We start from the raw sequence: 57671 nt of genomic DNA, 5'->3' as shown, positions 1-57671 counted from the left end.
CCATATTCATCGAAAAGGCAAGGTTGGTAATTTTGTGGAATTGAAACAGACGGAAGTGGGAGAAGGGTCTAAGGTCAATCATTTGAGTTATCTCGGAGATACCGTGATTGGGCGGAATGTGAATATCGGCGCCGGGACCATTACCTGCAACTATGATGGATTTCGAAAGGCACGGACACAGATCGAGGACAATGTCTTTATTGGGAGCGATGTGCAATTAATTGCACCGGTGACGATAGGGGAAGGGGCGTTGATTGCGGCAGGGACCACCGTCACAAAAAATGTTCCGCCCAATGCATTGGGCATTTCTCGAGTCGCGCAAGTCAATAAAGAAGGTACGGCGGCGAAACGGCGAGAAATTCTGGCTTCTTCCTCAGCCGCCCATGTTCAGGCTAAAGAGCATGGGGATCAGGCAGACTCGTCACTCCGACCGAATCCTCAGCAACAAAAAGACCCTGTCTAGTGGCCAAATTTGATGAACGAAGTCGAGCGATATCTGGCCGGGCTCATGTGTTTACATCTAGGCTGATCGATACCATCCCGAACTTTCCAATACTATTTGGAAAAAATGATGCGATGTAAGGAGCGTTAGAGTATGTGTGGAATCATCGGATATGTAGGAGGTGAATCAGCGTCCCCTATTTTAGTGGCCGGGTTACAACGGTTGGAATATCGAGGGTACGACTCCGCCGGGATTGCGATTCAACATAATGGAGAGTTGAAAATTCGAAGGACGGTTGGCAAGCTCACCAATCTTCAGGCCGTTTTGCAAAACGGGGCCGTTGCCGGAACAATAGGAATCGGTCATACGCGTTGGGCCACGCATGGTCGGCCATCTGAACAAAATGCCCATCCTCACCGTTCGGGAGAGATTGTTCTTGTCCATAACGGAATCATTGAAAATTTTCTCGATCTCCGCCATCGATTGGAATTAGAAGGCTATCGATTTGAGTCTGAAACCGACACCGAGGTCATTGCGCACCTCTTATCCTCGCTCACGATAAAAGGGCATGGGCTTCAAGAGGCCGTCAGATTAATTGCCAATGAGCTCCATGGGAGTTATGCCATTGCCGTGATGTCGCTGGCTGAGCCGGGACGCATCGTCGTCAGTCGTTCAGGATGTCCCCTGGTGATTGGTCAGAATGGAAAAGGAGCCTTTTTGGCCTCTGATGTCACGCCTCTCCTAGCTCATATACGGGAGGTGGTGTTTCTCGAAGACGGAGATGTGGGCATTTTAGAAGATTCTGGTATAACCATTTTTGATTCGGAAGGCCAACCGAAAAGCTTCAACCCCGTTATCATTGATTGGGATGCTGAGGCGGCCGAAAAGGGCGGCTATCCGGATTTCATGATGAAGGAAATTCACGAACAGCCACAAGTGATCATGGATACGCTTCGGGGCCGGTTTCAATATGAAACGGGCGAAGCGGATCTTCCGGATTTGGCCATGACCGACGAGGAGTTGCTCAACGCCAGGCGAATCTGGATCGTGGCGTGTGGGACCTCCTGGCACTCAGGGCTCATCGGGAAATATTTATTCGAAGAAATGATTCGACGACCCGTTCAGGTGGATATCGGTTCAGAGTTCCGGTACCGGGAGCCGATGATTCAAAAAGACGATTTGTTTATTGCCATTTCACAATCAGGCGAGACGGCGGACACATTGGCGGCAGCCCGGGAAGCCAAGCACCGGGGGGCTCGTGTCCTGGCGATTGTGAATGTGGTGGGAAGTACCCTGGCTCGCGAAGCCGATGGGGTGATTTACACGAGATGTGGGCCTGAGATTAGTGTGGCTTCCACGAAAGCCTTTACCGGTCAGGTGATTGCCTTATATCTCTTGGCCTTGCATGTGGGACGAGTGCGTCGTACGTTAAGTCCGGAGGAAGGGCGATGGTGGTTGGATCATTTTCTCAAGCTTCCCGGCCAAGTCGAGTATATTCTCAAGCAGGAAGCGTCGATCCAAGCGATTGCCCAGCAGTATTATCAAAAACGAAATTTTTTGTATTTGGGTCGGGGGATTAATTATCCCATTGCCCTGGAAGGTGCCTTGAAACTCAAAGAAATCTCCTATATCCATGCCGAGGGATATGCGGCGGGGGAGATGAAGCATGGTCCCATTGCATTGATTGATGAGGATATGCCTGTGGTTGTGCTATCGCCGAAAGATCGGCTCTACGAAAAGTCTGTCAGTAATCTGATGGAAGTGCGCGCCAGGAGTGCCCCCGTGATTGCATTTGTGACCGAAGGGGATCATGCTTTGGATCAGGTTGCCGATCACGTGTTCGCGATTCCTGCTGTCCATGCGCTCTTGACTCCGATTCTGTTTACCGTCGGCCTTCAACTGCTGGCCTATCATATTGCGGTGTTGCGAGGGGTAGACATTGACCGTCCGAGAAATCTTGCCAAGAGTGTGACGGTTGAGTAAGGCGTCCTTCCGATTTCCCGCCAGAGTCTTTCCTGCTTGGTTCTCACGGCTTCTATCAAGTGGAGAGTATTGAATCATGGAGACCATGATTGTGACCGGAGGCGCTGGTTTTATTGGCGCCAATTTTGTCCGGATGGCCCTTCAAAGGACCGAGGCACGAATTGTCGTCGTGGACAAATTGACGTATGCGGGTCATCGAGAAAATCTTGATGGATTGTGGGATCATCCTCGTCTAGTATTTATCCAGGCAGATATTGCCGATGCGGGTGAGATGACCAGGATGATGGATTCATTTTCTCCCAGGTGGTTGCTGAATTTTGCCGCTGAATCGCATGTGGACCGGTCTATCGACGACCCCTATCCCTTTATTCATACGAATGTCACGGGTACCCTGGTCTTATTAGACGTGGTCAGGCGATTTCTGAAGCAAGGACATGCTGATCGTCGCCAACGTTTTCGGTTCCTGCATGTTTCAACTGATGAAGTGTATGGGACGTTGGGGCCGACAGGATTGTTCTCCGAAGAGACCCCTTATGCCCCCAATTCCCCCTATGCGGCGTCGAAAGCCAGCGCTGATCATTTGGTGCGGGCTTTTCATCACACGTACGGTCTTCCAATCCTGATAACCAATTGTTCCAATAACTATGGGCCCTATCAGTTTCCCGAAAAGCTTATTCCTCTCATGGTCTTGAATGCCTTAGAAGGGAAGCCTCTTCCGATTTATGGGAACGGGCAGAATATACGGGACTGGTTGTTTGTGGCAGACCATTGTGAGGGCCTACTCCTGGTCCTTCAGGAAGGAACGCCTGGAGAAAAATATAATCTGGGCGGGCGATCGGAACGATCGAACCTTGATGTCGTGGACGCCCTATGCCGGATTTTGGAAGAGGTCGCCCCGGGTGGATCCAATCCTTTTCTGTCTCAAAGGGGTATCACACGCTATGTAGATCTGAAAGTATTTGTGGCTGACCGTCCCGGGCATGATTTTCGTTATGGCATTGATACCACCAAAGTTCACTCGCAATTGGGGTGGAGCCCACGCCACTCTTTCGAGTCTGGGTTGCAGCAGACGATTGAATGGTACGCTGCCAATCGTCAATGGTGTCAGGCCGTGACCGCGAACTCCTATCAACGGGAACGACTCGGGTTAGCCTCTGTCCCATCAATATAGGGCCGTGAACGTTCTCTACTTTTGGCAGGGTATCATGAGGATGATGAAGACATTGGGATGCAAAAGGATACGATGAAGGGAATTATCCTAGCGGGTGGGTCGGGAACCCGGCTCTATCCCTTAACCCACGCGGTCAGCAAACAACTCATGCCGGTTTTTGATAAACCGATGATCTATTATCCATTGTCGACTCTCATGCTGGCTGGAATCCGGGATATTTTGGTGATCACCACCCCGCATGAGCAGGAAGGGTTTGTCCGGTTGTTAGGTGATGGCAGTCATCTTGGGTTAACGATCGGCTACCAAGTGCAACCCCGGCCCGAAGGAATTGCGCAAGCCTTTGTGATTGGGCGTGAGTTTATTGGAAAGGATCGGGTGGCGCTCATTCTTGGGGATAATATTTTCTATGGGCATGGGCTATCAAGCTATCTTCAAGAAGCGGCCTCTCAGGCCATAGGGGCTCAAGTTTTTGCCTACCAGGTACGGGATCCCGAACGATACGGTGTGGTGACCTTTAATGATCACGGGCAAGCCACCAGCCTGGAGGAAAAGCCCTCCCGTCCCAAGTCGCCCTATGCCGTAACCGGGTTATATTTCTATGACAATCGGGTCGTGGGTATCGCCGATTCTCTCAAGCCTTCGGCGAGAAATGAACTAGAAATCACTGATGTGAATAAAACCTATTTAGAAGCCGGATCGCTACATGTGCGGGTGCTCGGGCGTGGCATTGCCTGGTTGGATACGGGGACTCACGAATCTCTCATGCAGGCCGCCCATTATATTCAAGTCTTACAAGAACGACAGGGCCTGATGGTTTCCTGTCCGGAAGAAATTGCATATAAAATGGGATACATTCAGCCAGGTGACGTGTTGCGCTTAGCCTCGAAAATGAAAGACAACGGGTACGGGCAATACTTGCTGCATTTGGTCAATCAGGGGCAGGAGTAACATATGAAATTTCTCCCAACGCGGCTCCCGGAGGTTCTGATTGTTGAGCCTGATGTGTACCGGGACCAACGTGGATGGTTTTTAGAAACGTATCATGTACAAAAGTATCAGGAGGCAGGGATTCTGCCTCCATTTGTGCAGGATAATTGTTCATCGTCGGTTCTCGGGACCCTTCGTGGGCTTCACTTTCAAATGACTCGCCCACAAGGGAAGCTCATTCGGGTGATTCGTGGGGAAATTTTTGATGTCGCAGTCGACATTCGAAAAGGGTCTCCGACCTTTGCCTCATGGGTGGGGGTGACCTTATCGGCAGAGGATTTCAGACAGATTTACCTTCCTATGGGGTTTGCCCATGGATTTTGTGTCCTCAGCGATGTGGCGGAGGTGGAGTACAAATGTACCGATGTCTATGCACCGGGTGGTGAAGTGACCATTCGATGGAATGATCCCCGTATTGGCATTCAATGGCCGATCGAACAGCCACTTCTCTCCACAAAGGATGCTGCCGGGCTGTTACTTGATGACCTGTGCGATCAGCTTCCGGATTATCAACCATGAGGCAGAGTCGAGTTTTAATCACAGGGGCTCAAGGGCAATTGGGGCAGGCGCTCCAACGGCAATATGCCGACCACGAGGTCACGGCCTGGGACCTCCAGGATTTGGATATCACGCAGTTCGAGGAAGTCAGGAAAGCCCTTGATCAACTACGACCACACATCGTCATCAATGCGGCCGCATTTACGCAGGTGGATGAGGCAGAAGTGAAGCAGGATGCCGCATACCGGGGCAATGCCCTGGGCCCGAGAAATCTTGCCGTGGTGACGAATGACTTGGGGATGACGCTTATCCATTTTTCCACCGATTATGTGTTTGATGGTCAGCAGAATCGGCCCTATCATGAATTTGATTGTACGAATCCGTTAGGCGTCTACGGGCACAGTAAATTAGCCGGCGAAGAGGCGGTGCGAGTCGCAAACCCACGGCATTTTATTGTCCGGACGGCTTGGCTTTACCACACCGTAGGGAGGAATTTCCCCAGTACGATTTGTCGAATGGCGGACCGAGAGGTCGTGAAAGTTGTCAGCGACCAGTATGGGTCGCCGACATTTGCCCCTCATCTTGCCCAGGCGGTATGCCAATTGGGTGAGACCGATGCGTTTGGGACCTATCACATGGCCGGTACAGGCGGAACCAGTTGGTATGAATTGGCTCAAACACTTTATCAGGCGTTGGATATTCAAACTTCGGTTGTGCCGATAGCGACGGCTCAATTTCCTCGCCCGGCCCGGCGGCCCTCCTATGCCGTGCTGACCTCTTTACAGGACCCTTTGATTAAGTTGCCGCCCTGGGAAGAGGGCGTTCGTGATTTTGCCATTCAGTGGAAAGGCTAGGGGTCGTCATCTGTTCTGTGAATCATCTTTTCCCTGATCATCAGCGATAAGAAAGGCAGTCCTAAACGATGGGTTACATCGAAGCGGTGGTGCTTGCGGTCATTCAAGGACTCACGGAATTCCTTCCGGTATCCTCATCCGGACATTTAGTTCTGGCTCAACACTGGTTTGGTCATTTTAGTGAGACCAATTTGTTGTACGACATCATGTTGCATCTCGCGACGGTGACTGCGATCCTGGTGTATTTTCGTCATGATCTCCTCACCTTGGGCTTGGGGTATGTTGGATGGACGACAACACAAGGCAGCCTGTTTCAAGGATTTGAGCGACGCACCATTCATTATGTTCTGATCGCATCCATCCCGACCGCGATCATTGGATTAGGTATTCGATCGATCGGTCTTGAAACGCTGGTTCAGCCCTCCGTCGTGGCCGTTATGTTGTTGGCTACCGGTGTGATTCTCTGGTTGGGGCACGGGAGAAGTCGTGCCCGGGGCATTCAGGACATGAGCATTCGTGATGCCCTGGCGATCGGCATGGTACAAGGTGTGGCGGTCTTTCCGGGGATTTCGCGGTCCGGATCAACCATAGCCAGTGGAGTGTTGTTGGGTTTGGATCGGGAATTATCGGCCCGGTTTTCTCTTCTGATTTCCATGCCTGCTATTGTGGGGGCGACGATCCTAGAAATTGGGAAAGGGATGGATCAGATTCATGACCCGATAGGTGTCTATCTGGTTGGAATGGTCGTCGCGGCTTTGGTGGGGTATGGATCTATTTCGTTGATCATTAAACTCGTCAGACAGGATCACTTCCATTTATTCTCTTATTATTTGTGGCCACTCGGAATAAGCATTCTTCTTTGGGATTCTTTGAGATAGATCCTGCTGTCTCCTTAACCTCTGGCATTCACTGCGCTTACATCTCCTCTTCCATGTCCTTCTTTGTCCGGCGTGCCACGCCGGAATCAATAGCAGCCTGAGAGACGGCCTTGGCGACCTTGGGTACCACCTGTTTGTCGAACACGCTGGGAATAATATATTCCTCACTGAGTGCGGAGTCAGGAATCATCTTGGAGAGGGCATGAGCGGCAGCAATGAGCATCGGTTCATTAATCGTTTTGGATTGCACATCAAGGGCTCCACGAAAGATGCCGGGAAACGACAAGAGATTATTGCATTGATTGGGATAATCCGATCGCCCGCTGGCATAGACGCGACAGTGGGGAATGGCGGCCTCGGGTAGGATTTCAGGGTCAGGATTGGCTAAGGCAAACACAATGGGATCCTTGGCCATGAGGGCTAAGTCTTCGGGCTTTAAAATGTTGGCTGTGGAAAGACCAATCACCACATGGGCGTCTTTCAGGGCGTCCTGAAGAGTTCCGGTTGGCTGATCATACGGAATGATGCTGCGAAGCGTATGGCGATTCGGCAGAAGTTCTTCCACGGGGCGATCCAACACCAGCCCTTGTTTGTCGCATCCCTTGAGCCTGGTGACTCCGGCTCCTAAAAGTAATTCACAACAGGCCGTGCCTGCGGCTCCCAATCCGAGGACCACGACGGTAATTTCATTGATGGTTCGGCGTGTGACTTTTAAGGCATTAAGAAGCGCACCCAAAATGACCACAGCCGTTCCATGCTGGTCATCATGCATGACCGGAATATCCAGTTCGGCTTGCAGTCGTCGCTCAATGTCAAAGCATCGGGGGGCACTGATGTCTTCCAGGTTAATGCCTCCAAATGACGGAGAGATGGCGAGCACCGTCCGGATAATCTCTTCTGGGTCCTGGGTATTGAGACAGAGAGGCCAGGCATCAATACCGGCAAATTGATGGAACAACATGGCTTTGCCTTCCATGACGGGTAAGGCCGCGAGAGGGCCGAGATTTCCTAAGCCCAATATGGCCGATCCGTCTGTCACGACAGCGATGCTGTTATTTTTCGTCGTAAAGGAATAGGCTTTTTTCTCATCCGCGGCAATCGCTTTAACGACGCGCCCGACTCCAGGCGTATAGACCATGGACAGGGTATTTCTGGTTTTCACCGGGAACTTGCTCTCCACCCGGATTTTCCCGCCTAAATGCATGAGGAAAATCCGATCCGATGAGGCGATGACCCGAACATCCGCCAACGAATTCAGGCGTTTCATGACCCGTTCGCCATGTTCTTCACTCTGGACATCCAGAGTAATATCCCGGATCACTTTGGTGCGAGTGGCCGAGACCATATCGTAGGCGCCCAAGCTGGCACCCTCTTCTGCGATGGCGGTGGCTAATTGGGCGAAGACGCCGGTGCGTTGAGTTAATTCTAACCGCACGGCCATCCGGTAATTGGAATAGGGGCCGATATCTTGCGAGGAACTTTGCCCGTTTTGCTGTCGCTTAAAAAAATTCCACACCAAGGAGTCCCTCCTTTTCAGTTGCGCAATGGATCACTTTTGATCGGGTTACCCGTAGGCTACAGACCTTTTTCTTATATTGTATCGGATTATCCAAGTTAGGGGTATGTGCTGGAGACTGAACAAGGCCATTACTATCGGCGGGAAATCGTATAAGGAATGAAAGAAGTAAGGACGGGGTTTCTCCGGGGAGGCGAGCCAAAATTACAGAGTGCGCTCCATAGGGCCCGACCCTACCTTCGGCAACAGGACCCAAAACCCGTGGTCCTTGGCGTGGTTGGCGGAAAACCTTTTGATGCTCGACGAAACCAGCGGCGGCACAACTCAGGTGGCTCAGGCAGTACTCGCCATATCTCTGGATTGAGCTCCGCGTCTCGGCCACGCCGAATTGCCGATATAATGGGTAATTAAAAATAGAGTAAGTCAGTGAGATAACTGGTTGCATTTGTCATCATCCCCGGACATGAGGTGTGGAGGGTATCCGGGGCGGGTGCGTTTGTTTCGGCAGGGCGCCTGCAGATCATGGTATCTTAATCCGGTAGTTAAAATAAGTAACTTTCTTGCATCTGTGAACCCTCGCTTATGGAATCAGATAATACCGTCGATCTCCTCCCGGATACCCGCTCGGACCTTCAAAAAGAAATTCAATTCTCCCGTTGGCTGACCGGCCTCTGTCTGTTGTTCTGTGGAGGTGGGCTGGGATTGCTCATTTGGGCGGTAACGCTGTCCGATGATGTGCGCCTGGCATCACCTGCAAGCCGGGATCTAGAGCGGATCGCCAGTCGGATGTTGGGTTTTGAATCTCGCCTGCCGGAACTCTCCTCGTTTGAACAGGTGATGTACCATTTGGGGGGACAGGACGGGGAAACGCTGGAGCAAATCCGACTTTGGTATGAAGAAAGGGTGGATGATCAATCCTCAGCATTGGATAAATTGTATTTGGGCATGCTCTATGGCGAAGCCGGGTTGACCGACCAATTCAACCAGTTTGTGATGAATTGGGGCATGGAGCACAATTCGCCTGCTCCTTTTCGTCGATGGTTGGAAGTGGGATATGGGCAGAGCGAACCTTCGCCTGCTGAGTATGTCTTCCTGCAGGCGAGGTTGGCCGAAGAGGTCCCTGCAAACTGGTTTTACTTTCATCTTGCGCGACGAATCGCCGTTCAGGCGGGCGATCGGGATTTACAGGAAAATCTTCAATTACAAGAGTATCAGTTGACCGACCCCCCATTATGGAGATGGCGTGTGCTTTTGGTGGGTGAGGTTGTGGTGATTGGGTTTGGGGTGTCCTTTTTTCTTCGTCTGGGATTCGCCCGGTTGAAAGGACGGATTTCACAGTCCCCAATCAACGTGGCTGTCTGGCGCATTCCTTGGACATTCCGGGAGGGTATCGCGGTCTTAGCTCGTGGAGGGGCCCTGACGATTCTGTTGATGGGGCTGGTGGCGGTCCTGCCTGATGGTATAGGCATTATTGAGGATTTCGGGATTGCGTTACTGTATTTTCCTCCCGTCGTCCTGACCGCTATTCTGTTGTGTCGAACCAGGAAACGATCGTTGCTACAGGTGGTGGGCTGTTCGAATGTGTGGCAACGATTGAAATCCGGTCTGCCATTGATCGTGATGTTGGTGACGCTTGGCCTTGTTGGGGACTGGCTGATTGTGCTCGGGGGGGAGGCATTTCAATCTTCGGTGCATTGGACAGAATGGTTTGTCCCCCAGCTGATTTGGGGAACGCGGATGGAACTCATCAAAACCACAATCGACTTCGTTCTTCTGGCGCCCTTTTTCGAAGAACTCATTTTCCGGGGAATTCTCTATACGACACTTCGAACCAAATTCAGTTTTCCCCTCTCCATGGTCGCAAGTGGATTGATTTTCGCCTTGGCCCATGGCTATGGGCTGATCGCGTTTCTGACGGTTTTCTGGAGTGGGTTGTTGTGGGCATGGGCCTACGAACGAACGGGGAGTGTGATTCCCGGCATGGTGGCGCATGCCGTCAATAACGGGGTGGTGGTGTATTCTCTTGTCTCTTTTTTCCGCTAAAATGATCAAGGAGCGGGTTGTTGTGTTGTCTCTTCATGATGATGAATGTCGTTCAATGTCGTCCAAGGCCTGATAGAGATCAGGAAATCGAAGGGTATAGTGAAGGGTGGTCAGGAGTTTGTGAATGGAGACCTGTTTGCCGATTTCCCGAAGAGGCGTGGGTGGGGGAATGGGCATGCTCCATTTTTCTGACGCCATTGAGAAAATCTCAGACCAGGTCCGTGGGGTTCCATCGCTAGCCAAATAGGTGGTACCGTTCTGAGCCCGTTCAAGGGCTCGCAAACAGATGCCTGCCGCATCTTCTACATGGAGGAGATTGACCCATTTTGGAGTATTGCGAATTCTGCCTTTTCTCATCCAATCCAGCACATGACGACCTGGCCCGTATAATCCTGCCAGTCGAATAACCACAGCGCCCAATTGTGTCCGGAGATATTCTTCCCCTTGAACCCGAGGAAGGTCCATGTTGACCGGAGTCTGTTCCGTGACGGCTCCGCAGGTTGCCCCATAGGCGGATGTGCTTCCCATCACCAGAATTCTACCGGACTCCCCGGGACGGCGGGTGAAGAATTTCTGGACCACATTCAATGGCGTCGCAGGAAAACACCAGATGAGATGGGCCGGGGTGGGAATGGATCGCCAGGTTTCAGGCTGGGTCAGGTCAAAAAGAATTCGATGTGCGGGTGCAATATCTGAGAGATGGACATCCGGCATTCGGCTTGTCGCGAACACGTTCCACCCCGCTTCACAAGCCTGGTGATAGACTCGTCGACCGGTATAGCCCGTGCCAAGAATGATAAGTGGATCATGGTAAAGGGAATGCTGGCTCAAGGAAGAGGTCTTATCCGAATGTGTGGTTGGGAAGAGAAACTGTTCAAAAGCCAGGGAATGACCGGATTGGGGCTTTCTGGAATTCCAACATTACTCATTCTCTGAGACATATTGTTGGGCGTATCGGATGTAGTTCGCGGCAGATTCTTTGATCCACTGCACTTCAGCATCCGTCAACAGGCGATTCACTTTAGCCGGAGACCCCATGACCAGGCTCCTCGAGGGGATGTGGATATTCCGGGTAATTAAGGCTCCAGCGCCAATGACACAGTCTTCTTCGATCACGGCTCCATCCATGATGATGGCTCCCATGCCAATCAGCACCCGATCATGAATCGTGCAACCATGGAGGACCACATGATGGCCCACGGTGATGTCATCGCCAAGAGTGAGAGGGTGGGTGTCATGCGTCACGTGCAACAGGCAGAGGTCCTGAATATTGGTCCGATGGCCAATGCGGATACTATGTACGTCTCCGCGTATGACGGCATTGAACCAGACGCTCGATTCCGATCCGATGGCCACATCCCCGATGACGACGGCCGTGTCTTCGATAAACGCGCTGGTCGCGACAGAGGGGGCAATCCCTCGATAGGTTCTTAACATGAGCGCGGTCCTTTCGCCGAATAAAGTGTCTCCATGTGAGAACGTGAGGTGAAGGTTAGAGGCGAATGAGCATGGCGCCGATTGCCAGTCCTGTAAGAACAATGAGAATGGTGAGGTACGTCGCCACGCTTCGGTCTGAGAGCCAATCGGTTTGCCAATGTTTCGGATAGGTGGTTTTTCCCGAAAACATCCAGTCTTCTTGGTACAATCCCATTCCCCTCTCGAGTTCAATTAATTGTTGTTTGGCCATTCGGTGTCGAGTGGCTTGTTGAAGAATCAGATAGACCACAAACCCTGACAAGATGACCACACCGGAAATCGTTAACCATCGCATGGTGGGGTCGGGGTGTCCAGGGGACACCACGGCGATGATCATGATCAAGAATACTAATACTGTATTGTGTATTACCGACAACCGGCTCATGTATTCCCGCCGCCGGAGCACCTCGTTTTTAAATAACGGATAGAGCATACGAATGGTTTCGAGTTGCGCCTGGGATAATTCCGGGTTGGTGTGTGGTGAGTCAGGCATGATTCGGGTCCCGCCACCTCAAGAGAGAGGCAGGTGAGCGATCATCCACTTGGCCAAATGGGTGGTCATGAGACGAAAATCTTCAGGCCGTCCGAATTGATGGTTGGCACCGGGAATGAGACGAAAATCCTTGGGCACGCTCAGAGACGTCAGTAACCGATCAATCTGATGAACGGGAATGATTTCATCTTGAACCCCGTGGACAATCAGTGTGGGGGCTTGAATGCGCGAAGCTGAGTTGTAGCCGTTATAGGTGAGACATTCCTCGAAAAAGGCATACGGCAAGGGTGTCGGAAGTTCGCCACCGAAGACGTCGGGTATGTGGTCGGTGCGTTTCCATCGGTCCATGGCGTCTGCTCCCAATTCCAGGCGAAGCACTTCAGAGAAATCCACCACGGGGCATTTTAGGCCCAGGGCCTGTAGGAGAGGATATCGGGGGGCCGAAAGAATAGCCATGAATCCACCAAAACTGGATCCAATGAGTCCGAGCGCCTTCATGGATCTTTCGGTGAGAAAGCGGACGGCCGAATCCAGTTGTTCCTCACATTTTTGGATGCGGAGGTGGGACAGGGGCTCCGGTGAGTCACCCATGCCATACCAATCGAATCGAAGCGTCGCGATGGATTGAGGAATGAGAAGGTCCGTCAACCGCCGATTGGTTCGACTGTTTTTATCGGAGGGAAATCCATGACAAAGGATCACCGCTCGATGCGTGGAAGCAGCCGGTTGAGCGAAAATCCCTGTCGTCACGATGCCGGATGAACCGGTAAAGCTGACAGAAGCTTCAGTCCTCCCATCCCAGCTTTCTGTGGGCAATGCGGTCTCCACGAGTTGGCTATGCTTGCAGAAAGTAGAAGTGGTCGGTCGGGCCATTTCCCTGGCCAAGAGAAAGGCCGTGACGAATGGCCTCAGTCGTATAGTGTTTCGCGGCTTCAATCGCGTCGGGTATGGGTTTCCCCTTGGCCAGGTTGGCGGCAATGGCAGAGGCCAGGGTACAGCCGGTTCCGTGAGTTGTATTCGTCTGAAAAAATTCCCCCTTAAACATGCGGAAAAATCTGCCGTCGTAAAGTAAGTCGGTTCCCGGCTGTTCCAGCAGATGCCCGCCCTTGATCAGGACATGTTGGCAGCCGAATTGATGAATGACTTTCGCCGCCTCTCTGGCATGGGCCAGAGTCTTAATGGTGAGGCCGGATAACATTTCGGCTTCGGCAATATTTGGGGTCAGAAGGGAAGCCTGAGGAAGCAATTCAGTTTTCAGTGTGGCCATCGCTTCCTGTTCCAGGAGTGGATATCCTCCTTTTGCGACCATAACCGGATCAACAACCAGATGCTCGAGGGGTTGTTTGGCCAGATGCCGACTGACAATTGTGATGATGTCGGAGGTCGCCAGCATCCCGGTTTTAATCACGGTGACAGGAATATCGGAAAAGAGCGCCTCGAGTTGTGCGGTAATGATCGAGATAGGCAAATGAAAAACGGCAGAGACGCCGCGCGTATTTTGTGCGGTAATGGATGTTACCACCGACATCCCGAACACCCCGTTCGCGGACATGGCTTTCAGATCGGCTTGAATGCCGGCCCCTCCACTACAATCAGAGCCAGCGATGGTGCAAACAGCTTTTTTCATGAGTGTCCGCGAGTGAAGAATGTGTGGACGAACGGTGAGTCTAGCATGTCATATTCTGAGGATCCAGGGATGCCGCATTCTAATAATTAGTACGCGTAGAAATCCTGCTGTTCCAGCTTACGTCTGAGGCCAGGTGTTTTTGCGTATTTTTTCTTGACATTAAAGGAAAAATATTTCATGGTGTTTGATTATAGAGTCACTCCTTGACGAGCCGGTCATTCCGGGCTTTTCAAGGATAGATGCTGTATGGAATCTCCCCATTCTTCAAAGTCTTCTCCTCCTTCCGATGAAGAAATTCATCGAAAGCGCCTGGGAGATCTGACGCTTTCCCTTGGGTCTTCCCAAGGGTCACCTGGACAATTATCTTCGAAATCTGAAGCTTCGAGCCATATTCCCCGATTGCCAGAGACTCGCCAATCCAAGATGCCCACAGGTACTCCACAGCCGGATTTGCAGAAGGAGTTGCATGCTCTCCGACAGCAAGTTGAGCGGTTCATTCTGGCCTCTCAGGGGTCTCGTGAGGGGTTGTGGGTGGCTGAAATTCGTCCGGATATTCCCTGGTACTCTCCAGAGTGTCCGGTGTGGTACTCCCCTCAGTTTATCGCGATGTTGGGGTATGAGGAATCTGAGTTCCCGGGAGTCATGGGGAGTTGGGAGCAACGGTTACATCCTGACGATCGGGAGCGTGTGTTTGAGGCCTTAACCAATCATATTGAAAAAAGGATTCCCTATCATGTGGAGTCCCGATTACGCACGAAATCAAAAGGTTATCGTTGGTTTGAGGCCACAGGGGAGGGAACCTTTGATGCCGATGGCCGGTTACTTCGAGGAGGAGGAACGATACGCGATATCACGGAGCGCAAGTTGGCGGATGACATATCAAGGCGGAATCACGCTCTGTTAGATGCTGTCCTCGCAGAAATGAGTGATGTGGTCTATGTTAAGGACCAGGATGGTCGTTACCTCCTGGTGAATCCTTCGGGCGCGGAGATTATGGGAAAGGCCATCCATGAGGTCGTCGGAAAAACCGATGAGGAAATATTCGGCACCCAGCCGCATGCGTTGTTTGTCGAGGGGGATGACCATGTGATGCAATCTGCGGGGACTCAGACCTTTGAGGTCGAGGTTCAGGAGCAGCATCCTGTGTCCCGAACGTTTTTAGTGACCAAAGACTCATTTGGCTCTTTACCGGATGGTCAGAACGGGGTCTTGGGTTTTGCTCGCGATATTACGTTCCGAAAAGCCGCTGAACTCATCATTCAGGAACGAGAAAAACGCTTCCGGGCCATTATGGAAAATGCCTATGATCTGATCACGGAAACCGATGCCGAAGGACGATTCCTCTATGTGAGTCCGAATTTCAAAGAATCTCTTGGGTACAGCTCCCAGGATCTGCTTGGCACGAGTGTCTTTGCCCCGGTGCATCCTGAAGATCGAGACAGAGTGGTGGAGGAGTTTTGTCAAGGCATGAAGACCAACGGTTCCGGCCGTTCGGTCTACCGCTATCGGCATCAGAATGGGGAGTACCACTGGTTTGAAAGCACCGGACGAGCCTTTCAAACGGCGCTTGGAGAACTGCGAGCTGTCGTGATCTCGCGAGATATCACACAGAGAAAACAATGGGAAGATGCGCTGGAGGCGATTGTTAAAGGCAATGTGATCCCCGGCTCTCCAAATTTCTTCGAAGTCCTTGTCGGTGAATTGGCGAAAGCGCTTCAGGTGCCCATGGTGTTTTTGTCGGAGCGGATTGAGCCAAATGCCAGCAAAGCCCGGACATTGGCTTTTTGGAACCACGACCAATTTGAACCTTCAACGGTGTATGAATGTCTGGGGGGACCTTGCGAACTCGTACTTGGGGGTAACCCTGTGGACCAGCCTTCCGGTGTTCAACAACTTTTTCCTCGCAGTGAAGCGATTCAAGCGTTGAGAGTTGAGGCGTATTATGGAACGCCTCTTTTCAATTCCAAGAATGAGGTCGTGGGAAATCTCGCGCTTTTGGATACGAATCCGCATGTACTTTCCTCTCAAGGGCATAATCTTTTGAAGATTTTTGCCGCACGGGCAGGAGCGGAACTTGAGCGCAAGCGGGCACAGGAAGAAGTCCAAAACAGCCAGGACAAGTATCGTGAACTCTACGATCAGACTCCCTTAATTTATTTTACGGTGAATTGTCAGGGGATCATTCTCTCCGTGAATCAATATGGGGCTCAAGTGTTGGGATATCGGGTTGAGGAATTGCTGGGCACCTCTGCGTTTTCCGTGGTCTATGAGGAGGATCGTGGCCTGTTTCAATCAGGTCTGGAGAAGGGGTTGCGTGAATCCACAAAAGGTATTCTTCCTGAATTCAGAAAAGTAAAAAAGGATGGGACCATCATTTGGGTGAAAGAGACGATTCAGGCCATTGAGAAACAGTCAGGGCCTCGGGTGTGGTTGCTGTCTTGTGAGGATATTACAGAGCGGAAACGCACTGAAGAGGCTTTATTATTGAGTGAGATGCAATTGCGGCATACCCAAAAAATGGAGGCAATTGGTACATTGGCCGGGGGCATTGCCCATGACTTTAATAATATTTTAGGTGCGATCCTGGGATATTCCGAATTGGCGATGGCCTATGCCACTCAGGATGAACGCTTAAAATCCTATCTAAACGAAGTAGTCGCCGCCGGGAATCGGGCCCGTGATCTTGTAAAGCAAATTTTAGCCTTTAGCCGGCGCTCGGAAAAGGATAAAGAGGCCATTGATCTGCGATTGGTTATTGGGGATGTTCTGAAAATGGTCCGTGCCAGCTTTCCGTCCTCGATTGAAATTCGAACGTCTTTGGATCTTGAGTCCACGGTGATTTATGGTGACCGGACGCAAATGCAACAAGTGATTATGAATCTGTGTGCCAATGCGGAATATGCCATGCGGGAAGAGGGCGGTCTGTTGGAAATAGCCTTAGGCCATGAATGTATTCCTGAGGAAGGAATGCCGGGCCCGGGCTTATGCAAAGCCGGTTCCTACCTTCAGGTGGTGATTCGTGACACCGGAAAGGGCATTCCTCTCGAAATGGTCGAGAGAATTTTTGAGCCATTTTTTACCACAAAACCTGCCGGGGAGGGCACGGGGCTCGGGCTGGCGGTTGTTCACGGGATTGTCCATAACCACGGGGGTGGGATTGCGGTGTCCAGTCGTCCGGGGGAGGGTACGACCTTCACGGTCCTCCTGCCGCGCTTGGATGTGATTGCGCCGGACAAACCGGAGGAAGTCATTGCCTGGCCGACCGGGTCGGGAAGGGTCTTATTTGTGGATGATGAAGAAATGCTGACGCGCTGGGGGACACAATTTCTCAGCCATTTAGGCTATGCCGTTGTAGCAAGCGTCAATCCATATGAAGCGTTAGATCTGTTTCGAGCACACCCCTCGGATTTTGATGTGGTCGTGACGGATCAAACCATGCCGACGATGAGCGGGGAGGCCTTATCTCGTGCGTTGCTAGGTATTCGAGCGGATATTCCCATTCTGTTGTGTACGGGGTTTAGCCACACCATGACTCAAGAAAAAGCCAAGCAACTCGGCATTCGGGCCTTTTTGATGAAGCCGGTCAACGGACTGTCTCTGGCTCTTGCGCTCCGGGACATCCTGGGTAAGGGGTCCACACCGGACTCGACTCAAACTGCCTAAGGAAATAATCCCGCAATAATCCCCATCCATAGTTTCTGTTTTCAGCTCCTCAATCCTCCCTGAGAAATTGTCCGACCCTTTCGCCGCATGCCAACGACTCATCGGCGCCTTGGCCGGTCATCCTCCTCCGTCGTTGGTTATCTCACCTCAATCTCGATGGAATCCGATGTGGCAAGAAGCGCATGGCCATGATCGGCCACTGGACCATGATCTTATGCTTTCCCGTGTGCCTTTTGGTATTGGCCGTCGACAAAGCCTGCACGCGGTCGCCTTTGGTCCCTTTTCCAAGGCAGACGTCAGTCCTACCGTTGATATCAAGATGTCGCCATTTCGCGGAGAGGAAATCGTCGGCTGAGATCCTTCATTTTCCGGCCGAGGCCGGCACCCCTCCCATGGCCATCATGCTTCCCACCATTGCCACTCGAAACCGCCACGACCTCAAACGTCTCTCCGTTGTCTTCGCAGGTGTTGTTGAATCAAGGGTTCTGTGAGATTCTCAATCCGGAGATTGTGCCGAAAAAATTGGCACTGAATACCATGAAGCGCGAAATGCGAATGTCCCTCAGGATGGGCACCGCCAATGAACAATGACACGAGTCTGGTGAGATTCCGGAAGAGACAGGCTTTCTATAGAAACCGACGAAGGTGAGGGAGCCCACGCGAACGGAGCGATTATTGCGAGATCTTAGTCTTGGGAAGTTTTTCGCCGATGTATAGGTACAAACGTTTCAAAGATCCTATTGAGCCGGGGTTCGTCCCGGCGGCCGAAGTCCTTTTGTTTTGGCAAAAGAAGCCAAGCAGCGGTCGCGCTCATCGAGACGCACTATGCAAAGGGACGCGCCGTCCGGCCTCATCGGAGGGGACGGACGCGAACTATGGAAGAGCGGGCCAACTCGCGGAGCCTGTCCTGAGTTTTATCGAAGGGCTCAAACAATGCTCGCCGGTGCATGAGAGCGTCCATCCCTGGGTCCGGCCAGCAGGCGTCGGAAGGGGAAGGGGAGAGGAATGAGAAATGTGGGAGATTCCAATAATGCCTGACGTCGGCTTCACGGCTCGGCCATGCCAAAGGTCGGGAGGCATACTTGAGACCGAGAAATTTTTAATAGTTTTGTAAACCCGAATGAGTACATTGTGCAACTAATAAGCTGTATTTTTATATTATTGACTCTTTTGCCTCTTGAGGGGGAAGCAATGGCACGCTGGTCGGGTGCGGGACGGATTCATTTTTTTGAAAAACCAATACCCTTAAGAATTTACGAAGATGCTCAACGTCTGGGTAAAGAGCAAGGTGCTGATGCCCATTCATTTTTTATGGGCAGAGTCCAAATTCTTACATATTCAACGACTGCTGAAAGAACTGTGGAAGAACTGATCATAAAAATCATTCAGGTTTTCGATGGAGAGATTCCCAAAGAAGAGTTTTTCGTGAAGCGTTGGATCAGCACCATTGATGAAGGATTACCAGACATTCCTGTGAATAAGTTTTATTACATTATGGGAACGTTTATAAACGGGGACATCCAGTTGCTTTCGACATCGGTTCAGGAGTTGACTGATTGCGGATATTTTAAGAATAAATAGTCAAACATATTTTTTAAGAAGAGAACATCTTTTATGACCTAGGCAACCATTCAGGCTGCGTTGAAGTTTTGGAATCCTGGGTGATCCTTGGCCAACCAACAATGGTAGTCAGCCGTTTAGTCTTACTGAATCTCTATTCTCAAGTCTCGCTTCATTAGCATCGATAGGATCTAAAATGCCTGGTGCAGTTGAGGCCGCCCTGCAAGTACGCCAGTTCCGAGGAAGAATGATGCCCCAAAAACATGATGTGCGAAAAAGTTTGAGGTTTTCGAGAAAAAGACTGTTCGGTTTAGTTTGCGCCTTTTTCATCATGCTGTTTGTACCGAATGTTGAGGCACTTACGGATCCAATTAGGTTGAATCAGACATTTTTTAATGCACCTATTCTTCCGATTCCTTGTCAACATGATCGTAGCAATAACAAGTTTCTAGAAACAGATCTCTTCGACCCAATTTTTCAAGGTCAAGAGGCCATTCTTGACAATTTAATTCACCACAATCGCCGGCCTCCGAACATACCAATCACAAAGGACCTTCGTCAGGCTACTCTTGCAGCTACGCCTGTCCCGTCTGTTTATCATGTGGGAAACGAAATCCCAAAGTGCCATACCGATCGTGCCTATGAGATATCGAAATCCTATCAGAGGTTAGTTCGAACAATAGGAATCTCGAAGTGGTATTTCTTTGACGAATCTCATCTTCCGGAGCTTCTTCCTTTTTTTGAAAGGATAGGACATTTTCTTGAAAAATATGAACCAGGGACGCATGCGGTATTTCTCGCCAAAGTTGAAATTCTTGGATATTCGGGGATTCGCCTTACCCCTGATTCTTCCGGGGAAGAGGTGACTGTAAAAGTTCTAGAGGTAGTAAAAGGGGATCTTCCAAAAAGTACCTACGTTGTTAGGACAGATGCGGGAAATCTCACGAAAGCTGATGTTCCCCCCGATTATTTTGTGAATAAAGTGCTATACATTATTGGTGAATATCACGAAGGCAACATTCGGTTGTTTATGTTCGGAACGCAGTCAGAAGTGAGGGCAGGCCCCTGGGTGCGACAAGGGACAGAAACCATTAACCGCTAAATGGAGATCAAAATATGAGTTGGGATGATGTACTAGTCGCAAGGAATTTTTGGAATATGCGATGTCGGATGAGTGGACGATCCCAGAAACTGGAATAGATGAGACCATTATTTCGTGTCGGGGAACAGAGGGTTGAGCCGGGGTTCGTCCCGGCGGCCGAGGTCATTCGGTTCGGCAAAAGGACCCAAAACCAGGGACGCCCCGTCCGGCCGAATCGGATGGGACGGACGCGAACTACCGAAGAGCGGGCCAACTCGCAGCTCAGACAAGGCCCGCATCCCTGGGGCCGGACGGCAGGCGTCAAAAAGTCAAGAAGGAGGGACATTCAAACAATGCCAGTCTTTGGCTGCACGGCTCGGCCTCGCCACCGGGGAGGCTACCGTGGCCGTATCTGTCAGGTGTGGTCGAGAATCTGGGTTGGTGCGGAGTCTCTCCAGCCAAGCAAAGAGAATGCAGGAAGGCTCTGCTCCACGTGAGGAAGGATTCCTGAGGGGAAAGAAATGTTTTGGATATCCTGCAGGCAGGCAGAGCATCCAACACATAAGTGTCCCAGGATGGAGTAGCGAGACATGAAAAAAATTCTGCTTATCGGTGCTTTGGTGTTGGCGGGGGTGTCGGTGGCCTATTGCCAGCATTTTTGGTTTCCCCACACGTGGCATCAAAAGATGACGCTGGAGGTAGAGGCTGATGGGCAACGGTATACGGGATCTAGCGTCGTAGAGGTGAGTTGGCGTAAAAACGATCCGATCGGCGCAGCCAATGGTCCAGAGTGGATCGGAGGAATACGCGGCGAAGCTCCCTATTTGGAGGTTCCAGGACACGGGGTCCTCTTTGGATTAATAAGCTTTGCAGGAAATTCATCGTATGCGGCCGACTTGGCTACCCAGGTCATAACCGACTGGAAAGGGTGGGCACGTGGCCCACAAGAATTTTCATTAGCCAAAACTGCAGAGGGACAAACGTTGACTATTCCTCATGATCGGTATCCCCTCCTGGTGACGTTTAGCGATATTACCGATCCAAAAACCGTCCAACAAGTCGATTCAACTAACCTGGCGGCGACGTTCGGGCCAGGGGTCTCACTCAAACGCATCACGCTGGAGATTACGGATGAGCCGATGACGGAGGGGAAGATTGAACAGGTGTTGGGGTGGTTAGGACCTCATCCGGAACCAACGTTAGGGCATTCAAAAGATATTTTTAATCCAATTTTTGCTGCTACTGTTCACCACGGAGATTTCATAAGGAGATAACTATGGCCATACCTTCCGAACTCATGTACGCCATTCTCGCCATGGATTACAACCGAATATATAACCCAGGAATCTCGGGTTTGTCTGCAGTCTCCGATGGTTCAGCACAAATCGCAACAACAACGATTTCTTTCAATCTTGATAATGCATCCCTGACGGCGCAACCATAGCCGCCGGTTTTTATGCGGTAGCGTATGAGTGGGATGGAGAGACGATTATTTCGTATCGGGGAACAGAAGATTGTGCCGAGGTTCGTCCCGGCGGCCGAGGTCCTTTTGTTTCGGCAAAAGGACCCAAAACCAGTGACGCCCCGTCCGGCCTCATCGGATGGGACGGACGCGAACTGTGGAAGAGCGGACCAACTCGCATGGTTCAAACAAGGCCCGCGGGAAGATCAGAGCGTCCATCCCTGGGGCCGGGCGGCAGGCGTCGAAAGGGGAAGGGCAGAGGGATAAGGCTTTGAAACATTCAACCCATGTCAGGTGTTGGATACGCGGTTCAGCCGTGACTCAGGCCAGGCTACGGTGGTCAAATCTGCCTGGTATAAGCGGGCATTTCCAATGGCCCATTATTCTGGTCAACGTTTGCAAAGGGAGGTATTCTGCACTTATGCCAATTGAGCAATTATTAACCCGCATCACGATGGATCCTCAGATTTGTCACGGAAAACCCTGTATCCGTGGGCTCCGGTATCCAGTGGATTGGTTGCTTGAACTCATGAGCAGCGGTATGTCAGCCAAGCAAATCTTGACCGACTACCCGGACTTAGAAGAGGCTGACCTACAGGCCGCTTGTGCGTTTGGGGCACGCCTGGCGCGGGTTCAACGAATTGAGCCGGTGGATGGGTGAAATTCCTAGTCGATGCGCAACTTCCCCAACATCTCGCCCAGGTATTGACGGTTGCAGGAGACGACACCCTCCATACCCTGGACCTTCCCGGTGCCAACTGTACGCGGGATGAGGAATTGGCCGATCTTGCCGCCCGGGAGAATCGCATCTTAATTACAAAGGATGCCGATTTCGTCACTACCTTTCACCTGCAACACCGCCCACCAAAGCTCTTATTGGTCTCTACCGGCAACATTGAAAATGCTACCCTCCTGCACTTGTTCGTCACGAACATCAACTCCGGCTTGGGCAACACGTCATTTGTGAGTCCAGCTGAGGCTAAACCAATTTTGCCTCAGAAGTGCTCTCGTCTCATATAAACTGTCTGGATCCGCAAGCATGGGATCTCGCCCGAAGGAGCCAAAAAATAATCGGGGGCGTGTTCCGCTCATGCGGCCGGAAAGATTCGGATGCCAATCGCCCGGTGCGGGCGTGGGAAGCATCTTCGGCTTGAGTAATGGGTTCTTGAAAAAATTGAACCCTCGGGTTCTATCCGTTCGCCGCGGACCTGGCCTCCCGAAAACTCAATCGAAAAGTCGGAATGGAAGATTGGCCCTGCGGATAATCCTGATGCACTCCAATATGGCTGGACACAACTCGGGAATCCCCAGAGCCCACCGACGCCCAAAATCAGAAGGTGGACCCGGACAATGCGATAAAAAGAAGGGCGCGACAATGGAAATATTTACAATGAAAGATAGTCGCACCGTGCCTTGATGAATGTTATCCATTCGTCAGAAAGATGAGTTTCTCTATCCAAATAGACCCTACCAAATTTCAATCCCATCCCTTTGGGGAATGCCCAGAATATTCAAACCGGTTGTATATCGTAGGAAGCCTCAATGGGGCACCTTCATCACCAACATATGCATACTTGAAAAATATTTGCACCCAGCTTGAAGGTATTCCACGAATAGAGGGTAATAGTCGGCGGTGCATGTTCAGCGGTCAGAGAAAAGAGAGAGTAAGGCCGGTGTGAACTGTTCACTTGAGGAGGCCTTTCATGGCAGAGGTGCAGACTAAAATGCATGAGCCAAACATGCCATTCACGGGAGGGAAACCGGAATGGCATCAGTTTCTGGACCCGTCTGCTCATAAAATTTTCGTGTGGGATAAGAAAGGCGTTTATCGAGATTGTTTGTTCCTCAATCCCATATATGGACATTTCCTGGGTGGCAAGAAACTCAAGGGAAAGAAAATTTCTGAAGTCTTAGGGAAAATGGAAGCCAAGGCGGTACTCAGTAAAATCAAGCAGGCTCTGGCCTTTCGGGAGCCCGTTCAGACGGAGATAAGATGGGTGACTGATTCCGGAACTTTTCAGACGGTCATTCGATTCTTTCCTATTCTAGATTTGGTCATTGGGGTAGTGATCGATCGACCGCTTTACCGTGCAAGCATGTCGCCGGAAGGCCTACAAACCGTTAGCAACGGGAAGAGTCAAAATTGGCACGTAAGAGCGCCTTTGACCGAACGCGAATGGCGAATTGTGGAAGAAGTGAAATTAGGCAAAACCAATAAAGAAATTGCGCAGCATCTTGGCATCGCACCACGGACGGTGAAGTTTCACATCTCCAACATATTTGCAAAACTCCACATATCAACTCGGGAAGCGTTAAAGGAGGCGAGCCCATTGACCCTCACTCGTCCCGGCAACATCTTGGAACTTCCCCAGACTGTTATACATTAGGGAAGTCCTGGGAAATGCGGCGGTTCTTTACCTAACTATTTTCATAGAGATCCCAACATTCAGCGAATGGCGAGCAAAATATTAACCACTAAGACGTGAAAAAAAGGAGACAATGATGACTCACACACCAAGTGAAGCCCCCTTCAGGGCTGAGAGCCAGTTTGCCGGTAGTGAAGGAGCACTCAATCAACATCATGGAACAGGTCAGCTCACTAATAACGGATCTACATCAAATCCTTCTGCCCTGGATCCTAGTCAACGGGCCCGTGTCGCCACGGCGACATTTGGAGAAATTGTGGCCTTGCTGAGCTTCTCGCCCGTGTTCAAGCATCTGAGCCTGGGTGATCTCGAATGGCTGGTGATCCCGGCCCTGGCAACCAACCAAGTCACGGTGGTGCGGGGGAAAGTGAAAGATCAAAAGGAGCTCATGATTCCCATCGGATTAGCGCTTTGGGCGCATGTCTCGGAGGATGTGGACAAAAAACTGGACGGACAACAGAAAGCACATATGCCCTTTCGCCTGGCGCCGCAGGACTGGAAGAGCGGAGAGATCCCCTGGTTATTGGCGGTGCTTTCGTCCAAGGAAGTCTCACAAGCTCTAGTCAAGAAATTGGAAGACTCCGTCTTTAAAGGTAAACAGTACAAGCGGTATGCATTGATGTCTGATCGGGCCCATTCGGTTCAAACCTCACCGACTCCTTCCTGAGAAGTGAAAAAAGCATTTGAGCGAATGACCACACCATTATTTCTATAGGGAAGAGGATGTGTGTGCCGGGGGCCGCCCCGGCAGCCTTCCCTTTAGGCGCAAACCACTGGAGCCTGTCCTGAGCCAGATCAAAGATCTCACACAGCGCGTCGTTCTCTAAAGTCGGCTGCACAAGTCGGCCCCATCACACGCCCTCTATACAGCTATCGGACACCAAGGCAATCGTTGAATTGTTGATAAACCATTATCCTTCACAAGCCTGCCGTGCCGTAAAACTATGTTGAATCTTTGCCTAAGTAGTTCTTCCCTGTACCATAGGACAGGTTTATTTTTTAGGAAACTATGCTACGTTTCCTCGGCTTCGCTAAAAGAGAAATTTAAGAAAGAATGCAAGCGCAATGGAAAATCCCATCATACAGCGAGATATGACAGATCGGATGAACATGCTTTATGTCTTTTTTCACATCGCTGATGAGAGAAGATTTTAATAATGGAACAGACCGCACAAGAAACCTTGACGGCACAGATGCCGGTGCAATCCAACGGTGGAATAACCAGTCATGAAGAAATCACAGGTCATAACGAGGGAACGAGGCAGGAAGGTTCTGACTTGACGCAAATCCCTGCTGCAGATGAGGCAGTCCAACGGGCTCGGGTATTTGGGGAGATCGTGGCCTTGCTCAGCTTCTCGCCCGTGTTCAAGCATCTGAGCCTGGGTGATCTCGAATGGCTGGTGATCCCGGGCCTTGGCCACCAACCAAGTGACGGTCGTGCGCGGGAAGCTCAAAGACCAGAATGGTCTTTTGGTACCCATGGGCTTAGCACTCTGGGCACATGTCTCGGAGAAAGTAGATAAAACGCTGGAGGCGCAACAACAAGCGAACATCCCGTTTCATCTTGCGCCTCACGAATGGAAGAGCGGGGGAATTCCTTGGCTGCTCTCTGTACTGGCGCCCAAGGAGGTGGTTCAGGCCTTGGTGAACCAATTGGAGACGACGGTGTTTAAAGACAAAACCTATAAACAGTTTGCCTTTGGCCAAATGGGAGAAGGGTTCCAGGACATAGAGAAGGAAAGCGAAGGCACATCTCACATGGTTAAAGCCACAAACGTGTAATTGGGCGAGAAAAACGGATTGGACCCGGCACGGACGCAGGGCATCCAATATATAAAATTCCAGGAGGGAGTAACGAGACATGAAAAATATTATGCTTATCGGTGTTTTGGTGTTAGTGGGGGCGTCGGTGGCTTATTGTCAGCACTTTTGGTTTCCCTACACCTGGCATCAAAAGATGACGCTGGAAGTTGACGTCGATGGCCAGCTTCATACGGGGTCGAGTGTGGTGAAAGTAACCGTGAGTGACAGCGATCCGTTGACGAAGGGCCTAGGATTTTCATCCCAGTTTGGGGCGAGAGGGGAAGCGGCTTTTGTTGAACTTCCAGAAGGAAAATTTTTGTTTGCTCTGCTCGATGGCGGTCCTCCCGATAGTGGTCCGCAAACCAATGCCATCAATATCTTTAAAGATCAATTGCCACGGCGCGGCGATGAACGTTTTGCGATCGTAGAAAAATCACGATTTAAAAAAGAAATTCCGCGGTCTCTCTATCCCCTTCTGGTAACCTTCACAGATATCATCGATCCTACGACGGTAAAGGTCGTCGATCCGGACAATTTAGCGGAAACATTTGGGTCAGGTGTCTCACTCAAGCGCATCACGTTGGAAATCACCGACGAGCCGGTGACGGAAGGGAAGATCGAGCAATTTGGTTTTATGGGAATTCTTAAAAAACAGTCAACTCTTTCTGGTTTGGAGTTTTTCAACAAAAATTACCCGGATCCGGTTAATTACTTAACGAACAAGGCATTTAAAACTGGAGAATAGAAATGAGCCCTTCTTCTGAACTCATGTATGCAATTTTAGCAATGGATGCCTATAACCGCGGATATAATCCAGGCATGACTGGTTTGGGTGGCCTGGGATCCAAAATTGGTACAGCCACAATAAGTACTGATTCTGAAACCACAACAGCAACAAAAGATACTGCCCAAGCAGCCGGCTTTTATGCGGTGGCGTATGAGTGGGATGGCGAGACGATTATTTCCTATCGGGGGACTGACAACCTGTTTATTCCAGGTTGGATTGATGATTCCGCAGGTGGGAATGATCTGTGGAATGGCTATGGCACGGGTCTTGGTGACCCCATGACGGAACAAGCTCGTCTGGCTGCAGAATTTTATCAGGCAGTCACTGGAACTCAAACTGGTGATCCTCTTGCTGGGTCAGCCACCTTAACGGGGCATTCATTAGGCGGTGGCCTTGCCGGCTTTGTTGGGGCGTTGTATCACGAGAATGTGATGTTGTTCGACAATATGCCGTTTGAGTTGGCAGCAAATAGCGCTTACACGCATGCCAATTCTGGCGATGCGGTGTGGCAGCCGCTTCTCGATGATTTGTATAACGGGTTAAGCCCTTGGACGCCATTGATTGCCAGTAATTCCCAGGAAGGGTATGCCGTGACCGGAGAGTTTTTAGCGGCCTTTCGGGGATTGCAAAATACACCTGTCACATACCTGGATAGTCACGCAGGATTTGAATATCCCGACAACCTACATTCTCAGGCATTATTAACCATGTTGATATTTGCTGAAAATGAAGAGCATGTCGATTGGGCTAGTATTGGAGACGAACTTACCAATGCCTTGTTTAACCGGAATGTGGCTGATCAAGCAGGCTATGATCCAAAGGGAACGAATGGACACTATGATGAGGAATACAAACAACTCACAGCGATTGCCTATTCGGCGCTTGATGAGGGCACCCTGGTCTTTGGCAACACAGGTATTCGAGCTCTGTATAACGATGCTGACGCGCTCGGAAAATTGGTGACGGAAGACAAGCAACCCCTTGGTTTCGCCAACACTGTTCCTCATTTAGCGGAGGCCATCGTGCAGTTTGCAGGGCAAATGGCCTTAGGAAAGGTGACTTACAATGCACAAAGTGTCAAACAACCTGAGCAGGGTTTTCTCACGGTAGAAGGCGAGGGGCGATTACTCAAGGCCGATTTGACCGAAGGCTTGTGGACCTTGAACGACCAGGGTGGGGAAAACAATAATACCGTGGTCAAGGTCAAAGGAATTCAGTCCATGCTCGATCCCTTCTTTACCTATGATCCGGCAGCACCGGTGCTACTGGCCGGCATGCAGCACTTATATGGGAGCAATACGGTCGACGACTCTAGTGTAATTAACCGCATTGATTTTGCTTTGGGTACCGATGCGTTGAATGTGGAATTAAGTGAGCCCGAAGCCAATTCCGAAACCTCCAATCCAATCACCACCAGTTTATTCGTCGGGTTGGGCACTGATGATCAGGTCAAAGGCAACAAAGACAATAATATGCTGTTGGGGCGTGATGGCAACGATCGTCTTTATGGACGGGAGGGGAAAGATATTTTGCTGGGAGGGGAAGGTGACGACACCCTCTTTGGCGGCAGCGGCAACGATGTGTTGCATGGTGGCGAAAATATGACCATTTTCCCGGCTGACGGCACTGACACCGCGGATTATTCTGAAGGAAACAGAGGGGCACCGACCCCGGGTGGGATCACCGTGCGGTTGGACTTAGGGTCGGGGGCGGCGATTGAGGGCAAGCATCCGGTGTGGGTGGAGAATGACGGGTATGGAAATATCGATTATTTGTATTCTATCGAAAAGATTGTGGGCACCGCAGTTGGCGACACGGTGCTCGTTAATGGGGGCAATAGCGTCCTGCAGGCTTCCAGTTATGCGCTCTCCACTGGCAAGTTGGAGATGGATGGAAAAGATGGAAACGACACCCTAGATTTTTCGGCCTTCGCCGGGACGCTGCAGGCCACCAAAGCTACCAATGGGGATATTAGCGTGGGCGATCTGACCTTTAAAGATTTCGAGATTCTCAAAGACACTGACAGTGGGGGAATCATCGGGAAGGGGACCGGCTTTTCCCAGAGTGCCTACACGGCGGTGTCGGAAACTGTGAAAGAAATTTGGGGTAATGGGGGCGATGATCGGCTCGTCATTGGGTCCAAGGGTGAGAAAGTTGATGGTGGAAGCGGCAAGGATTGGGTCGTAGCCATCGGGGCGTCCAACGCCATATTAGATGGTGGTTCGGAGGATGACATCATTCTGTCGTTTGGTGGGCAGGACAACCAACTGTTTGGGGGAGCGGGCGAAGACACACTTTTTTCCCTAACGCCAGGAACGCGGATGACGGGTGGGGACAATGCGGACACCTTTTATTTCTCTCACAACACGCGGATCGAAGATGCCACAGGGGAGGATCGAATCTCGGCTTTTGGCGCATTTGATTTACATGGCGGCTTTCGCTCAACGGCCTCGGAAAATCCCTGGGCGTATGGCGCCTCTTTCTTTCGCTACGGGATGAATGGCGACGGCGAACTGGTTATCGAAAACGTAATAGGCAACTTGTTTAGTTGGGGAGCGACCTATGTGGCCAATGCCGAGGTGAGTCCCTTTGTGGCTCAGAGTGAGCGCTCCGCCGGTATCATGGTCTTCGAATATGAGGCGGAAGCCATTCTTCTGATCAATAACGATACCGGCAAAGGGCTCTATGAATTTTACGAGCTGGTGTTCGGATATATGTTCAAGGCGTTGTTAGGGACCTCCTATTTTGCCGGGGTGGACCCGTTGGTGCTGGATTTGGACGGGGATGGACTGGAGCTGACGGCACGGACGAATCTTTCCCCGGTGTTTGATTTGGATGGCGATGGCTTTGCCGAGCAAACCGGTTGGGTGCGCCCCGACGATGGGCTCCTGGTCTATGACCTGAACGGCAATGGGCAGATTGATGATATTGGAGAATTGTTCGGCTCTCCGACCACCTCCGGATTTGCCGAACTGGCCGCTCACGATGCCAATGCCGATGGGGTGATCGATGCCAATGACGCGATCTTTTCCAGTCTGCGCGTCTGGCAGGATCTGGATCAGGATGCGGAAGTGGATGCGGGCGAACTCTCCACCCTCAGCGACCTGGGCATTGCTTCGCTCTCTCTGGCCGCTACACCGAGCGGTGTGGAGAATACCACCAACCTGGTGGCTGAAACGGGCAGCTTTTCACGGGTTGATGGAACCACAGGGCAAATGGCCGATGTGAAGTTTCGTCTGAACAATTATGACTCGGTCTGGTTAGGTGAGACGACCGTCGATCCTTCCGTCACGCATCTTCCCAATTTGAAAGGACATGGAACCCTCGCCGATCTGCACGTGGCCATGACCCTGGATTCCACCGGGGCCCTGCAGTCCACCTTGGAAACGACATTGCCTACGCTCAACATCGTGGATCTTGCCACACTCCGTGAACGGGCCATGCCGGTCTTGGAAGCATGGGCGGATGTGCAAATGGATGTGAATGCTCCGGTGTCACCGGCCAAGCCGGACGTACATGCCTTTGTGAATCGGACCGTTGAGGGTACCGACATCGTGGATTTTGCTGTTCAGAGCCTGTCCGGGGACTGGTATTTGGCTAGCGGAAAGGTCGTTCGCGATGAGAATGGTGTGGCCATTCCCGAACCGACCCTTGGCGATATTCTGGCATTCCTTCCCGGCGAGGAGGGCGGATGGGAAATCATTCAAGGCACGCAGATCGCATTCTTGGAACGGTTTATGGGGGAAGAGATTCCTATAGATCAGGTCGAACCCGGCAACCAGGCAGCCATTTCCGCGTTTGAAGGTATTTTGGATCTCATGGTATCGCGTCTGGATGCCTTGGCCGTGCGGTTGGCGGCCCAGGGACCTCTTCAACCCTATTTTGCATCGGTGGAATATGACGTGGAAGCCGATGCCCTTCAAGCCACGACCAACCGGGATCTGGTGCCCATGTTCGAGGCGGTGTTCGCCGGGGCGCCCGGCTCCGCGCAGGGAGACCAGGATTGGCTTTCGGCATGGAATGAAATTTTCGACGTGGTGTTTGAAAATTTTCAACGGTTCGGCGGCACCCATTTGCAAAACACCCAGTCCTTTCTCTTCACCAATATCGTCGCGGCCTACGAAAATGTCGGGTTGGCGGTCGATGTGAAAACCGCTGCTGTTTTGCTGGGCGTTCCTGAAGAGCTGATTTTTGTAGGTAATGGAGAAGTGGTCGGAAATTCGGGAACCAATATTTTCTACTTAGAAACCGGAGATCAGGTGCTCAAAGGGGAGGCCGGACACGACATCTATGTGGTCGGCCGGAATTTCGGGCATGACGTGATTGATGACTATGAAGCTCCTCTCACGGAAAATTCCGAAGATGTCCTTCGATTTGCTCATTACAATCCCGAGGATTTGACGTTTACCCGCGACGGCATCGACCTCGTGATCACCGTGAATAATACGACAAATGAACTTCGGATTCTGGAGCAGTTTATCGGGGAGAAACCGCATCTGTTTGGCGGCAATGTGAATCCTGACCGCGGCATTAACGAGATTGTGTTTGCGGACGGGACGGTGTGGCGGTCCTTTGATATTGCTGAAGCGGTCTCGCGACCATTAGCCGCCGATCAAACGATAACGGGGACCTGGGAAGCGGATGTTCTCGATGGGGGTGGCGGCAACGATGTCTTATCGGGTGGGGACGGCGGCGATGTGTATTTCTTTAATCGAGGGTATGGTCACGATCTCGTCATTGATGAGTTGACCTATGTGTTGGTGGATGATCCGGACTTTTTGGTATTCGGCCAAGGGGTCACCCGGGATGATGTGTCGTTTTCCCGCGTGGGCGATTCCACGGACATTGTGGTGACGATTGATGACACGGGTGAGACGATCACCATGCAGGAATTCGCCGAAGCCACCTATACCGGTCCCTTCGGCACGCAGTGGTTTAACCGCATTGAACATGTGGTATTTGCCGATGGTACGTTCCTTCAGTGGTATGAAATATTGGAACAGGTGGTGGCCCAGCAAGCGACGACCGGGGACGATACGATCTATGGATTTTCCTATGAAGATGTGTTGGATGGTGGCGCGGGAAATGATTTTCTTTCCGGCGGGAATGAAAATGATACCTACGTGTTCAACGTGGGCTATGGGCATGACACGATTCACGAAAATATGACGCGAATCAATTCCGGTCAGACCGACACGGTGAGGTTTGGGTCAGGTGTCCAATTGAATGAGGTGACGTTTGGCCGAACCGGAAATAGCGATGATTTGGTCATTGGTGTCTCCCCGACCGACACCCTCACGATTGAACAGCAATTTACGGCAACCTATACCGGGCCCTTTGGCACTCAATGGATGGAGCGCATCGAACGCTTCGAGTTTCAGGTGGACGGGCAACTGGTCACGCTGACCGCCGACGATGTGATTCTCAAGGTGTTGGAACAAGCAAGTACGGAGGGTGATGACATCATATATGGGTTTGATCGGGAAGATGTACTGGATGGAGGCGCAGGTAACGATTTCCTCTCCGGAGGAAATGAAAGCGATACGTATCGTTTTGGCCTTGGTTACGCACAGGATACGGTTGAGGACGCGCACGACAATATTCTGAGCGGGGACAATGATCGGATCGAATTTATCGGAGCACTTACCCCCGATGATATAACTCTGGTGCGTTCGGGTGTTGATCTGGAGGTGCACTTAGCGGATGCCTCCGTCCTGACTCTTGCAAAGATGTTCGATGAACATCCCGTTATCAATCTGAATTTCAACCGTATCGAAGAATTTTATTTTGAAGGACCGGATATCCTGCTCACGAATGAAGACATTATGCTGCGGTTGATTGATGAGGCTCAGACCAGCGGAGATGATGTGGTCTTAGGATTTAAATGGGATGATCGGCTGGACGGTGGGACCGGAAATGACCGCCTGGAAGGGCAGTTGGGCAGCGATACCTATGTGTTTGGGCGGGGCTACGGTCACGATGTGGTGTACGACATTGGAGGCAACCTTGATGTGGTGGAGTTCGCAGCGGATCTCGCGCCTTCCCATGTTCGTGTCGAGCGGGGGGCTGGCGTGAGCGATGTACGATTGATCATTAATGACACGGGCGACACCCTCACCCTTGAGCAACAAAATACCTACTTTACCCTGGGGCAACCGCCATACCAAATTGAAGAGGTTCGTTTCGCTGACGCGACGGTGTGGACCGCCAATCAATTACGGGCCAAAGTGTTGGAGGGAGAACGCACGAATGGTGATGACACCATCTATGGGTTTTTCACTGCGGATATCCTGGATGGCGGTGCTGGGAATGACCGTCTGGAGGGAGGAGTCGGTGGAGATACCTATCTGTTTGATCGAGGCTCGGGGAATGATGTGGTGTTGGATGATAACACCAATATATTTTCGACTGATCCTGACACCATTCAATTCGGAGGAACACTGATCCTTGATGATTTGCTGGTCACCCGCGTGGGGAATGATCTCCGTCTCGAAATCCAGGATACGGGGGAGTCTATCACGGTTAAAGATCAGTTTTATTCTTCCTACCGTCTTATTGAACGGTTTGTCTTTTCCGATGGCCAGGTGGTGACAGCCCAAACGATGGAACAAATAGCGGAAACGGGTTCCGGACAGAGCCCAATTATAACGGGAACCAATGGGGATGACACGTTAGTAGGAACGGCCGATGCTGACATCTTCGATGCCCAGGTTGGGAATGATGTGCTCCAGGGTCTTGGAGGAAGTGATACCTACCGTTTTGGCGTCGGATATGGGAGCGACACCATCCAGGAAGTAGGCCTGTCAGGGGACCAGGATCGTATAGAGTTGGTAGACCTACATCCTGTTGACGTTCGGTTGGAACGTGAAGGAAATGATCTCAGGATTGTGTTGGTAGCAGGTTCCGATATTCTCAACGTCGTGAATCATTTTTCTTCACAAGGAACCGGGATTGAACAACTCGAATTTACAAATGGAGAAGTTTGGGATCGAACCCAGATCCAACAAAACTCCGTATATCCGGGCACCAGTGGGTCGGATAATCTCGTCGGAACAGCCGAGGCGGATGTCTTTCTCTCAAGTGCCGGGGACGATATCGTGGATGGGAAAGAAGGCGGTGATACATATTATTATGTCAGCGGTCATGGCCAAGATCAATTTTTGGATACGGGAGTGCAGGGCGGAGTGATAGACACATTGTACTTAAGCGATTTGCTCCGTACCCAAGTATCGTTTGCCCGGACAGCCGAGGATGTTCTGATAACCGACAACGCCACCCAACAGGTCATACGCCTGACGGGACAGTTTACTTCATCTGAGAAAGGTCTGGAACGCCTCGTATTTGCGGACGGGGAAGAATGGAATCGTCAGGCGATGCAAACCAACATCACGGTGTTTGTGGGAGCGATCACTGGCACCTCGGCCAGTAATACTCTGAATGGGACTTCGAGCAACGATGTTCTTATCGGGCGCGAAGGCAACGATCTGCTCTATGGCCTGGATGGCTCGGATATGTACGTGTTCACGCGGGGGGACGGGCAGGATACGATCGACGACAATGGGTTAGCGGATACTGATGTGCTTCGGTTGCATGGGTATACGCCGGGGGAGGTGCTATTGGGCCGGTCGGGCGCCACGGCGACGGTGGTCCTGACCTTCGTGGGGACGGCGGACAAAATTACGTTAGTTAATGAAGTGAATAGTCTGCAGGATACGATTGAACAGATTCAATTTGACGATGGGACGATCTGGACGGAAACGGATTTACGGACCCGGTTGATGACGGAAGCGACGACGGCGGGCAATGATTCGATCAGCGGCTTTACGACGGACGATGTAGTGGTGGGCGGCCTGGGCAACGATCTGCTCTATGGCCTGGATGGGTCCGACACGTATGTGTTCACGCGAGGGGACGGGCAGGACACGATCGACGACAATGGGTTAGCGGATACTGATGTGCTCCAGTTGCATGGGTATACGCCCGATGAAGTCAGTTTAGGAGGGAATGGCATAGCTGGAACTCTTGTGCTCAATTTTGAAGGAACCTCTGACCAGATTACCCTCGTGAATGAAATCAACAGTTTGTTTGACACCATTGAACAAATTGTATTTGACGACGGCACGGTCTGGACGGAGGTAGGTCTTCGGACCCGGGTGATTACCGGAACTGCCAATGGAGAGACCTTGACCGGCACCGCCAATTCGGATTTGCTGACCGGATTGGGAGGGGCTGATGTGTTGACCGGTGGAGCCGGCAATGACACGTTTGTCTTTCGGGGATTGGCAGTGGGCCATGACACCATCACGGATTTCAGCGGTGGAGCCGGCTTAGAGGATCGGATTGAAATTGATACCTTTGATTCCTTTGATGAGATTTTGACCGCGCTCTCACAAAATGGGACGGATGCCGTGATCACCATCGATGCCAATAATTCGATCACCCTTGCAAATGTTGTGACGACCGATCTTCATCAGGATGATTTTCGGTTTGTCTAATTGCACACGATGAATTCCTCCCTTTCGAAAGGGCCTGGGCCAGCATCTCCGGTGGCCGAGGCCCTGACTCTCCGTACGACGACTTTTCTGTCGGTAGGTCTCATCAGCTTGGTCATTAATATGCTGATGTTGACTGGTCCGCTCTTCATGCTTCAAATTTATGATCGTGTGCTGACTAGCCGAAGTGTGCCCACTCTCTTGGTGCTGTCGGGTTTGGTGGCAGGCTTGTATCTTTTTTTTGGTCTGCTTGAAGGAATCCGGGCTCGGAGTCTTGCCCGGGTCGCAGCGTGGGTGGATTCGCGTCTATCTTCACAAAGCTTAGAAGCCAATATTGCTCTCTCTCTGCGGTTGGGTGATCACTTTCGAGATCGGGATTCCGTAAGGGATTTAGATGCGGTTCGGCAGTTCTTATCCGGACCGGGGCCTGCTGCGATTTTTGATATTCCGTGGATGCCGGTCTATTTGGGTCTGATTTTTATCTTTCATGTGTATCTGGGCTGGTTGGCCCTGGCAGGAGCTTTGGTCATTTCGCTGCTCATTGGCCTGAATGAAGTCCTTTCCCGGCAGCCAGCGCGGGAGGTGTCCATTTTTGTAGCCCGCCGAAATGCTATTGTGAATGCGACACGCCGTAATGCCGAGGTACTAACCGCCATGGGGATGATAGAAGCGTTTACCCGTCGATGGAATTTACAGAATTCGGATTATCTGAAGGTACAGGAGCAGGCTATTGACCGGGCCACGTATTTTTCCACCACTATTAAGTCCTTTCGATTTCTTTTGCAGTCTGGGGTACTTGGTCTAGGAGCTTGGCTGGCCATCCAACAAGAAATCTCCCCTGGAGTGATGATTGCCGCTTCTATCATTACTTCCAGAGCCCTGGCCCCGGTGGAACAAGCGGTGGCTCATTGGAGAGGGTTTGTAGCCGCTCGCCAAGGAGGGAAGGCCTTGTCAGATGCTCTTCGGATTCCACTGCATCATCCACTTATCATGCAGTTACCCGCCCCTAGGCGGTCGTTGGATGTGCAACAAGTAGCAATTGCGGCTCCCGCTGAAAGGATCCTGCTGGTGCAGGGGGTAAATTTTCACCTGGAGGCAGGGGATGGGCTAGGTATTATTGGACCATCGGGATCTGGGAAAACCAGCCTTATTCGCACGTTGGTTGGTGTCTGGCCTCCCATCAAAGGAGCGGTGCGGTTAGACGGGGCTGAATTGAATCAGTGGGATCGAGGTATGTTGGGGAAGGCTATAGGTTATTTGCCTCAGGATGTCGAGTTATTTGATGGCACAGTGGCAGAAAATATTTCACGGTTTGATCCGAGTCCTGCATCCGAAGATATTCTGATTGCAGCGAGAGCGGCTAATCTCCACGATATCCTGACGGCTTTGCCCAAAGGGTATGACACCATAATTGGGGAAGGTGGCAACCGGCTTTCGGCAGGATTACGCCAACGGATTGCATTAGCTCGTGCCTTGTATGGAAGCCCATTTCTCATTGTCCTCGATGAGCCCAATTCCAATTTGGATGCGGAAGGTGATGTCGCACTTCGAGAAGCCATTCGCAGCATGCGCGTTCGGGGAAGCATCGTAATTGTCGTCGCGCATCGTCCAAGCGCTATTGAGCCGGTTGATCAGCTTTTGTATCTGCGAGAGGGAAAGCAGGTGGCCTTTGGGAAGAAGGCCGATGTGTTGTCCAAGGTCCTGAGCCCCTCTAATGATTCTGTCGCCTTGCATGCGGGGGCATTGTGACTGACATGGACCGGCGAATTGTCACTAGTCTTAACCGGCATATAGCCGTTGGATTGCTGCTGATCCTGATTTTGGTTGGAGGTGTTGGCGGTTGGGCGGCGGTTGAGGAAATCAGCGGGGCGGTTATTGCACCTGGCATAATAGTGGTGGAAACCAAGGCCAAGCGGGTTCAGCATCAAGAAGGAGGTATTATCAAAGAAATTCGAGTTCAGGCGGGTGATTTAGTCAAAGCTGGCGATTTGGTTGTTAAGTTGGATGATACCGTGGTTCAGGCTAATCTTTCCATGATTATGAGTGAACTGGGTGAACTGGAGGCCCAAGAGGTGCGATTGATTGCAGAACGGGATGGTCATGCTCAGATGCACTATTCATCTGAGTTGATGGACAGGGGTAAGCAGGAGCCTGCCATTGCCGGTAGCCTCTCGGATCAACGAGCCTTACGCGAGGCGCGGGGGTCGGCCCTTCAGGGGCGAAAAGCCCAACTTAATGAACAAATTGCTCAACTTGAAGATCATATTCGAGGATTGGCTGTTCAACGGTCGGCCAAAACAGAAAGTATTCAGCTTATCAATGAGCGGTTGGAAGCATTGGAGCCTCTTCTCCTTAAAGGGTTGGTCCTGGCGACCGAAGTTACGATACTCAAACGCGATCGAGCGGAACTGGTTGGTGATCGTGGTGGCTTGGTGTCCCAAATCGCCCAAGCCCATGAAACGATTAGTGAACGTCGCCTACACATTATTCAGATAGAGGACGAGTTTCGTTCCGCTGTCCTGGAAAATTTGCAAGTGGTGCGCGCGAGAATTGCCCAACTTCATGAAGAACAAATTGCGGCTTTGGACAAATTGCGGCGTGTGGAAATCCGAGCGCCACGGACAGGGTATATTCACCAGTTGAATGTGCATACAGTGGGAGGTGTGGTTGGTGCAGGTGAAACTCTCATGCTCATTGTACCTCGAGAAGATGTGCTCATCGTGGAAGCGCAGCTTCAACCCACAGATGTGGATCAAGTTCAGGCGGGGCAGGCCGCCATTATTCGTTTGCCGGCGTTTAATCAGCGGACCACACCCGAATTGACGGCACACGTCACGACGATTTCTGCCGATTTGACTCGCGATGAAGTTACGGGGACCAATTACTATCTGGCTCAGTTGCTAATCGGTGAGAGGGAACTTACCAAACTGGAAGATAAGAAGCTTGTGCCCGGGATGCCGATAGAGGCGTTTATTCAGACCGGAGAACGGACCATACTTTCATATCTCGTCAAACCAATGACGGATCATATTGCCCATGCGTTTAAAGAATGAATGAGTAGGATTATTAGATTTGGTGAGTGTCGCCTTGCCCTGCTCGGGGAGAGCCTCCATCAGAACCAAAAAAATTTGTCTTTTGGAAGAGGGCTGAATCTTAGAGGTATCTGGCGGAGGAGTATTTGTTGGTCGTTGATTGATGGATGTCAAATTTCGTGACCCAGTCTACGGCATTACAGAGTTCTTGAAAATCCAGGGGCTTTTCAAAGACGCGATTGACTCCGTTTTTAAATGCGCGAAGACGGACGATGTGGGATAATTCGGCAGTGATGAGAAAAATGGAGAGAATTTCCTGAGAATATGTATGATTGACTTGTTCAATGAAATCAAGTCCATCCATCTGTGGCATATTGTTGTCGGTAATGATGATGGAGACCGACTCTTTCTGCAAAATTTCTAGTCCTTCCACACCATTTCCTGCTTCTGAACACACATATCCCCGAAGCTCTAAAAATTCTTTCAGGCAGGTTCGATGATGTCGATCATCGTCAACCAACAGGATTCGGTCTTTGATGGGTACCTTGGGAGGGCCGGATTTTGATGAATGCTGATACACGCCTAAAATTTTCATGATGCGTTACAATTATTGGTGTCGAAATGATTTCTCTCAAAAGGTGGCGGAGGGACTTTTGAGAAGGTGGCTGATGAGGAGACCAGACTTCGGGTGCGGTCGAAATCGTAGTTCTCCTGAAACCAGTCCCTCCGCCGAGGCTCATAAAATGGCGCTTAATTCCAGTATGGCCATGTTTCAATTTTTATTATTCGGACATCCAAACCACGTCGGGCTCCATATCGTTGAGCTATTTAATGAAACGGCATATTCAAAAAAATACAAGCCTCAATAGGTGGTGAGTTGCAATAGTTAAAGGATTTAAATGCAAGGGGTGTTCCAGGTAAATTTTTTTATAAAAGTTGAAACTTTTCATAGTGTTATGAATTGCCTTGCTATAAGATTTGATAAAAATCATGCAGGTGAAACCCTACAGGACGCAGTCGACTTCCTTCAGAAGTAGCGGGGCATACGGGTAGGAACCAGTCATGGACATTATGATCGTTTAATTAATCCATCAATGGATAATATTCATCAATCGCCTCACTGAAGGGAAGCATGTGATAGCCTGTTTGAGCTAGGGAAAAGCTCATTACGAACGCCAGGAATAGAGGGGTCCCGGAACTCCACATATATTGAAATGGGAAAGTATGAGAAATATTCAACAGTCCCGGTAATGGATGAATGAGTCACGACGAGGGATGACTCGTGGGCATGAAACGGAAAGTCCGGGATTTTACAGAAGTCATTAGGATTGAGCCGGCTCAAAATAATTTCAAATTGGGGCGGATGGTCTAGGGTACCTCATTATGAACTGGAGCGTATTTATTTTGGTACTGTTTCGACTTTGCACTGAGGAATCGGCTCGCCCTTAGGGGAATGGCCATCTTGGAGAACTTTAAAATCCAAAAAAATGCTCGGGTCTTCTGGTCTCATGTTGCCAAATAGATGGTGAATGCCATTCTCTAAAAAATCCTGACGGAGTGGACTGGGAATTTTTGATGGATATTCTGGATAAACAAAAATCAGGAATCATAGTTGAGGAAGCCACCAGGCTATCGTGATGCAACATAAAGAAATGTTTGACAGGGCAAGGCTTGATTCATTGAGGGTGAAAAGATCAGGTTAAAAGGTTGTTTTATGAAGGGATTTCATGTAGCTTTGCTCGCAGGACTCTTGACCTGGATCCTACCAAAAGGCATTCTTAAATGAGGAGGCTGGAGTAGAGGTCAGGAATGACACATTTGAGTTCTTGACACAATTCGAAGGGACTGCCTACAGTTTTGAAATAAGATTATCATAAGGAAAGACAGAGTCCTTGTTAGAGTAATTCTTGAAGGGCATGAAGAATCAAATTGAATGAGATGTGGCCGAGGCATCCGTCAGTCAAGAAAGGGAAATGGTGGAGGTAAAAACATGATCGAAGTATTGTCTTTTTCGAATGTCTGGAAAGTAGGGAAATTTGGCTTATTGGGCGGATGCCTGATTGCGATAATGGCGGGGTGTAGTTCCAAACTACAAACGACGGTTATCAGTGTGACTGAACCTCCTGCCAAGCCCGAAGAAGTAGCAAAGGTTGAACCTGTGACGCCACCTGTTGAGGCGGTCGTTCAGCCACCCGTGCAAGCCGAAACGTTCATAGGGATTCCGCCTATGGACATTCCTGTTGAAGAGCCTGTCCGCCCGGTTATTCGTCCCTCGGCTCCCGCTGATATTTTTGCTACTCCTCGAACGACAGTCGCCGAACCTACTGCCTCTTCGCCTCTAGAAGCTCCCCTGGTAGCTGAACCCGTCATTCCTCCGTCTCCTATCATACCAACCACACCAGGCCAGGCTTCTCCTCAAGAATCATCGCAAGTGGTTGGGATCCCGCCGATTGCGCTTGAACCGGAAATGCCGGCACGACCGGTAATTCGGGAAGACGCGGCTCCGCCGGAACAAATGATCGCTCGGGTGGAACCCGAGGCGGACAAATCGGCCCAGCAAACCCCAGCGATGCCCGAAGTGATTGAAAAGAAAACGGAAGCTTTGCTCAAATCCCTGGGAGATATTTATTTCGATTATGACCGATTTTCTATTCGGGCTGATGCGATCTCCGTTCTGCAAGAAAATGCCCAAGCACTGGCATCCGGCTTAGCGAATAACAAGATTGTAATCGAGGGACATTGTGATCAGCGTGGCACGGAAAGTTATAACATGGTGCTTGGTGAGCGACGAGCAAATGCGGTGAGGGAATATTTAGTGGATTTGGGCGTCCCCAGTGAAAATCTGCAGGTTGTGAGTTATGGAAAAGAGAAGCCGTTTTGCACCGATCAGAATGAAGAGTGCTGGCAGGAAAACCGACGTGGTCATTTTGTCGTACAGTAAGAGTTTATAAGTCAATTTACCTAGAGGCATGCCTTGGGGGAGCGTCTGGAGTGGAGAATAGGGGAGTCAATTCTTCCTAAGGGTCTGTCCGGTCCATTGTTTGTGCTCCCCCATTTAAATTATCGGCAATCTGCTGAATCTTCTGCTTGAGCCTTTACCTCTTCCATATCCAGCCGCTGACAATCCTTTGGTTTTTCCCCATCATCAGAGCTCGCCTCAATCCACTTAAGTCGGTCAGCCAGGCCTAAGAAAGAGAATGCCATAAGGCCGGGACCGTTCTATGAGCTTCATTTTATGTGACCGATTTGTCAAGAAAGGTGCAGGGAATGGAACTATGTCAAAATCTGTTCGCCAATATTCCTGAACACTTTGACCACGAATTGACGAGTGAGGTATTGAGGAGTCGTTCTGTACGAATTGAACGGATCGTGTCAAGGGGTCAGGCATCTCCACCAGACTTTTGGTATGACCAGGCTGAGCATGAATGGGTTGTGGTACTGGCAGGAAAAGCCACACTCAAAATTGAGGGACAACCTGAAATGATGCTTGGTCCTGGGGATACGCTTTATCTTTCCGCCCATACCAGGCATCGTGTGGAATGGACCGATCCCCAACGAGATACGATCTGGCTTGCAGTGTATTGGAGGGACTGAGCCTTGCCGGGGGGCAAGCTTAATGCCGTGGGATACGTTCCTCTGTGGGAGGTTCATTGCTCAGCGTGCTCATGAGTCGGCGGCCCGGAAAACGGGCGAGAATATTTAGTTGAATGCAAGAATAATGAAAGGGGTGATAAGCCAGAATGCTCCTTTGAGCAGGAAAAGACCACTCCATACCATCCAAACTTTTTCATCCAGGTAAGTTCCTGTAAAGGATTCTGGAATACCCCGGTTTTCAATGTGCGCATGGTTGTCTTCTCTTCCCCGGTAAAGAGATGAAGCCCGCCGCTGCGTGGGTTTTTCAGGCAGCGGATTGCGTACTTTTGGCCCTCATGTAGCCATGGTCCTTGGGGCTTGTGGTTTCCCCATAAAGCTCCCTCTGAATAGCCGTGGAATAATTTTGGGTACTCGTTCTTGATAATCTTTATACGCCTCTCCATGGAAAGCCACCAAATCCTTCTCTTCCGATTGAATGGACATCAGGATATAGATGGTGGTCGTCACCGAAAAGACCAGATGGGCAACCGTCATCGTGGGAGTGGCCCAGAAGGCCAAGAGCCAACCGACATAGAGAGGATGCCGTACCTGCCGATACAGGGCCGGGGTCTTGAACGGTAATGGTGTGTACTCTTGTTTTCGCAGATAGAGCCAGACCTGCCGCATACCGAACAAATCAAAATGATTGATGAGGAATGTGGCCATGAGAATTAATCCCCAACCCGCCGCAAACTGGCCATACAGCAGGCCCTGCTCGACTGGGTCTTGAATGTGCCAAATTCTGCCTCCCATGGGTTGCCAGGCATAAAACAAGAGAGCCAGTGCAATGTTGGTACAGAGCAAATAAGTGCTACGTTCAATTCCCAACAGAAACGAATTGATGGCCAGAGCCTGCCAGACTGGAACCCCGGGTTGGCCATCAATGGTATTGGAGACGCCAAAATTTCCCAGAAAGCCTACGGCATCTATAAAGATGCCAAGGAAAGATAGGTAGCACAGGGTGCCATAGATAAAAAAACACGAGACGTTTCATGATCGTAGCTCCTTTTGATTCGGAAGTTTAAGGGCCGACTGCCTCAGGTTTGGCCTGAGGCAATCAGCTATGTCTCTGGTCAGTTGGTCCCTTTTGTATCTACCGAAATGGCCACCGGCACGGGATTGGATACAATGTCGAAAACAGGGGAATACTTCGTCAATTCCCGAATTGTCTCGGCTGGCGCGTCACTTTTCACGGTGAAGTGTACCCGGAGGTTTTGATAGCCCGGACGAACATCTTTCGATAAACCTAGAAACCCGCGAAGATCCAAATCCCCCTCTAGCCGGGATTCCACTGAATCAATTTTGATGCCACAGGCGGCCGCATGATAGATCATCGACGTGGTTAAGCAGGACGCCAGGGCATGCAACACAAACTCCACCGGGTTGGCTCCCAGATCCTCTCCTAACAAGACGGGCGGTTCATCGGCATCAAGCACAAACGGCTCGGTTCGGGTCGTATCTTCTTTGCCCACTCCGTAAAACTCCTTGATCGTGGTGCGATTGTGCCCCCCATTGATCCAGCTGTTGGTGGCCCGGAACTGAAATTTGGCCAAACCGGGTTCGCCTTGAATGGCATGGATATTGGTCCCTAATTGTTCGACGTTGACCCCATTGATAGTTGATGGTGTGGCGACTGATGACATGGCACATCCTCCTGGTTGAGTGTGAAACAGCATGTAAAAAAAAAGTTGATCCGCCTGACGGCACATATCCTGAAGGCTCCGCTTTTCAGCTGGCGTCTGAGAGTTTGAATTTCGCTCATCCTGACTCGTCATGTTGTTCCTGCCTTCTCCTTGAGAACCTGTTTGATATATGCTGTCTTCCATGCCAAGGATATTTTGCAGGGGGTGTGCCAGGCTTAAATTTTTAATAAAAATCAATAAAAACAATTTGTTGCAATTTCATGAGGCGTGAAATTCGCTCACGAAATTTGCCGAATTGCGAAATTTCATAATTCAAATTTACGAAATTTCGCAAACTGAATAGAATCCTGGAAATGAAGAAATGCTAAAAGGGAATCGGAAAGAATTGAAAAAAAATGGGTAGAAATCGTGCAGGAATTATTTCGCGCGAGTAATGCCCAAAGCTTTCATACGAGATGCAAGTGTTGAAGCATTCATGCCCAGCAGTTTGGCCGCTCCTTGTTCACCGGATACTTTCCAGCCGCTTTGTTCCAGAGCTAGCAGAATATTTTGTCGCTCCATATTATGAAGTTCCTGAAGAGTGCGAATGCAGGTGGATGGCTCCTGTGTAAGAGTTTCTGGAGAGGAGGAGAGTTTCTCTTCAACATCAGGGAGGGCACGGTCAAGATTTAATTGACTGTTTTGGGCCGTAATGACAGCCCGCTCGATCACGTTTTGCAATTCCCGGACATTTCCCGGCCAATGGTACGCCGTGAGTCGTCCGAGTGCGTCAGGGGAAAGGGGGGTCACCGTCCGACCCATTCGTTGAGCAAAATGCTGAACAAATGTGTTGGCCAGGATGACCACATCTTCTCCGCGTTCACGCAAAGGCGGAAGATGGATGGGAAAGACATTTAATCGATAAAAAAGATCTTCACGAAATTTTCCGTCTTGGACCTCCTTCTGTAAATCCCGATTTGTCGCTGCCAGGACACGGACATTTACCTTTTTGGTGTGGGAACTGCCGACCGGATCGAATTCCCCTTCCTGAAGAACGCGTAACAGTTTTCCTTGAAGATCCAAAGGTAGTTCGCCGATTTCATCCAGAAAAATGGTCCCTCCGTCGGCCAATGAAAACCGTCCTTCCCGCTTTTTCGTGGCGCCGGTAAACGCACCCTGTTCATGTCCAAAAAATTCACTTTCGATTAAGGTAGCAGGAATGGCCGCGCAATTTACTTTGATGAATGGGTGATTCCGACGCCGGCTGTTGGCATGAATGGCGCGGGCCATCACCTCTTTGCCGGTCCCGGTTTCGCCTGAAATGAGCACCGTGGCTTCGGTATCGGCGACCTGTTGGATGTCCCGGAGGACGTGCACCAAGGCGGGACTATTCCCCAAAATTTCCCCAAAATGTTGGAGCTCATGTAATTCTTCTTTGAGAAATTCTTTTTCAATCGTGAGGGACCGAATTTTTTGTTCCGCTTCCAGGCGTTCATTCACATTACGAAGAATCAGGCTGTAGTAGACCCTTCCCTCAATATGAAATTGGGAAAGTGTGGCTTCCGCGGGAAATTCCGAGCCGTCCGGGCGGAGGGCCTTGAAGCCACCGGAAATCCAGAGAGATCGCTGGCCTGAAGGTTTCGTGTTGAGTTCCTGGATAAGAAATCGTAATTTTTCAGAATCCTTTTGGACAAGAGAGTGGGAAAAATTCTTACCAAACAAATGGGTGGCTTTGCATTGAAACACCTTCTCGGCAGCCGGATTGATTCGGGTGACTCGAAGATCTTCATCCAATTCAATAATGGCATCCATCGCACTGTCGACAAATCGCCGTAACTTTTGTTCTCGTTCACGGGTAGCGGATTCTGCTTGGAGGCGCTGGAGTTCGGCGCTCGCTCTTGATGCAAAAATTCGAAAAATCGTCTGCACCCGGGGTTCCGCCGGCATGGTTCTGGTATCCATGACCGCCAGATGTCCGAGGATATTTCCGACCGAATCGACAAGTGGGAGACCCATATAGCTGGCTGCCTTCATGCCGACGATATCCGGATCAATAGGAAAGAGATTTAATAAGTTGTCTGGAAAATGTATGAGTCGGGCTTGCTCGATAACGTGCTCGCACGGAGTCCCGGCAATATCCATTTCCCAATTTTTGAGGAACGTGCCATCTAAATAAAAAGCCAGGGCTTTCAAATGGCGGGATTCCGGAAAATATTCCGTGACCCAGGCGGCATGGGTGTGCAGGGCTTTGGCCAGGTTTTCCACCAGGGCTTCAAAAAATCGTTCCCCCGTGACAGTGGCGGTCCCCTCCAGGATAGTTCGGAGTGCAGTCTCTTCGTTGAGGTTCGCTAGCGGATTCTGAGGGGATCTTGTCATAGCGTCTTCCAAATAAGAACCCTATTATGATTCATTCGTTTTTAACGTGTAAAGATTGGGCTATTATAGATTCGAGGATGCTGGATTTTTACAGCATACAAATGTAGGGCGGTTGATGTGGTTTGGAAGGGGAGGGAGTTCGCAGGTGTTGTTTCAGACACACATAAACCTACATGAAATTTAAAAGAAACTTTGAGGGGAAATTGATAAGTTCCATATATCCGGTGTGGTAAAGTATTTTGATTCCATTTGTAGGGTATTACCTTGTTGGATGTGTCTGGGCAGGTAACCGAGGGAGCCTGATGGTAGACGTGATGGTGAAATCGCTTATCTATGTGGTTGATCCCATGTGTTCATGGTGCTGGGGATTTTCACCAGTCATTGATGAGATCGTTCGGCGATATCGAGATCGGGTCACGATCGAGGTATTGTTAGGTGGTTTGCGCCCCGGCAATACTGAACGGTTTGATGAGCGACGGCGTGCCTACATTCTCAGTCATTGGCATGCGGTCCATGAACGAACCGGTCAGCCATTTAACTTTGATTTTCATCCTGAGTCTTCGTTCATGTATGACACCGAACCGCCATCACGAGCGATGATGGTAATTCGGCAATTAGCTCCGGATAAGGAATTTGTGTTTTTGAATGCTGTGCAGGAAGCATTTTACGTGAAGAACCAGGATGTCACCCATCCGGAGATATTGGCGGATCTTGCCAGCACACAAGGTATTGACCAGGACAGGTTTATGGAATGGTTTCATGATTCTGCGATGAAACAATTGGTCTGGCAGGAGTTTGAACGGGCTCGCCAATTGGGAGTGAGTGGTTTTCCAGCCCTGCTTGGTCAAAGTGGTCATGACCACATCAGATTAACCCAGGGGTATCAACCCACAGGGGTGATGGTTTCACTCATTGACAAATGGCTGGATGGTCCAGCTTCCGGCAACGGCAGCTCGTCGGTCGGATAGATCTTTATCCCAGCATAAAATGTTGGATGATTCGTAGATCATGTGCTCTTGTTTATTTATGAACGAAGACCCTACAACCAGTAGGTCTTCAAATGTCACGGGAGGTTATATGATGCGGAAGGTTTCGAAAGTGTGTTTTGGGATTGGAACGGTTCTGATCGTTGGTTTTGGGTTTGTCACGGCTTCGGTTGCAGAAATGGCTAAGTGGAAACTGGATCATGATCATTCCAGGGTTGGATTTCAAGTTGCCCATATGGTGGTGTCCAAAACCAATGGCAAGTTTACGGAGTATTCAGGAATTGTGGAGGTGGACGCAGAGGAGAAGGAATTTAAAACCATTGAAGCGGTCATCCAGACCGCCTCGGTCACGACCGACCATCCGAAACGGGACGAGCATTTACGAAGCCCGGATTTTTTTGACGTTCAGAAGTTTCCGACCATGACCTATACCATGAAAAGCTATAAGAAAACCGGAGACGACTACACCGCTGTCGGAGATTTGACTTTGTTGGGGGTCACTAAAGAGATCACATTAATCGGAACGTTTAATGGGGTCGCTCAGGATCCTTGGGGCAATACACGGGCTGGCTTCACTGCTTCCGGCACGCTGAACCGAAAGGATTTCGGCATGAAATTCAGCAAATTATTAGATAGTGGTGGAATGCTCGTGGGTGATGAGGTCAACATCATTCTGGAAATTGAAGTCATCAAAGAAAAGACAGTCGAAAAAGTGAAACAAGAAAAAGAATAAAGTGATAGGGAGGAATGTGTGGTAACCGTCTGCATGTTCCCTGTGAGAATTCACGAGGAAATCTGAGCAGTGAAGGAATGGAGGAGGTTCGGTGCTGCCATTTTTTTGGTAAGCCAATCAGCAAGCTCAGAGCATTTTCCTCAAAGGAGTCGATAAATTCCAGATACCATCACCCTGGGCACGGATCCTTAGCGGGAAGCTGAGGATGACAGGCTGCGTGAGGCTTGTCAGCTAACAGGGTAATCAGTGAGAAGAGAAATTTGGTAGCGATGGCCAAATTTGCGGGTTGAATGGACTCCAGGGTATCAGATGGTTGATGGAAATGGGGGTGCCTGCCAGTGCTGACAACTGTTACGGTCGGCACCCCGGCCTCAAAAAATGGGACATGATCGCCCCCTGGGAAATATCCATACATTTGAATATTGTCGCCTAATCCCGCCTGGTCGGCTGCTTGCTGAGCCAGCATCTTATCCATTCGAGTAACTCCAACCGTCAGTGTTCCATCCCCCGCGCCTAGATGATCAAGGTTGATCATGGCGACCGTTCGATCCAATGGAAAGGCGGGATGACTGACATAGAGCGTCGATCCCAGTAGGCCTCGTTCTTCTCCGTCAAAAGACACGAAAAGCACGGTGCGTTTGGGTGATGTGGCGCTTTGGGAGAGCATTCTGGTCAGTTCCAACATCACTGATGTTCCGGATGCATTGTCATCGGCTCCAGGAAATAACAAGCCGGCTTGCCGGCCAAAGTGGTCGCGATGCGCACCGATGAGAATGAGTTCTTTGCGTAGCTCCTGATCGCGACCCGGTAACATGCCGATGACATTGGTCAGCGTTCCGGGTTGACTGTGGCTATCCCAATGGAATTGGATCAGAATCGGAAGGGGTCTGCTACGAAATGTCCTGATATCGTTGGCGGCCTGTTGCAGGGCTTCGAGCGAGTCATTGGCTGCATTCAAGGCCTGGTCAAGAAGTTTCCCATGTATCCATGCCCCAGGGATGGGGCGGTTATCGAGTGTTTCCCCATAGATGGCCAAAGGACCCTGCCCCAGACCTTTGCGGGCTTCATAACGACCAAGTAGTGGGCCGGTTACCGTCAAATAGCCTACCGCGCCTCTTTCTTTGGCGATGGCCGCTTTTTCTTCATGCGTGATCCACCCCGGGTAGGAAGGAGGTTTCCCCCGAAGAAATAGGACGATGCGATTGTGGACATTCATTCCCTGATATTCATTTATTCCGCGGGCAGGGTCGACAATGCCGTATCCCACAAAGACGACTTTGGCTGTGGTTCGGGTGGAAGGAGAATCCAAGATTGGAAGAAACTCCTGCCCTGAAACAAGTAACATCGTCATTGGCGTCCGGTTCGCGCCGATCAGGGATAGGGTGAGGGTCGATGGCTCAAGCAATTGAACCGCGGTTATGAACCGTTGTTGCAACCAAGGGAAATCCTGTTCGTGTTTTGAAACGAGGTTGGCCGGTTGTAAGCCGAGAGATCGGAATCGATCAACCAGATAGGCGGCTGATTGCAAGCTACCATCCGTGCCGGCCTGCCGGCCTTGATACGATGGATGACTCAGTTCGCGAATGTCCTGGATGATATTCCCAATAACCAGGGGTATGGATGGAGAAGAGGAGGGCTGATGGTCAAAGCCCAGAAGAGGAGTCGTGAGGGCGAGTCCTATCAAAATTTGGACAATGGGAAAACGTAACAAGTTTCTTACCTATTCCTTGTCATAACGGAGATTGAAAGACCGCGTGTAACCGGGGAAGGGTCTAATTGAATGTGTGAAAAAAGGAGCCTGTGGCGGAACCGTGCCGGGCGTTAGTCCTCCAAAGGAATGGTGATGACAATGGCCCCCATGAGGTCGCCCTTTTTGAAGTCACGCTTGGGGCTTAAAGGGTGAGCATTATGGCAAGTCGTGCACGTATCGTTAATCGCTGTATCGGCATAGATGGCCTGGAACAAGCGTTTTTTTCCGGTGGATACAATTCCACGTTGCGGTGTATCGGAATTGAGCGAAAGTTGTTCCAAGGCCTTTCGTTCGAAATCCGTTGCAGGCCCATTCCTTCGATAAATCGGCCACAGACTAATTAAGCGGAATCGAATGCCGTGCCCTGATTCCGCGACCAATTTGCTGGAAATATGGAGAAACTGCGCAGGAAGAGGAATGGCATTTTTGTTTTCCCAATCTTCTCGCGCCATGACGACGCCTTGCTCCTGCATCCTTTTCACGATATGCGTCGTGTAGACGTGACGGTCCGCCTCAACGATGGCATGAATAAAGTCTGCAACTTTCTCCGGTGATAGATTTTTCATGGCGTTGGATTCACCTGCTTGAAGAGATGAAGACACACCTATTCCTATGAGGAGAGTGCCAAGAATAACCATAGATAAGCCGGTCCTACGACCCCGTAGGCTTGTCATGACGTCGAACTCCTTTCCTTCGTCAGGTGGGCATTCGAGACGGGTAAGGTGATCAAACAGGTCGTCCCCTGGTTTTCTTCACTTTCCATTCGAATGTGTCCGCCTAATTTATTGATAATTCGATAGGCCACGGTGAGTCCAAGGCCCGATCCTTCTCCCTGCCCCCTCGTTGTAAAAAAAGGGTCAAAGACTCTGGGCAAATGAGTCGGGGCGATGCCGCGCCCCGTGTCTTTAATGTGGATTTCCAGATCGTGCCCTGACGCTTCTGTTGAAATAGTCAACTTCCCACCTTCTGTCATCGCTTGAAAAGCATTGCTGATGATGTTGGTAAAGGCCTGTCCAAGTTCCAAGGCTTTTCCCTGAATGGACGGGATGGGTCCCAGGTGAGTCTCTATTTCAATCTGAACTGATGGAAAGAGATCCTTGACCGTAGTCACGGATTGTTCCAACAGTTCATTGAGGTTAATAAGCGTTTGCCCTTCAGTCAAATTTTTTCCGGATTGACCGGTAAAGTCCCGAACGACGGAAGCCATACGTTTTCCATGTTGAACGATGCCCCTGGCATATTCTTTGATCTGCTCGGGATTGGTCTCTTCCTGTATCGCTTCGCCTAAACCAATAACTCCGACTAAAGGATTATTAAGCTCATGTCCAATCCCGGCACTGAGAACGCCCAAGCTTGCCAGTTTTTCCCCTTGGATAACCCGGTCCTGGAGGATACTTTCTTCCGTCGTATCCCGTAAAACCAATCCGGCACTTGGCCCCCTTCCCGGGCGGGCCTGGACACCAAACCAACGGTACCGGAATGTGCGCTGCTTGATCCGAATTTCCTGGCGATTGGTGCCCGATTGAGCCCAATTTGTGGGAACCAGGGGATCTTGCAACGAGGCGTTGGACGGATTGGCCTTTGTATTGTCTGAAAATGGAGGTTCCATAACCTGGACCGCGTGCATTTCCTGTTTAAGTCGGTCTTGTGTCGCAGGATCCAAGGAGAAAATTTGGAACAATGGGGTGCCGATGATCTCGCCGTTAGTGACGGCGAAGGCTTCTTTCGAGGCCTTATTCAAATATTCGATGTGTTCGTCCGGGCCAATCATTAGGACCGGGTCAGGCACATTATCCAGAATTTTAATGGTTGACTCCTCAAGGTATTTCACTTCCTGGGTTTTCAATTCAACTTGGCTTTCCAATCCGGCGAACTGTGAAGCCAGTTGTTGGTTCATACGATTGACTTCATCGGCCAATTCCTCAATTTCATCGCCGGTGGATAATGCTATGGGCTCACGATATTCCCCTCTGCCGATTTGCCGGGCAGCTTCCTGAAGGCGACGAATGGGTGCGGCAATTCGATTGGCCGCTATATAGCCCAATGTGACGAGCAGCGCCACTCCGAGTAATCCAAAAGCTGCCGTCCATTTAAAAAAATGCTCTATTGGGGCAAAAACCTCGCCCGATGACTGCCAGACAAACATATGCCAGGTCTGGCCGGTGGAGAATTTGGTAATCTGATTAGTATTACTCAGGGGGGCAAATCCAATGATGGAGGCTGCAGTGCCCCCATGGCCGTCGCTTGGAGCCGGAGTCCAACCGGCCTTAAGGGGGGTGACGAGGGGAATTAGGCGGGTGTCCGTAATTGAGGTACCGGTGGGAAGAATCGGGCAGCTCAAGACGACGCCACGGCTATCAATAAGCATGACATGGCCGGTTTTGCCAAATCGAATAATGTCGATGGAAGGGGCAAAGAACTCCTTGGCGTCATAAATCCGGTGCAGGACGCCGATGGCTTCATACCGCAAACTATCCATGATGGGGAGCGCTATAGTAAACGTATAGACTCCCAGTCGTGAATCAAACGCTACCTGGCCTATATACGGTTGACCGACTCCATTGTGGAATGCACCTTGCCACCATACTTCTTCCCGATGAAGGTAGGGAATGTCGGAATCCAGACTCGCAATGACCCGTCCTGCACGATCGGTGATAAATAAGCCACGTGTGGCAGACCGGGTAATCAGTGGAATGGGGTGGCCCGGATCCATAAAGGTTCCCCCTACATGTTGTTGAAGGATTTCGGCAAATGGTCCTTTCAGAATCCGTTGAAGCATGTCGGCATCCTTGGCGTTCCAGGCTTCCTGTTCTTGTTTGAGGGTGCGAGCCAGCTCTTGGGGATTCAACTCACTGAGAGCATCGCGGATGTGTTCCAGGCGTGCAATGATTTTGACATCCGTTGTCAGTAAGGCCGTGCGAGCCAGTTCATCTGCCATGACCAGATCAAGTTTTCTGGCTGTCTCTGTTGCGAGAGCCTCAAAGCTGGATCCATTGACCTCGCGAATTTCCTGTGTGCCCTGGTAGAAAGCCAGCAGGAGCCCAATGATCAAGGGGAGTGCGCCGACCAACAGCATGGACAGAACCAGTTTTTTGGTTAGTCCCTTTTTCCCCTTGGCGGATTTAGGTTCAGGGTTGTCCACCGGACACCTTTTCTTCTACAGGAGGGATGGCGGGGAAGGACAATCGGAAGGTAGTCCCTTTCCCTTGTTCGCTTTCGACTTGAAGATCCCCATGGTATTTTTTGACAATGGTTTTGACGTTATAGAGTCCGAGGCCGGTCCCCTGGCCTTTCGGTTTTGTTGAGAAGAAGGGATTGAAAATCTTTGGGAGGTGTTCCGGGGAAATGCCACAGCCGGTATCGCTGATCGCAATTTGTACGGTTCCGTTACTGTGTGAGGTGGTGATGGTGAGGCTGCCTTTCTCTTCCATGGCATGAATGGCGTTGGTGATAAGGTTGATGAATACCTGGAGTATTTCTTCCGGTTTAGCCTGGACGGTCAAGCCGTTTTGGAAATGTTTCTGAATCGTAATTTCTCGAAATTTGGTCGCAAATCTGGAAATGCTCAAGGCTTCGTCCAGTCTGGCATGGAGGTCGATTCTTTCGAGTTCCTGATGAGTGGATGTGCGAACATAATCAGTGATATTTCGTGAAATGGCTTGAATGCGTTGAGCCGCTTCATGGATGCTGGCGGCATGGAGGCGAATCCGATCGAGATTGTTTTCCTCTTGAATTTCTTCGGCCATCGCCAGAATGACATACAGGGGGTTATTGATGTCATGGGCAATCCCTGAGGCAAAGGTTCCCATGCTGGCTAATTTTTCGGATTGAAACAGTTGTGTTTGGATAAATGTTTGATGTTGGATCAACTCTGAGAGAACTTTGGCGGCGGTCCCTCCAAGCACTTCAGCCCCGCTGTGTTTGTGCTCCGTAATGTATGAAGGAAGAATGGGGTCCCCGGTCACGTCAATAATTAAATTCAGTTTGTCTTCCTGAATAAGCTTCAGAGGGTGAGAGACGGTCGGAATATTGTGAAGTCTGGCAAGTTGAAACCCCAAGGCGTGAGGATTTGTGTCGGCAATGCCCAGGAGACGGATATGGGGTAAATTAAGAAAGGATTCCAACATGGCCGTTCCCCCCTTGCCGGCTCCGAGAATGGCAATGTTTATGGGAGGTTCAACGGTCGCCATGGAATCCCTCCTTGATTGTTGGAGTGGAGGAGGATGGAAGGCTAAGGTTGGGTGGGGAGCATGAGAAGTTTCTCCATGTCTCAATGTTCATATGGTAGAAAGCCCTATCCTCAGGATAGGGCTTTTCTCGATATACCATAGTCTTCTTCATGGGAACCATTTACCCGCGAGAAGAAACTCGAAATCTGAAAAGTTCGTTCTGTCAGATTACAGGCGATTGAGATCTCGTTTTTCCATAGCGGTGGCCACGGATTTAATGAGCTTTTCTTTTTCAACCGGTTTAACGAGATAATCCACAATCCCCTGCTTGAGAAATCCCGTGGCCATTTCCATATCCGGGAATCCCGTCAGTACAATGAGTGGAACACGGGGGTATTGCTGTTGGAAATAATTAATGGCTTCCACGCCGTTAATTTTTGGCATGCGAATATCGGAAATGATGACGTCCAACATTAAGGGATTTTCGCCTTTCTGCACTTCCTGAATAGCCTTTTCCCCATCCTCCGCTTCGATGACATCATATCCGGCCTTTTCGAGCGTCATCCGTACTACTTTTCGGACATCAGGCTCATCGTCCACGACGAGAACCAGGCCGTTGGTTTTGTGTCCTCCAAACATTGCTGCTGTTGTTTCTGCCATTACTCTTCTCCTTTGTTGTTAGGTGAGTAGCCTGATTAGATTTTCAATTGGTCAGAGGGAAAAGAAAAATGTTCTTATCACTTCTGAAAGCACAATATTATCGTAATCAACCGATAAGAGAAAGGGTTAATTTGGCCTTAATATTGGGCATATTGAGAATGACAAAGGTGGATATAGGCTAAATCGCCCGGGCGTGCCCAATATTGTTCCTGATGCCTATCCGGGAATGGTCCTGTTTTCCTCCCTTCTGTCCATTTCGGTGTCTCCAACCAGGATCCGTCAACATTTTAGAGGATTCTCTTTCTCCTGCGTGCGATAAAAGAGAACCAGCATTTTTAAAAAGTGTCGCAATGGGGTGGTGTTTCCGCTCCAAGACTGGAATCCATCATTTTGTTTCAGGGCTGAAATGGTCAGATCCAATTTTGGCAGCTATGCCAATATGAGGAGACAGGGGAATGAACGGATAATGTTTCTGAAAGTTTACGGAGTTTGATAGCTCTGAGGGGAATTGTTTGAAAAATTTTTCACACGATCAACGAACTGCTCGACTAGGGAAAGAATTGTGGAAAGGGATGGAATCGATTCGGGTGCCAAAATGAACAATGAGCGGACATTATGTGAAAAAGGATGTGGATTACCAATTGGAATGAACGTGGAGGACCGTTTGGAGTTGAGGAACTTACTTAAGGAATGGGTTCACGCGTTTGGTCACTTTGTGGTTAAGATGATCGTGCCCTGCCAATCCGGGGAAGGAGGATGGCTTCGATAGTGACTGCAGAGTCGCAGATAGAAATGACTGGGACCGTCCTCTTCTCGAAGTTGCAGGCAAGTTAGAAATGATTCCTCTGCCTGGTCCCAGCGACGGGAAGAGAAAAGATCTACTCCGTATAAAAAATGTTGGATCGCTTCATGGCAAATAATATCGGCTTCGGACTCCTGCCCGAGAAGTTCATAAATCACCACTGGTTTCGTTTTTCCGATTAATTGAAAACTTCCTATTCTTCGAGTGAAAATCCCAGATAAGTGTTCTACGACGAGATGGGAAGCCAGCAGTCGGGTGCCAAGCTGCTTATTGAGGTTTTCGATTCTGGAAGCGGTATTGACGATATCGCCCAATGGGGTATAGGTAAAATACTCCCCAGCCCCGACCTTTCCCGTAAACATTGGTCCGCCGCTTAATCCCACACGGGTGGGAAGGGAATATTCAGGCTCCGACTTGTTGAATCGAGCCACTGCGGCCACAAGGTTCAGCGCGGTCTCACAAACTGTCGTGCGCAGTTGGGTAGTGAGTATTCCTGCGGGCCAAATGGCCAAAACCGCATCTCCGGTAATATCCGATACAATACCTCCTTGTTCACGCACAGGAGTACACACCGCGTCGAAATACCGATTCATCAGGGCCTGTAATTTGTCAGGGTTCCCCTCCAGGGCTTCCGAAACTTTTGTATACCCTTCGGCATCTGTGAGGAGGCAGAGGCCATGCACTGCCTGTCCTTGGCTTCGAATTTCTTCAATTCTTCGTGCGAGGGGTTTGATGACGGGGTTAGGCACATAATTCCCCAAGGCCTTCTCAGTGATCAGCCGTTGCCGGTTCACATCACGATACGTGCCGACCAATGCGGCAAACAGGCCAAGGGGAAGTTGAACCAGCAAGGGAATCACCAGTGGAAACCAGAGGGCATGTGTGATGAACACCCACACGATGACGCCGAAATACACCATGCCGAGCCACAGCCCAAGTCCTAACAGGGAGGCGATCAGGAGACCGCTCCGGTGTTGCAGACGTGAGGTCGACACCAGAAAAAATGTTGTCCCCACAAGAACCCCCCATACCAGCAATACGAAAAGGTGTAGATATAGGGGGAGTGGAGTCAGATGTTGTCTCTGAAGAAGATTGGCAAGCGCGGTCGCGGCAATTTCAACACCGCTGAGATCAAGTCCGTCTTTTGATGTAAAGACGGTGGGAAACCGGTCTTGCTGTTCACTTTGTACTGATTCGGATAGCCCTACAAAGACCACCTTTCCGGAGAAGTCCAGGGGTAATGTCCTGCCCAACCGCTGAGAGGAACACTGAATAAGCACACAAAAATAGGGAACCGTGAACACCGTTTTGGGGGGGCCATAAAAGTCTATAAACTGACTGTCTTCGGCTCCATAGGCCCGAATGAGCGAGGCTAACAATCTAGTATTGTCTGCTTCCTGTTCAGAGTGCGGGATGGGGAGTCTGTCAAGCAGCGTTGCCCCGAGGATCGGATGACCGGTAAAAATCCTGCGTAGGGCCTTGACCAAATGTTGCATGCCATCCGGCCCATGAATATCCTGGTGCCGCTGGGGCAGCTTTGCCGCCTCAGTGGGGACCACGTCCCGGAGCAGTTCCAGTAATTCCTCAAAAAGATGAAGTGAATACAATTGGAGGGCGAGAAAAGGCAGGGTGGCCCGGTGCGGGTTGTTCGGATCGAAAAGCCAGAACTGATTCACCCGGAGCGAACTGGTCGGAAGGGGATGAGAGGCCAGGCCCGTAGCCGCTTGAGCCAATTGGGCCGTTGGGGGAATACGGATCGAACCTCGAACGGGGTGGGTCTGAGAACCCGTCGTGGTTAATTTTTCGAACAGAATCACATTGCCTGCCTCACGCATCGCTTCGGCAAACGCGGCATTCTCTTCCTGTGATCCGATATCTTTGAAAAACAGGTCGAACACAATGACCTTCGCCCCTTGTTCTGTCAAACGGCGCACTAACCTTCCATGCAGGGACCGGGGCCATTTGTAGGGTTCCTGGGGGAGACCTAACTCATACGCGGACTGCCGATCGGTGGAGACCACGACCACGTCTTCCGGAGGGGGTCGAACCCCGCGTATCTGAAATAGCCAATGTAATCCCAGTTCTTCTTCGACATTAAAACCGACATGGAAGAGATCCATCACCACCCCTGTCAGACTGATGATCAAACAACCAATCATCCAACTATTAAATTTCGAGACGGGTTTTTGGAGATGTTCGGAATGCATGTGAGGATTAGGATAGAGAAGGTCCTCGTTTCGTGATGGAAACCGGTTCTTCCCAAAAAGGGGTAAGGCGTATGCTTACACAAGTCGGAATGCGAGACGACATAAAGGGCATCGGCCCCAGCGTAGGATTCTGGTACTGATGATATCCCGAGTAAAGAACCCCCCAGCAAGCTGGGAGGCATTTAAGATTTAGAAATCTAATTTCAGTTGTTTGGGATCATGTTGATGCGTGATATACCGACGAATCACCTCTGCCGTTACTTGGTCCCCTACTCTTCGGACAAAATAACCATCGTTCCACAATTCCCCACCCCACAATTGCTGCTTCACCTCGGGAAACTCCTGGAAAACTTTGCGGGCCGAAATACTTTTCAACCTCTGCGCTACCTGGGCAGGACTATAGCGTGGGGGGACCGAAAGAAATATATGCACATGATCCTCCATTACTTCTTGGGTATC

At 50.5% G+C, this 57671-nt stretch carries 45 protein-coding genes (1 of these 45 running past the window's edge); 28 read left to right on the top strand and 17 right to left on the bottom strand.

Translation table 11 applies throughout. The features are described 5' to 3' along the window. From glmU to ACTRXD_RS02060, 7 genes are all read left to right on the top strand, one after another. On the top strand, positions 1-463 hold the final stretch of the coding sequence (glmU, locus tag ACTRXD_RS02090; protein ID WP_442430209.1) for a bifunctional UDP-N-acetylglucosamine diphosphorylase/glucosamine-1-phosphate N-acetyltransferase GlmU. It extends 1049 nt beyond the left edge of the window; the window shows 463 of its 1512 coding nt (coding positions 1050-1512); the start codon falls outside the window, past its left edge; its stop codon occupies positions 461-463. Positions 464-595: 132 nt separating this feature from the next. After that, complete coding sequence (gene glmS / locus ACTRXD_RS02085; RefSeq protein WP_442430208.1) at positions 596-2425, top strand: glutamine--fructose-6-phosphate transaminase (isomerizing); 1830 nt, start codon at positions 596-598, stop codon at positions 2423-2425. A gap of 76 nt (positions 2426-2501) precedes the next feature. Next, on the top strand, positions 2502-3596 hold the full coding sequence (gene rfbB / locus ACTRXD_RS02080; RefSeq protein ID WP_442430207.1) for a dTDP-glucose 4,6-dehydratase: 1095 nt from the start codon (positions 2502-2504) through the stop codon (positions 3594-3596). A 72-nt stretch (positions 3597-3668) separates the two neighbouring features. Next, on the top strand, positions 3669-4544 hold the full coding sequence (gene rfbA, locus ACTRXD_RS02075; RefSeq protein WP_442430206.1) for a glucose-1-phosphate thymidylyltransferase RfbA: 876 nt from the start codon (positions 3669-3671) through the stop codon (positions 4542-4544). 3 nt (positions 4545-4547) lie between these two features. Beyond that, on the top strand, positions 4548-5102 hold the full coding sequence (gene rfbC / locus ACTRXD_RS02070) for a dTDP-4-dehydrorhamnose 3,5-epimerase (RefSeq protein ID WP_442430205.1): 555 nt from the start codon (positions 4548-4550) through the stop codon (positions 5100-5102). Continuing rightward, positions 5099-5935 carry a dTDP-4-dehydrorhamnose reductase gene (gene rfbD / locus ACTRXD_RS02065; RefSeq protein ID WP_442430204.1) on the top strand — a complete coding sequence of 279 codons (837 nt, stop codon included), beginning with the start codon at positions 5099-5101 and terminating at the stop codon, positions 5933-5935. The genes rfbC and rfbD overlap by 4 nt, the downstream gene beginning before the upstream one ends. A 68-nt stretch (positions 5936-6003) precedes the next feature. Then, positions 6004-6813, top strand: a complete 810-nt coding sequence (locus tag ACTRXD_RS02060) for an undecaprenyl-diphosphate phosphatase (protein ID WP_442430203.1) — start codon at positions 6004-6006, stop codon at positions 6811-6813. A gap of 37 nt (positions 6814-6850) precedes the next feature. On the opposite strand, the gene ACTRXD_RS02055 is transcribed toward ACTRXD_RS02060, so the two are convergent. Next, a complete protein-coding gene (locus tag ACTRXD_RS02055; RefSeq protein ID WP_442430235.1) occupies positions 6851-8329 on the bottom strand; it encodes an NAD-dependent malic enzyme in 1479 nt (492 codons plus the stop codon). Between the two features lie 582 nt (positions 8330-8911). Here ACTRXD_RS02055 and ACTRXD_RS02050 point away from each other — a divergent pair. Next, entirely contained in the window at positions 8912-10372 is a 1461-nt protein-coding gene (locus ACTRXD_RS02050) for a CPBP family intramembrane glutamic endopeptidase (protein ID WP_442430202.1), read from the top strand. A 33-nt stretch (positions 10373-10405) separates the two neighbouring features. Here the strand turns inward: ACTRXD_RS02050 and ACTRXD_RS02045 are convergent, their stop codons facing one another. From ACTRXD_RS02045 to thiD, 5 genes are all read right to left on the bottom strand, one after another. Then, positions 10406-11203, bottom strand: a complete 798-nt coding sequence (locus ACTRXD_RS02045) for a hypothetical protein (RefSeq protein ID WP_442430201.1) — start codon at positions 11201-11203, stop codon at positions 10406-10408. A 90-nt stretch (positions 11204-11293) separates the two neighbouring features. After that, on the bottom strand, positions 11294-11809 hold the full coding sequence (locus ACTRXD_RS02040; RefSeq protein WP_442430200.1) for a gamma carbonic anhydrase family protein: 516 nt from the start codon (positions 11807-11809) through the stop codon (positions 11294-11296). A gap of 55 nt (positions 11810-11864) precedes the next feature. Beyond that, entirely contained in the window at positions 11865-12341 is a 477-nt protein-coding gene (locus ACTRXD_RS02035) for a hypothetical protein (RefSeq protein WP_442430199.1), read from the bottom strand. Between the two features lie 18 nt (positions 12342-12359). Beyond that, the gene (locus ACTRXD_RS02030) at positions 12360-13157 is read right to left on the bottom strand and encodes an alpha/beta hydrolase family protein (protein WP_442430198.1); all 798 of its coding nucleotides are present in this window, start codon (positions 13155-13157) and stop codon (positions 12360-12362) included. 19 nt (positions 13158-13176) lie between these two features. Further along, positions 13177-13968 carry a bifunctional hydroxymethylpyrimidine kinase/phosphomethylpyrimidine kinase gene (thiD, locus tag ACTRXD_RS02025; RefSeq protein WP_442430197.1) on the bottom strand — a complete coding sequence of 264 codons (792 nt, stop codon included), beginning with the start codon at positions 13966-13968 and terminating at the stop codon, positions 13177-13179. A 246-nt stretch (positions 13969-14214) separates the two neighbouring features. Here thiD and ACTRXD_RS02020 point away from each other — a divergent pair, with 246 nt between their 5' ends. The 16 genes from ACTRXD_RS02020 (at position 14215) to ACTRXD_RS01945 (ending at position 38295) form a co-directional block, all read left to right on the top strand. After that, the gene (locus ACTRXD_RS02020; protein WP_442430196.1) at positions 14215-17631 is read left to right on the top strand and encodes a PAS domain-containing hybrid sensor histidine kinase/response regulator; all 3417 of its coding nucleotides are present in this window, start codon (positions 14215-14217) and stop codon (positions 17629-17631) included. A gap of 166 nt (positions 17632-17797) precedes the next feature. Then, positions 17798-17986, top strand: a complete 189-nt coding sequence (locus ACTRXD_RS02015) for a hypothetical protein (protein ID WP_442430195.1) — start codon at positions 17798-17800, stop codon at positions 17984-17986. A gap of 354 nt (positions 17987-18340) precedes the next feature. Continuing rightward, positions 18341-18640 carry a hypothetical protein gene (locus tag ACTRXD_RS02010; RefSeq protein WP_442430194.1) on the top strand — a complete coding sequence of 100 codons (300 nt, stop codon included), beginning with the start codon at positions 18341-18343 and terminating at the stop codon, positions 18638-18640. A 182-nt stretch (positions 18641-18822) separates the two neighbouring features. Continuing rightward, on the top strand, positions 18823-19212 hold the full coding sequence (locus ACTRXD_RS02005) for a hypothetical protein (RefSeq protein WP_442430193.1): 390 nt from the start codon (positions 18823-18825) through the stop codon (positions 19210-19212). 175 nt (positions 19213-19387) lie between these two features. After that, entirely contained in the window at positions 19388-20293 is a 906-nt protein-coding gene (locus tag ACTRXD_RS02000) for a hypothetical protein (protein ID WP_442430192.1), read from the top strand. Between the two features lie 569 nt (positions 20294-20862). Further along, positions 20863-21546: a hypothetical protein gene (locus ACTRXD_RS01995; RefSeq protein ID WP_442430191.1), complete on the top strand. Its 684-nt coding sequence runs from the start codon at positions 20863-20865 to the stop codon at positions 21544-21546. Positions 21547-21548: 2 nt separating this feature from the next. After that, positions 21549-21716: a hypothetical protein gene (locus ACTRXD_RS01990; RefSeq protein WP_442430190.1), complete on the top strand. Its 168-nt coding sequence runs from the start codon at positions 21549-21551 to the stop codon at positions 21714-21716. A 439-nt stretch (positions 21717-22155) separates the two neighbouring features. Beyond that, entirely contained in the window at positions 22156-22395 is a 240-nt protein-coding gene (locus ACTRXD_RS01985; RefSeq protein ID WP_442430189.1) for a DUF433 domain-containing protein, read from the top strand. Beyond that, positions 22392-22754, top strand: coding sequence for a DUF5615 family PIN-like protein (locus ACTRXD_RS01980; protein WP_442430188.1), 363 nt, complete (start codon positions 22392-22394; stop codon positions 22752-22754). Before ACTRXD_RS01985 ends, ACTRXD_RS01980 begins: the two co-directional genes overlap by 4 nt. A 683-nt stretch (positions 22755-23437) precedes the next feature. Continuing rightward, positions 23438-24121 (top strand): response regulator transcription factor, encoded by a 684-nt coding sequence (locus ACTRXD_RS01975; protein ID WP_442430187.1) that lies wholly within the window; start codon positions 23438-23440, stop codon positions 24119-24121. A 112-nt stretch (positions 24122-24233) separates the two neighbouring features. Then, positions 24234-24827, top strand: coding sequence for a toxin-activating lysine-acyltransferase (locus ACTRXD_RS01970; protein WP_442430186.1), 594 nt, complete (start codon positions 24234-24236; stop codon positions 24825-24827). A 746-nt stretch (positions 24828-25573) separates the two neighbouring features. Beyond that, positions 25574-25942 carry a toxin-activating lysine-acyltransferase gene (locus ACTRXD_RS01965; protein WP_442430185.1) on the top strand — a complete coding sequence of 123 codons (369 nt, stop codon included), beginning with the start codon at positions 25574-25576 and terminating at the stop codon, positions 25940-25942. A 79-nt stretch (positions 25943-26021) separates the two neighbouring features. Next, entirely contained in the window at positions 26022-26708 is a 687-nt protein-coding gene (locus ACTRXD_RS01960; RefSeq protein WP_442430184.1) for a hypothetical protein, read from the top strand. Positions 26709-26710: 2 nt separating this feature from the next. Beyond that, positions 26711-35245 (top strand): calcium-binding protein, encoded by an 8535-nt coding sequence (locus ACTRXD_RS01955; protein ID WP_442430183.1) that lies wholly within the window; start codon positions 26711-26713, stop codon positions 35243-35245. A 9-nt stretch (positions 35246-35254) separates the two neighbouring features. Further along, positions 35255-36991, top strand: coding sequence for a type I secretion system permease/ATPase (locus ACTRXD_RS01950; RefSeq protein ID WP_442430182.1), 1737 nt, complete (start codon positions 35255-35257; stop codon positions 36989-36991). A gap of 5 nt (positions 36992-36996) precedes the next feature. Continuing rightward, a complete protein-coding gene (locus tag ACTRXD_RS01945; RefSeq protein ID WP_442430181.1) occupies positions 36997-38295 on the top strand; it encodes an HlyD family type I secretion periplasmic adaptor subunit in 1299 nt (432 codons plus the stop codon). Between the two features lie 100 nt (positions 38296-38395). Here ACTRXD_RS01945 and ACTRXD_RS01940 read toward each other — a convergent pair whose 3' ends face one another. Then, positions 38396-38869, bottom strand: coding sequence for a response regulator (locus ACTRXD_RS01940; RefSeq protein WP_442430180.1), 474 nt, complete (start codon positions 38867-38869; stop codon positions 38396-38398). A gap of 1395 nt (positions 38870-40264) precedes the next feature. Between ACTRXD_RS01940 and ACTRXD_RS01935 the strand changes: the two genes are divergently transcribed. Then, positions 40265-41215 carry an OmpA family protein gene (locus tag ACTRXD_RS01935; protein WP_442430179.1) on the top strand — a complete coding sequence of 317 codons (951 nt, stop codon included), beginning with the start codon at positions 40265-40267 and terminating at the stop codon, positions 41213-41215. Positions 41216-41541: 326 nt separating this feature from the next. Further along, complete coding sequence (locus ACTRXD_RS01930; RefSeq protein ID WP_442430178.1) at positions 41542-41868, top strand: cupin domain-containing protein; 327 nt, start codon at positions 41542-41544, stop codon at positions 41866-41868. Between the two features lie 333 nt (positions 41869-42201). On the opposite strand, the gene ACTRXD_RS01925 is transcribed toward ACTRXD_RS01930, so the two are convergent. From ACTRXD_RS01925 to ACTRXD_RS01915, 3 genes are all read right to left on the bottom strand, one after another. Further along, the gene (locus ACTRXD_RS01925) at positions 42202-42711 is read right to left on the bottom strand and encodes a methyltransferase family protein (RefSeq protein ID WP_442430177.1); all 510 of its coding nucleotides are present in this window, start codon (positions 42709-42711) and stop codon (positions 42202-42204) included. 269 nt (positions 42712-42980) lie between these two features. After that, a complete protein-coding gene (locus ACTRXD_RS01920; protein ID WP_442430176.1) occupies positions 42981-43682 on the bottom strand; it encodes an OsmC family protein in 702 nt (233 codons plus the stop codon). A 285-nt stretch (positions 43683-43967) separates the two neighbouring features. Then, positions 43968-45905 (bottom strand): sigma-54 interaction domain-containing protein, encoded by a 1938-nt coding sequence (locus tag ACTRXD_RS01915; RefSeq protein ID WP_442430175.1) that lies wholly within the window; start codon positions 45903-45905, stop codon positions 43968-43970. Between the two features lie 302 nt (positions 45906-46207). Between ACTRXD_RS01915 and ACTRXD_RS01910 the strand changes: the two genes are divergently transcribed. Continuing rightward, entirely contained in the window at positions 46208-46873 is a 666-nt protein-coding gene (locus ACTRXD_RS01910) for a DsbA family protein (protein WP_442430174.1), read from the top strand. 109 nt (positions 46874-46982) lie between these two features. Further along, entirely contained in the window at positions 46983-47624 is a 642-nt protein-coding gene (locus ACTRXD_RS01905; protein ID WP_442430173.1) for a YceI family protein, read from the top strand. Between the two features lie 169 nt (positions 47625-47793). Here the strand turns inward: ACTRXD_RS01905 and ACTRXD_RS01900 are convergent, their stop codons facing one another. The 7 genes from ACTRXD_RS01900 to tnpA form a co-directional block, all read right to left on the bottom strand. After that, positions 47794-49335: a M28 family peptidase gene (locus tag ACTRXD_RS01900; RefSeq protein WP_442430172.1), complete on the bottom strand. Its 1542-nt coding sequence runs from the start codon at positions 49333-49335 to the stop codon at positions 47794-47796. A 110-nt stretch (positions 49336-49445) separates the two neighbouring features. Next, the gene (locus ACTRXD_RS01895) at positions 49446-50048 is read right to left on the bottom strand and encodes a Tll0287-like domain-containing protein (protein WP_442430171.1); all 603 of its coding nucleotides are present in this window, start codon (positions 50046-50048) and stop codon (positions 49446-49448) included. Then, complete coding sequence (locus ACTRXD_RS01890) at positions 50045-52516, bottom strand: ATP-binding protein (protein WP_442430170.1); 2472 nt, start codon at positions 52514-52516, stop codon at positions 50045-50047. The genes ACTRXD_RS01895 and ACTRXD_RS01890 overlap by 4 nt, the downstream gene beginning before the upstream one ends. Continuing rightward, a complete protein-coding gene (locus ACTRXD_RS01885) occupies positions 52503-53564 on the bottom strand; it encodes a sensor histidine kinase (protein WP_442430169.1) in 1062 nt (353 codons plus the stop codon). Before ACTRXD_RS01885 ends, ACTRXD_RS01890 begins: the two co-directional genes overlap by 14 nt. 207 nt (positions 53565-53771) lie before the next feature. Further along, positions 53772-54203: a response regulator gene (locus tag ACTRXD_RS01880; RefSeq protein ID WP_442430168.1), complete on the bottom strand. Its 432-nt coding sequence runs from the start codon at positions 54201-54203 to the stop codon at positions 53772-53774. 708 nt (positions 54204-54911) lie between these two features. Then, the gene (locus ACTRXD_RS01875; RefSeq protein WP_442430167.1) at positions 54912-57212 is read right to left on the bottom strand and encodes a CHASE2 domain-containing protein; all 2301 of its coding nucleotides are present in this window, start codon (positions 57210-57212) and stop codon (positions 54912-54914) included. Positions 57213-57401: 189 nt separating this feature from the next. Then, positions 57402-57671: IS200/IS605 family transposase (tnpA, locus tag ACTRXD_RS01870; protein ID WP_442430166.1), on the bottom strand; the 270-nt coding region annotated here is incomplete at its 5' end.

It is taken from the genome of Nitrospira sp. T9 (genome assembly GCF_052156535.1).
Classification (GTDB): domain Bacteria; phylum Nitrospirota; class Nitrospiria; order Nitrospirales; family UBA8639; genus Nitrospira_E.
The sequence above is the reverse complement of the archived record's forward strand: the minus strand, read 5'-3'. Positions and strand labels throughout refer to the sequence as shown.

Bases quoted from the DNA above. Each gene is read 5' to 3' on its own strand.
- ACTRXD_RS01985 (WP_442430189.1), top strand. From the start codon at position 22,156: ATGCCAATTGAGCAATTATTAACCCGCATCACGATGGATCCTCAGATT.
- ACTRXD_RS01950 (WP_442430182.1), top strand. From the start codon at position 35,255: ATGAATTCCTCCCTTTCGAAAGGGCCTGGGCCAGCATCTCCGGTGGCC.
- ACTRXD_RS01990 (WP_442430190.1), top strand. From the start codon at position 21,549: ATGGCCATACCTTCCGAACTCATGTACGCCATTCTCGCCATGGATTAC.
- rfbA (WP_442430206.1), top strand. From the start codon at position 3,669: ATGAAGGGAATTATCCTAGCGGGTGGGTCGGGAACCCGGCTCTATCCC.
- ACTRXD_RS01915 (WP_442430175.1), bottom strand. From the start codon at position 45,905: ATGACAAGATCCCCTCAGAATCCGCTAGCGAACCTCAACGAAGAGACT.
- ACTRXD_RS02010 (WP_442430194.1), top strand. From the start codon at position 18,341: ATGTATAGGTACAAACGTTTCAAAGATCCTATTGAGCCGGGGTTCGTC.
- ACTRXD_RS01975 (WP_442430187.1), top strand. From the start codon at position 23,438: ATGGCAGAGGTGCAGACTAAAATGCATGAGCCAAACATGCCATTCACG.
- ACTRXD_RS01880 (WP_442430168.1), bottom strand. From the start codon at position 54,203: ATGGCAGAAACAACAGCAGCAATGTTTGGAGGACACAAAACCAACGGC.
- ACTRXD_RS02015 (WP_442430195.1), top strand. From the start codon at position 17,798: ATGTGGCAAGAAGCGCATGGCCATGATCGGCCACTGGACCATGATCTT.
- ACTRXD_RS01945 (WP_442430181.1), top strand. From the start codon at position 36,997: ATGGACCGGCGAATTGTCACTAGTCTTAACCGGCATATAGCCGTTGGA.
- ACTRXD_RS01875 (WP_442430167.1), bottom strand. From the start codon at position 57,212: ATGCATTCCGAACATCTCCAAAAACCCGTCTCGAAATTTAATAGTTGG.
- ACTRXD_RS01895 (WP_442430171.1), bottom strand. From the start codon at position 50,048: ATGACAAGCCTACGGGGTCGTAGGACCGGCTTATCTATGGTTATTCTT.
- ACTRXD_RS01935 (WP_442430179.1), top strand. From the start codon at position 40,265: ATGATCGAAGTATTGTCTTTTTCGAATGTCTGGAAAGTAGGGAAATTT.
- ACTRXD_RS02000 (WP_442430192.1), top strand. From the start codon at position 19,388: ATGCCTGGTGCAGTTGAGGCCGCCCTGCAAGTACGCCAGTTCCGAGGA.
- ACTRXD_RS01960 (WP_442430184.1), top strand. From the start codon at position 26,022: ATGAAAAATATTATGCTTATCGGTGTTTTGGTGTTAGTGGGGGCGTCG.
- rfbB (WP_442430207.1), top strand. From the start codon at position 2,502: ATGGAGACCATGATTGTGACCGGAGGCGCTGGTTTTATTGGCGCCAAT.
- ACTRXD_RS01955 (WP_442430183.1), top strand. From the start codon at position 26,711: ATGAGCCCTTCTTCTGAACTCATGTATGCAATTTTAGCAATGGATGCC.
- ACTRXD_RS02005 (WP_442430193.1), top strand. From the start codon at position 18,823: ATGGCACGCTGGTCGGGTGCGGGACGGATTCATTTTTTTGAAAAACCA.
- ACTRXD_RS02060 (WP_442430203.1), top strand. From the start codon at position 6,004: ATGGGTTACATCGAAGCGGTGGTGCTTGCGGTCATTCAAGGACTCACG.
- ACTRXD_RS01995 (WP_442430191.1), top strand. From the start codon at position 20,863: ATGAAAAAAATTCTGCTTATCGGTGCTTTGGTGTTGGCGGGGGTGTCG.
- ACTRXD_RS01885 (WP_442430169.1), bottom strand. From the start codon at position 53,564: ATGGCGACCGTTGAACCTCCCATAAACATTGCCATTCTCGGAGCCGGC.
- rfbD (WP_442430204.1), top strand. From the start codon at position 5,099: ATGAGGCAGAGTCGAGTTTTAATCACAGGGGCTCAAGGGCAATTGGGG.
- ACTRXD_RS02035 (WP_442430199.1), bottom strand. From the start codon at position 12,341: ATGCCTGACTCACCACACACCAACCCGGAATTATCCCAGGCGCAACTC.
- thiD (WP_442430197.1), bottom strand. From the start codon at position 13,968: ATGAAAAAAGCTGTTTGCACCATCGCTGGCTCTGATTGTAGTGGAGGG.
- ACTRXD_RS01920 (WP_442430176.1), bottom strand. From the start codon at position 43,682: ATGACGAGTCAGGATGAGCGAAATTCAAACTCTCAGACGCCAGCTGAA.
- ACTRXD_RS01930 (WP_442430178.1), top strand. From the start codon at position 41,542: ATGGAACTATGTCAAAATCTGTTCGCCAATATTCCTGAACACTTTGAC.
- ACTRXD_RS02050 (WP_442430202.1), top strand. From the start codon at position 8,912: ATGGAATCAGATAATACCGTCGATCTCCTCCCGGATACCCGCTCGGAC.
- rfbC (WP_442430205.1), top strand. From the start codon at position 4,548: ATGAAATTTCTCCCAACGCGGCTCCCGGAGGTTCTGATTGTTGAGCCT.
- ACTRXD_RS01910 (WP_442430174.1), top strand. From the start codon at position 46,208: ATGGTAGACGTGATGGTGAAATCGCTTATCTATGTGGTTGATCCCATG.
- ACTRXD_RS02040 (WP_442430200.1), bottom strand. From the start codon at position 11,809: ATGTTAAGAACCTATCGAGGGATTGCCCCCTCTGTCGCGACCAGCGCG.
- ACTRXD_RS01970 (WP_442430186.1), top strand. From the start codon at position 24,234: ATGATGACTCACACACCAAGTGAAGCCCCCTTCAGGGCTGAGAGCCAG.
- glmS (WP_442430208.1), top strand. From the start codon at position 596: ATGTGTGGAATCATCGGATATGTAGGAGGTGAATCAGCGTCCCCTATT.
- ACTRXD_RS01940 (WP_442430180.1), bottom strand. From the start codon at position 38,869: ATGAAAATTTTAGGCGTGTATCAGCATTCATCAAAATCCGGCCCTCCC.
- ACTRXD_RS01905 (WP_442430173.1), top strand. From the start codon at position 46,983: ATGATGCGGAAGGTTTCGAAAGTGTGTTTTGGGATTGGAACGGTTCTG.
- ACTRXD_RS02020 (WP_442430196.1), top strand. From the start codon at position 14,215: ATGGAATCTCCCCATTCTTCAAAGTCTTCTCCTCCTTCCGATGAAGAA.